Here is a 55526-nt window from a genome sequence, read left to right on the forward strand (position 1 = left end):
CAACAAGGTCAACGGGGTCCACGCCTGCGAGAGCAGGCCGCTGCTCGACGAACTGCTGCGCGGCAGCTGGGGGTTCGACGGCTGGGTGGTCTCCGACTGGGGCGCCGCCCACAGCACCGTCGCCGCCGTCCACGCCGGTCTCGACATGGAGATGCCCGGCGGCACCCACTTCGGCGGGCCGCTGCGCGAGGCGGTGCGCGGCGGCTCGGTGACGGAGGCCGCCGTCGACCAGGCCGTGCACCGGATCCTGTCCACGATGGACCGCTTCGGGCTGCTGGCGGCCCGGCAGCCCGCCCGGCCCCCGCGCGACGCCGCGGCCGGGGCCCGGGTGGCCCGCAAGGTGGCCACCGCCGGCGCCGTGCTGCTGCGCAACGAGCACGGCACCCTGCCGCTGACCGGGGCCGCGGCCCGCTCGATCGCGGTGATCGGGCCCACCGCCCAGGTGCCGTTCACCGGCGGCGGGGGCAGCTCGCACGTCGTGCCCGACGGCGCGACCGCCCCGCTCAACGCCATCCGGCGGCGGGCCGGGAACGGCAGCACCGTGCGCCACGCCCTCGGCGAGGACCTCTACGGGCGGCCGCTGCCGGCGGAGCTGCTGGCTCCGGCCGCCGATCTGGAGCACCGCGAGGTCGGCCCCGGGCGCGTCTGGACCCACGAAGGCACCTTCCACCTCGCGGCCGACGACGAGTGGACCCTGCTGGTCCACTACACCGGGAAGCGGCCCGGCGTACGCCTCGACGGGGAGGAGCTGTTCCCCGTCCGGCAGGGCATGGCCGAGCACTACGCGGGCGGACTCCTCGGCTCCGCACCCGACGGGATGGCCGTGCGCCGACGCACCCTCACCCTCAAGGCGGGCACCCACCGGCTCTCCGTCACCGCCGCAGGCGGGGACAAGGGCCAGCGCCTGCGCCTGCGGTACGTCACCGGGGCGATCCGGGCCGCGGACCTCGCCGAGGCGGTACGCACCGCGAAGGCGGCCCGCAGCGTGGTCCTGTTCGCCTACGAGGACGCCACCGAGGGCAGGGACCGGACCTCGCTGGCGCTCCCGGGCGGGCAGGAACGCCTGATCGAGGCGGTCGCCGCCGCGAACCCCCGTACGACGGTCGTGCTCAACACCCCCTCCGGTACGACCATGCCGTGGCTCTCCCGTACCGGAGCGGTCCTCCAGATGTACTACCCGGGGCAGGAGGGCGCCGGAGCCACCGCAGACGTCCTCTTCGGCGACGTGGACCCCGGGGGCCGCCTCACCCAGACCTTCCCGGCCGACGAGGGGACCACCCCGGTCGGCGGGGACCCCGCGCGCTACCCGGGGGTGGGCGGCCGGCAGGAGTACTCCGAGGGCGTCCACGTCGGCCACCGCTGGTACGACGCCAAGCGGGCGACCCCGCTCTTCCCCTTCGGGCACGGCCTGTCGTACACCACCTGGCAGTACGAGAAGCTCACGGTCCGCGCGCAGCGCGGCGGACTGCGCGTGGAGTTCACGGTCCGCAACACCGGCCGGCGCAAGGGTACGGAGGTGGCCCAGGTGTACGTGGGCCCGTCCGAGGAACTGCGGCTCGACCAGCCGGTGCGCGCACTCGCCGGCTACCGGCGGATCACCCTGCCACCGGGCGCGGCGCAGCGCGTCACCGTCGACATCGACGCCCGGACGCTGTCGTCGTGGGACCCGGAGCGGCACGCCTGGGTGCTGGGCTCCGGACGCCGCGAAGTGTTCGCGGGACGTTCCTCACGCGAACTGCCTCTGAGGTCAAAGGTCACGCTGGCGAGCCGATAGGCTGCCCGTTCGGCGTGTCACAGGGGGCGCGCCGGGGACGACTCGGGAGGACGCACCGGTGCACATCCAGGAATGGCTGGAGACGATTCCGGCGGTCAGCATCTATCTCCTGGTGGGTCTGGTCATCGGCCTGGAGAGCCTCGGCATCCCGCTGCCGGGCGAGATCATCCTGGTCAGCTCGGCGCTGCTGGCCTCGCAGCACGGGGAGATCGACCCCGTCGTACTGGGGCTGTGCGCGATCACCGGCGCGATCGTGGGCGACTCGATCGGCTACGCCATCGGACGCCGGGGCGGCAAGCCGCTGCTGGAGCGGCTGGGCCGGCGCTTCCCCAAGCACTTCGGACCCCAGCAGGTCGCCCTGGCGGAACGCTCCTTCGAGAAGTGGGGCATGTGGGCCGTCTTCTTCGGCCGTTTCGTGGCGCTGCTGCGGATCTTCGCGGGGCCGCTGGCGGGCGTGCTGCACATGCCGTACTGGCGCTTCCTCGTCGCCAACGTCCTCGGCGGGATCCTCTGGGCGGGCGGAACCACCGCCGTCATCTACTCGGTCGGCATCGTCGCCGAGCCCTGGCTGAAGCGGTTCTCCTGGCTGGCCCTCGGCCTCGCGGTGCTGTTCGGTCTCGTCGTGACCCTGGTGGTGCGCAGCCGGATGAAGAAGGCGGCCGAGGCCGCCGGGGCGGACGGGGCGGAGATCCCCGCGCAGCCGACGGCCCGCGCCACGGTCGGGGAGTGACGGCGGCGGAGCGCCCGGCGGGTACCGGTCCGGGCAGGGCCGCCCCGACCGCCTAGACGGCGTCCGGCGTCACCGAGGCGCGGTGCTGCTTCGCCAGTTCCACGTACATCACGGCGTTGACCTTGATGCCCTCGCGCTCCTCGGCGGTCAGCTCGCGGCGCACCTTCGCGGGGACGCCCGCGACCAGCGAGCCCGGCGGGACCACCATGCCCTGCGGGACCAGTGCCTGCGCGGCCACCAGGGAACCGGCGCCGATCACCGCGCCGTTCAGGACGGTGGCGCCCATCCCGATCAGGCAGTCGTCCTCGACGGTGCAGCCGTGGACGACGGCGTTGTGCCCGATGGAGACGCGCTCGCCGATGGAGACGGGGAAGCCCGGGTCGACGTGGAGCGTGCAGTTGTCCTGCACGTTGCTGTCGGCGCCGAGGGTGATCGGCCCGCAGTCGGCGCGCAGCACCGCCGAGTACCAGATGCTGGCGCCGGCGGCGAGGGTGACCTCTCCGACCACGACCGAGGTGGGCGCGGTGAACGCGGTGGGGTCGATGTCCGGGTGCTTTCCGTTCACACCCGCCACGAGTGCCTGGGCCGTCTGCTGCGTCATGTTCGCTTTCCTCTGGTCGGGTCGTCCGGTTGCCGCGCCAACAGCACCGTAGGCCACGCCGCCCGCTGTTCCGGCGATGGGGTGAAGATCACAGGACCGTGGTCCGGACGACCGCCGCCGGGCGCACTACCGTGGCCGGGTGCCGAAGAAAAAGAACACGTTCTCATCCGTGGCGGTCCTGCGCCGTCGGCTGGCGAGCCGTGTGGTCCACACCGGCTGGCGCTGGATGCAGCAGGCCGGCGCGGTGACCGCGCAGACCCCGGGCCGGCTGCGCTTCGGTGCGATCGGGGACGGCACCCGGCTCGCCTTTCCGCAGGGCACGGTCTTCGGCGAGCGGTGGATCCGGCTCGGCGGGCACTGCATCATCGGCGAGCAGGTCACCCTCACCGCCGGCATGATGCCGGACCTCGACCTGGGCGCCGAGCCGATGCTGGTGTTCGGCGACGGGGTCGTCATCGGGCGGGACAGTCACGTCATCGCCGACGCGCGCATCGAGATCGGCTCGAACACCTTCTGCGGGCCCGGTGTCTACATCACGTCCACGAACCACAGCTACGACGACCCGCACGAGCCCGTCGGCCGGCAGTGGCCGCGCAGCGCGCCCGTGGAGATCGGCCCCGGATGCTGGCTCGGCACGGGCGCGGTGATCCTGCCGGGCGCGCGGCTCGGCCGCAACGTGGTGGTGGCCGCGGGTGCCGTCGTACGGGGCGAGGTGCCCGACCACGCCGTGGTGGCGGGGGCGCCGGCGCGCATCGTACGGCGCTGGACGCCGGAGACGGGGTGGCAGCCGCCGCTGCGGACCCCGGCGCCCGTGCCGATCCCGGACGGCGTGACGCCGGAGCAGCTGCGGGGGCTGGCCGAGCTCACCGAGGCCGAGCTGGCCGAGGTCGAACGGGCAGAGGCCGAACTGGCGGACGCCGGGCTCGCGGAGGCCGGACTGGCGGAGGCCGGACTGGCGGAGGCCGAGAAGTAGCGCCCCGCGGTTCAGCCCGCGCCCAGCAGGACCGTTCCCGCGAGGGCCAGTCCGGCGCCCGCCGCCTGGACGGTGCGCAGCCGCTCCTTCAGGACCGCGAAGGCGGCGAGCGCGGTGATCACCGGGTACAGCGAGGACAGCACGGCGGCCATGGTGACCGGGCCGTTCTGGGCGGCGACGGAGTACGTGCCGTTCGCCGCGACGTCCGCGAGGCCGACGAAGGCCAGGGCCGGCAGCAGTCCCCACAGGACCCGCGGACCGGTGCCCTCCGGGAGGGCGGGGACGCCGCGCCGGGACTGCGCCCACAAGGCGGCGCCGCCGACGGTGACGTTGGTGACCCGCTGGACGAACAGTGCGAGGAAGAGACCGGTGACGGTGGTCGACGCCTCCGCGATCAGGGCCATCACCGCGCCGAAGCCGAAGGCCGCGACCAGGGTGAGGACAACGGCCCGCCGCTGGACGGGGGCGCCGCGCAGCTCGGGCCCGCCGGCGAGGACGATGCCGACGACGGCGACCGCGATTCCGGCGAACTGGCCGAGGCCGGGCCGCTCGCCGAGTATGAGCCCGGCGGTGACCGGCACGACCACGCCCAGGGAGCCGAGCGGTGAGACCACGCCCATCGGGCCGAGGGCCAGCGCCTTGTAGAAGCTGAGCATGGCGACCGGTCCGACCAGGCCCGCGCCGACCGCGAACCACAGCTGCGGACCGGCCTCGCTCCAGGCGCCGGTGCCGAGGACCACGGCGCCGAGCACGACGACGGCGACGATCTGCGAGACGACGACCACCGTGAGCGCCGGTATCCGGCGCGTCAGCAGCCCGCCGCCGAAGTCGGCGAGGCCCCACAGGACGGCTGTGGCCAGGGCGAAGAAGGCGGTCATCGGGGGGCCTCGCAGTACAGTGCAGTGAACGCCGCAGTGCAGCATCGAATACAGAACACGGTAGTGCAGTCTGTTGGACTGTGTCATCCAGGATATTGGACGGAATGGTGTCGGATCTCGAACAGCTCACCCAGGCGCTCGCCCGGAACCTCAAGAGGTGGCGCGGGGAGCGCGGCTTCACGCTGGACTCGCTGGCGGCCCGCGCCGGTGTGAGCCGCGGGATGATCATCCAGATCGAGCAGGCCCGTACGAATCCCAGCGTGGGCACCACGGTGAGGCTGGCCGACGCGCTCGGCGTCAGCATCTCCGCACTCCTCGACTACGACCGCGGTCCGCAGGTCCGGGTCGTCCCGCCGGAACAGGTGGTGCGGATCTGGTCGAGCGAGGCGGGCAGTACGACGACCATGCTGATCGGCACCGACGAGCGCGGGCCCATGGAGCTGTGGACCTGGCACCTGGTGCCGGGTGAGGGCACGGACTCCGTCCCGCACCCCTCCGGCACCATCGAGATGCTGCACGTCACGGCCGGGGAGCTGACGCTGGTGGTCGGCGAGGAGCAGTTCCGCGTCCCCGCCGGGGCCGCGGCCACCTTCGAGGCCAACCTCCCGCACTCCTACCGCAACGAGGGCTCCGTACCGATGGAGATGACCCTCGCCGTGTCGGTCCCCCCGGTGTCCGCACCGGTACCGCCGGCCGCCACCGCTTCCGCCACCGCGCACGGCGGGCCGGCCGCGGGCTGAGCCGCTCCTGGGTCGTGTCCGCTCCCTAGAGCGCGGGGATCTCGATCGCCGGGCAGCGGTCCATGACCATCGTCAGCCCGGCCGCGCGGGTCCGGTCGAAGGCGGCCTCGTCGATAACGCCGAGCTGGAACCAGACGGCCTCGGCGCCGACGGCGGCCGCCTGGTCGGCCACCGCCCCGGCCAGTTCGCTGTTCACGAAGACGTCCACCACGTCCACCTTGAACGGGATCGCCTCCAGCGAGGCGTACCCGGGCTCGCCGTGCACGGTCTCGGCCTTGGGGTGCACGGGGATCACGCGCTTGCCGTACTGCTGGAGCACGCGCGCCACCCCGTAGGCCGCCCGGTCCCTGTTGTTCGAGAGGCCCACCACGGCCCAGGTGTCACCGAGCTCGGTGAGGATCTTGCGAATGGTTGCCGGATCGCCGTACACGCGCGCCGCCTCCTGCTGTGCCGTCTGTCGTCGTCTGCCGCTGTCGCTCAGCCGCATCAACCGAAAACCCCCGCGTCCGATTCCCCTTGTACGCCCGGGGCCCGTCCGGCTTCCACGACGGCCGGGCCGGGTGTGACCACGGATTAGGGTGGAGCGGTGAAGGCAGACCAGTACGTGACGGTGGCCCGTGAGGGCGCGCACGAGTCGGAGATCAACCGCTCGCGCTTCCTGTGTTCGCTCGCGCCCGCCGCGACCGAACAGGAGGCGCAGGAGTTCGTCGCGCGCATCCGCAAGGAGCACCCCACCGCCTCGCACAACTGCTACGCCTACGTCGTCGGCGCCGACGCCGCCGTCCAGAAGGCCAGCGACGACGGGGAGCCCGGCGGCACCGCCGGGGTGCCCATGCTGCAGATGCTCATGCGCCGGGACGTCCGCTACGCCGTGGCCGTCGTCACCCGCTACTACGGCGGCGTGAAGCTCGGCGCCGGCGGGTTGATCCGCGCCTACGGCGGCGTCGTCGGCGAGGCCCTCGACGAACTCGGCACCGTCACCCGGCGGCGCTACCGGCTGGCCACCGTCACCGTCGACCACCAGCGCGCCGGCAAGACGCAGAACGACCTGCGCTCCACCGGCCGGACCGTGGTGGACCTGCGCTACGGGACCGCCGTGGAGATCGAGGTCGCCCTCCCCGAGGCGGATCTGCCCGCCTTCGAGGCCTGGCTCGCCGACAGCACGGCCGGTACGGCCCGTCTCACCCTGGGCGGGGAGACGTACGCGCCCTGAACGCCCCCGGGGACGGGTTAGCGTAGTGGGGTCCAGCGAGCGGGAGACGACCAGGGGGAGACGGCATGTGCGGCGGGGCCGGCGAGTGAAGTTCCTGCACACCTCCGACTGGCACCTCGGCCGGGCCTTCCACCGGGTGAACCTGCTCGGCGCCCAGGCCGCCTTCGTGGACCACCTCGTCGACACGGTCCGCACTCACGAGGTCGACGCCGTCCTCGTCGCCGGCGACGTCTACGACCGCGCCGTGCCCCCGCTGCCCGCCGTCGAGCTGTACGACCGGGCCCTGCACCGGCTCGCCGAGCTCGGCGTGCCCACCGTCATGATCTCCGGCAACCACGACTCCGCGCGCCGGCTCGGGGTCGGAGCCGGGCTGATCGGCCGCGCCGGGATCCACCTGCGGACCGACCCGGCCGGCTGCGCCGACCCCGTCGTACTGGCCGACGTACACGGTGACGTGGCGCTCTACGGGCTGCCGTACCTGGAGCCGGCCCTGGTCAAGGACGAGTTCAGCACGCGGAAGGTCAGCCACGAGGCGGTCCTGGGCGCGGCCATGGACCGGATCCGGGCCGACCTCGCCACCCGCCCGCCCGGCACCCGCTCCGTCGTCCTGGCACACGCCTTCGTCACCGGCGGGCAGGCCAGCGACAGCGAGCGCGACATCAGCGTCGGCGGCGTCGAAGCGGTGCCCGCCTCCGTCTTCGACGGGGTGGACTACACCGCCCTCGGCCACCTCCACGGCTGCCAGACGATCAACGAACGCGTCCGCTACTCCGGTTCCCCTCTCGCCTACTCCTTCTCCGAGGCCGACCACCGCAAGACCATGTGGCTGATCGAACTGGGCGCGGGAGGAGAGATCAGCGGCGCCGAGCGCATCGACACCCCCGTGCCGCGCCCCCTCGCGAGGCTGCGCGGACGCATCGACGACCTCCTCGACGACCCCGCGTACGCCGTGCACGAGGGCGCCTGGGTGGAGGCCACCCTCACCGATCCGGTCCGCCCCGACGACCCCATGGCCCGCCTCGCCACCCGTTTCCCGCACACCCTCACCCTCGCCTTCGACCCCGAGGGCCGCCGGGAGGAGACCGGCGCCTCCTACGCCCAGCGCCTGCGCGGCCGCACCGACCAGCAGATCGCCGAGGACTTCGTCGCCCACGTACGCGGCGGCGGCCACCCCGACGAGGCCGAACGGGCCGTCCTCCAGGGCGCCTTCGACGACGTCCGAGCCGACGACAGCTGCCGGGAGACCCACCGATGAGGCTGCACAGGCTGGCCGTCACCGCCTTCGGACCGTTCGCCGAGCCCCAGGAGATCGACTTCGACGCCCTGTCCGGCGCCGGGATCTTCCTGCTGCACGGCCCCACGGGCGCGGGGAAGACCTCCGTGCTCGACGCCGTCTGCTACGCCCTCTACGGATCCGTGCCCGGCCCCCGCCAGGCCCCCGGCACCAGCCTGCGCAGCGACCACGCCACCGCCGGCACCGCCACCGAGGTCACCCTCGAACTCACCGCGGGCGGCCGCCGCCTGGAGATCACCCGGCGCCCCGAGCAGGAGCGTCCCAAGAAGCGGGGCACGGGCACCACCAAGGACAAGGCGCAGAGCTGGCTGCGCGAGCACACAGGCGAGGGCTGGGCGGCCCTCAGCCGCTCCCACCAGGAGATCGGCGAGGAGATCGAGCAGCTGCTCGGCATGAGCCGTGAGCAGTTCTGCCAGGTCGTACTGTTGCCGCAGGGGGAGTTCGCGCGGTTCCTGCGCGCCGACGAGGCGGCCCGCGGCCGGCTCCTCGGCCGGCTCTTCGACACCCGCCGCTTCGCCGCCGTCGAGACCCTGCTCGGCGAACGGCGCCGGGCCGCCGAGGCCAGGGTCCGGGCCGGCGACGAGAAGGTGCTGCACACCGCCCAGCGGCTCGCCCAGGCCGCCGGGGACAGCGCCGACCTGCGGGCCTGGCCGCTGCCCGGACACCAGCCGGGAGATCCCGGGCTGGCCGGAGCGGTCCGCGCCTGGGCGGCCGTCGCCCGCTGCTCCGCCCGCGAACGGCTCGACGTCGCCGAATACGCCCTCGCCGCCGTCGAGAGCCGGCACGCTGCCGCCCGCCGGGCCGCCGAGGACGCGCGGGAACTCGACCGGCTCCAGCGCCGGCACGCGGAGACCGCCCGCCGGGCCGCCCTGCTCGCCGAGGCGGAGCCCGAACGCGAGCGGGTGCGCGGCCTGCTGGACGGGGCCCGGCGGGGAGCCCTGGTGGCCCCCGCCCTGGAGCTGCGCGGCGCGGCCTCCGCGGCCCACCTCGCCGCCGCGCACGCCGAGACGGCGGCGCGGGCGGAACTGCCGCCCCCGCTGCGGGAGGCGGGCACCGAGCAGCTGGCCGCCGTCGAGCAGCGGCTGCGCGAGGAACTCGGCGCGCTCGGCGCCGCCCACCGCGCCGAGCAGCGCAGCGCCGAGATCGGCCGCGAACGGGCCGACCTGGAACGGGAGTCCCGGGCCGCCGAGGAGCAGCACCAGGAGGCCGCCGAATGGCTGGGGCGCTGGGACGACACCCGGACCGCCCTCCAGGAGCGGGTGGACGCCGCCCAGCAGGCCGCCACCCTGGCCGAGCAGCTCGCGGGCAGGCTGGAACCGGCCCGGATGAACCTGAACGCCGCCCGCAGGCGGGACGAGTTCGCCGCCGACGCCGAGCGCGCCGAGGGCGAACTGCTCGACCTGCGCGGGGAGTCGGCCGCCGCGCGCGAACGCTGGCTGGAGCTCAAGGAGGCCCGGCTGCGCGGCATCGCCGCCGAACTCGCCGAAGCCCTGGTGGCCGGAGAGGCCTGCACGGTGTGCGGATCCGCGGAGCACCCGGCTCCGGCCCGCCCCGCCCCCGGACACGTCGACCGGGCCGCCGAGGACGCCGCGCACGCCGCCTTCGAAGAGGCCGAGCAGGCCCGGGCCGCCGTCGAGCGCCGGCTCGCCGTCGCCCGGGAGGCCCGCGCCGAGGCCGCGTCCGCCGTGGGGGAGTCCACCACCGCCGAACTCCTGGCCCTGACCACCGACCTGACCACCCGGCACGCCGCCGCCCACGCCGCGGCCGCCGGCCTGCACGCCGCGCGGGAGCAGCTCGCCCGGGCCGAGCGGGAACACGCCGCGCGCAGCGCCGACCGGCTCGACGCCGAGACCCGGGCCGCCGCGCGGGCTTCCCGCCGTGAGGCCCTGGACCGGGAACAGGCCTCGCTGGAGGCCGAACTCGCCCTCGTACGGCGGGACGCGCCCACCGTCGCGGCCCGCGCCCGGACCCTGGAGGACCGGGTCAGGATGGTCGCCGGCGCCGCCGCCTGCCTGCGCCGCGCCGAGACGGCCGCCGCCCGGCTCAAGGAGGCCGACGACCAGCTCGCCGACGCCGCCTTCAGGGCGGGCTTCGACACCATCGAGGCCGCCGCCGACGCCGTTCTCCCCGAGTACGAACGCACCGCGCTCCAGCACCGGACGGACGCCTGGCAGGCGGAGGAGGCCCTCCTGGCGGACCGCCTCGGCGAGACCGACGCCGCCGAGGCCGCGGCACTGCCCCCGGCCGCGCCGGACACCGCCGAGGCGTACGCGGTCCAGGCCGCGGCGAAGCTCCGTACGGCGGCCTCCGCCTGTGACGCGGCCCGGGTCCGCTGCGCCGAACTGGACCGGCTCTCCCGGCAGACGGAGCAGGAACTGCGCGCGCTCGGCCCGCTGCGCGAGGCCTACGACCGGGTGGCCCGGCTGGCCGGACTGACCGCGGGCACCTCCGCCGACAACGAGCGCAAGATGCGCCTGGAGGCCTACGTCTTGGCCGCCCGCCTGGAGCAGGTGGCCGCCGCCGCGACGGTACGGCTGCTGCGCATGTCCGGCGGCCGCTACACCCTGGTGCACTCCGATGCGAGGGCGAGCGGACGGGGGCGTTCCGGCCTGGGGCTGCACGTGGTCGACGCGTGGACCGGCATCGAGCGGGACACCGCGACCCTTTCGGGCGGCGAGACCTTCTTCGCCTCGCTCGCCCTCGCACTGGGCCTCGCCGACGTGGTCACCGACGAGGCGGGCGGCACGCGCCTGGACACCCTCTTCATCGACGAGGGCTTCGGCAGCCTCGACGACCAGGCACTGGACGAGGTGCTCGACGTCCTGGACTCACTGCGCGAGCGGGACCGCAGCGTCGGCATCGTCAGTCACGTCGCCGACCTGCGGACCCGGGTCCAGGCCCAGCTGGAGATCGTCAAGCAGCGCGGCGGCTCCGTCGTGCGCCACCGGACGGCGTCGCTCACGGACTGAGCGGGCGGCGGGGCAGCGGCGAGGAGTAGACGATGCTCGTCGTCACCGAGCCGAGCCCCGCGATCCGGCCGGTGACCTCCTCCAGATGTCCCATCGAGCGCGTCGCGACCTTGAGCACGAAGCAGTCGTCGCCCGTGACGTGATGCGCCTCCAGGATCTCCGGGGTGGCCTCCAGGAAGTCGCGGAACGGCTTGTAGTTGCCGTGCGGATAGCGCAGCCGTACCAGGGCGAGGATCGATTTGCCGAGCTTCTCCGGGTCCACCACGGCCGTGTACCCGGTGATCACCCCTGCCTCCTCCAGCCTGCGCACCCGCTCGGTGACGGCGCTCGCGGACATGGACACGGAGCGGGCGAGTTCGGTGAAGCTGGCGCGGCCGTCCCGCTGGAGTGCTTCGAGGATCCGCCAGTCGGTGGCGTCAGGGGAATAGTCGGTCATGGGGCAGGTCTAGCAGGGGATTCCCCGGTGGGCCAAGGCGAAGGCCGGGGAAAGTCACTTCCGAGGAAGATCAACAGATCGTAGATTTCCAGTCATGACAACGACGCAGAACGCCTCCTCCGTCCCCGCCACCGCCAACCCCGTGCTCCGGGTGCCCCCGGCCTCCCCGGCCGCGGCCGCCGCGTACTTCGCCGCCAGCCTGGCCTTCCACGCCGACGTCTCGGACGTCGCGAGCGCCTTCAAGGCCCACCGCGAGTCGGGCGCCGAGCTGGGTTTCCAGCTCGTCGACTCCCGCTCCACGCCCTCCTGGGACCAGGCGCACGTGCCCGGCGCGGTCCACCTGCCCACCGCGCTCATCCCCGAGCAGGCCGAGCGGCTCCTGGACAAGAACGTCCCCGTGGTGACGTACTGCTGGGGCCCCGGCTGCAACGGCGCCACCCGGTCCGCCCTCGCCCTCGCCGAACTCGGCTTCCAGGTCAAGGAGATGCTCGGCGGCATCGAGTACTGGATCCGCGAGGGCTTCGAGGTCGAGACCTGGCAGGGCACGCAGCAGCGCGGCGAGGCCGACCCGCTGACCGCGCCGACCGACTCGGACGACTGCGGCTGCTGACGTGTCCGCCCGACGCGGACGGGCCGCCCACTCCCGGAGGAGATGAGCGGCCCGTCCGTCGTCCGTCGCCCGCCGTAGGGCGGGCGTGCGGCCGTGAGGTGCCGTGCCGTGCTGCGCCGTCAGAGCTTCGACAGCTCGTCCAGCAGATCGTCCAGCCCCAGCGAACCCTGCGACAGCGCCGCCATGTGCCAGGCCTTCAGGTCGAAGGCATCGCCGTGCGCGGCGCGCGCGTTGTCCCGGCCCAGCAGCCAGGTGCGCTCGCCCAGCTTGTAGCCGATCGCCTGCCCCGGCATCGACAGGTAGCGGGTCACCTCGCTCTCCACGAACTCCGCGGGCCGGCCGCTGTGCAGGCCGAAGAACTCCTGCGCGAGGTCCACGGTCCACCTCTCGCCCGGGTGGAACGGCGAGTCCGCCGGGATCTCCAGGCCCAGGTGCATGCCGATGTCGACGATGACCCGCGCCGCGCGCATCATCTGGCAGTCCAGGTAACCCAGGCGCTGCTCGGCGTCCTTGAGGTAGCCCAGCTCGTCCATCAGCCGCTCCGCGTACAGGGCCCAGCCCTCGCAGTTGGCGCTGACCCAGCCGACGGTGGCCTGGTAGCGCGAGAGCTGGTCCGCCACGTGCGTCCACTGCGCGAGCTGCAGGTGGTGGCCCGGAACGCCCTCGTGGTACCAGGTGGACACCAGGTCGTACACCGGGAAGCGGGTCTGGCCCATGGTGGGCAGCCAGGTGCGGCCGGGGCGGGAGAAGTCCTCCGAGGGGGAGGTGTAGTACGGGGCCGCGGCGCCGCCCGGAGGGGCGATCCGGGACTCCACCTTGCGGACCCGCTCGGCGAGTTCGAAGTGGGTGCCGTCGAGGTTCTCGATGGCCTCGTCCATGATGCCCTGGAGCCAGGCCTGGACCTCGTCCACCCCTTCGATGTGGGTGCCGTGCTCGTCCAGGTGCTTCAGGGCCTCCCAGGGGCCGGCGCCCGGGAGGATCTTGGCCGCCTCGGTCTTCATCTCGGCGAGCAGCCGGTGGTACTCCGACCAGCCGTAGGCGTAGGCCTCGTCGAGGTCCAGGTCGGTGCCGTTGAAGTACCGCGACCAGCGGGCGTACCGCTCGCGGCCCACCGTGTCCGGGCTGCCCTCGACGGCGGGGGCGTACACCGCGGTCATCCAGTCGCGCAGTTCGACGACGGCGGCGGTGGCGCCGGCGGCCGCCGCGTCCAGCTCGCTGCGCAGGGACTGCGGGCCGTTCGAGGCGAAGTCCTCGAAGAAGGCCGCGGCGGTGCCGTCCTGGCCGGCCCAGGTGGTCAGCTGGCCGATCATGGTCCCGGTGGCGCGCGGGCCGCCGTGCAGGCCGCGCTCCAGGCCGAGCCGGAGGCTCTCGCGATAGCCGGCGAAGGCGGCCGGGACGGCGCGCAGCCGCTCGGCGATCGCCGCCCAGTCCTCGTCGGTGTCGGCCGGGGTCAGGGAGAAGACCTCGCGGACGGAGTGCACGGGGCTGTGGATGTTGCTGACCGCGCGCAGGTCCTCGTCCGCCTCGTGGACCGCGAGCTCGGCGGTGAGCCGTTCGCGGAGCAGACGGCCGCAGCGCCGCTCGGCATCGGATTCGGCGCCGGGCAGCGCCTCGGCGGCGTCGAGGCGGGCGAGGGTCTCACGGGAGAGTTCGGCGACGGCGGCGCGGCCCGCCGGGGAGAAGTCCGGGAGCTTGGCGGAGCTCTCGGCTACACCCAGGTAGGTACCGGTGATCGGGTCGAGGGCGATGAGGCCGTCGACGTAATCGTCGGCCACCTGGCGGGGCAGCCGGGGGGCGCTGCCGGTGTGGAGGGTCTCTGACATGCGGCCATCTTCGTATGTGAGGCGTCCTCCCGTCATCACCGATTGTCGGCAGCCTCCCGAGTTGGGCCGGAGCACGGCTGCCGGGTCCACCCCGGGGTGATCAACGGGCCCTGTGTACAAGCGACTTCACAGTCCGGCGGGGGTGCGGTGGGCGGAGCTGCGGCCCGGAGTTTGGCCGGATCCGGACGCAGGCGACCCGCTCCGGACGGGACGCCCGCGTCCGGAGCGGGCCGCCTGCGGCCCGGGCGGGGCTCAGTGGGGACGGCGCGGAGCCTGGTGCTCGTGCGGCAGCCCGAGGGGGAGTCCGTACGGCAGCCGCGAGCCGGCGGGGGCCGCTCCCAGCCGGGCCGTGATCACCAGGGTGCCCTCCTCGATCTGGTAGTCGAGGGGGAGGCCGAGGCCGCGCATGGCGGCGACCATGCCGGTGTTGGCGGCCTGGGTGACGGCGTACACGCTGTCGCACCCGGCCTCGACGGCCATGGCGACGAGCCGGCTGAGCAGCTCGGTGCCGATGCCGCGGCGCTGCCAGTCGTCCTCGATCAGCAGGGCGACCTCGGTCTCGTCGCCGTCCCACAGCAGGTGGCCGAGGGCGACGAGCTTCCCGGACGCGGTGGTGGCGGCGAGGGTGCGGCCGAAGCGGGGGCTGAGCAGGTGGCCGAGGTAGCGGTCGGCGTCGGCGACGGGGCCGTGGTAGCGCAGTGCGAGGGTGCGCTCGGAGCAGCGGTCGTGCATCGCGCGGGCCGCGGCCAGGTCGGATCCGTCGGCGCGGCGCACGGTGATCTCGTTGCCCTCGGGGAGGGTCAGTACGTCCTGGCTGCGCGGGACGCGCGGGCCGAGCCGGGCGTCGAGCTCGACCAGGGCGCGGGCCCGGGCGAACTCGGTCGGGGTGAAGGGCAGGTAGGGCCGCTCGATGGTGATCGCGCCGCCCGAGGGGTCGCGCAGGCGCATGACGGTGGCCTCCAGCACGCCCTCGACCGGGGCGTCCGCACCGGAGTTGGGACGGCCGGAGAGCGTGGTCGCCGGGATCGAGTGGATGGTGCAGCGGCCGAGCAGCTGGCGCAGGGCGAGGGGGAGCTCGGCGGCGTCCAGGGCGGTACGGGTGGCCAGGCCCAGCAGTCGCGTCGGGGTGTCGACGAGGTCGTGGGCGTCGGCGCGCTCGATCCAGGTGCTGTGGCCGCCGGCCCGGGAGACGGCGCGGGTGAGGTCGGCGGAGGGGAGCTGCTGCGGGGCGCGCAGCAGGAACTCGTCCACGGTGCCGCCCTCGGGCAGCGGGTGCGTCTGGAGGGTGAGGATGTCCACGCCGTGGCGGGCGAGGGCGGTGCAGAGGACGGCCAGGGAGCCGGGCTGGTCCCGTACGGTCGTGCGCATCCGCCACAGGGCGGTGGTCGCGGTGGCGGTCGTCGTGCCCTCGGTGGCCGCGGCGCTCGCGCCGCCGGCGGCGGCAGACGGGGCCGGATCCCCGGGCGGCGGTGTGCTGGGCGGCGGCGCATGGCTGTGACGCCGCGCCCACCAGGTGTGGAAGGCCGCGGTCACCAGCAGCGCGACGGCCGAGGCGACCAGCAGGATGGGCCCCCTGGGGCCGTGCACGACGAGATTGGCGATGGCGTCGGCGACCGCGACGGCGCAGAACAGTGCGGCGAGTTCGACGACGTCGCGGCGCCAGTGGTGACGGTGGGGACGCTGGGCGGGGGCGTGGATACGGTCAGTCATGCGCACCACTGTTGCGCAAGGGTGTTGCGTGATCACGAACGAACTGTGACCGACTGGTTAAGTGTCCATCTGGCCGATTTCACCCAGTTTTCGGGGTCTTTTGCGGCTGCCCTACTGGCCCACACGCCCGGGCTGGAGGGTCTTGGTGAAGAGTACGCCGCCTCCCTGGCGGCGCAACCGCACGGTGAGGTCGCCGCTGTCGCCGTCGATGTCGACCTCCCCGTAGTAGGGAGGGTTCTCGGACGGCGCCATGTTGGCGAAGGGCGCCGACTGGACGAAGGCCGTCTCCGGGCCGAAGGTGGCGTCGAGCCGTCCGGCCGGGAAGCCGCCGGCTCCGATGGGACCGGAGACGAACTCCCAGAACGGCGCGAAGTCGGTGAAGGCGGCCCGCTCGGGCGCGTAGTGGTTCGCGGCGGTGTAGTGCACGTCGGCGGTGAGCCAGAGGGTGCCGGTGATGCGCTGGTGCTTGATGTACCGCAGCAGTTCGGCGATCTGCAGCTCCCGGCCCAGCGGGGCGCCCGGGTCCCCCTGGGCGACGGCCTCGAAGTTCGCGGCTCCGTCGGGGACGACGATGCCCAGCGGCATGTCGGCGGCGATGACCTTCCAGGCGGCGCGGGAGCGGGAGAGCTCGCGCTTGATCCAGGCGAGCTGCTCGGGGCCGAGGATGCCGACGGGGTCCTCGGTCTGGCCGCCGGGGGAGTTGGCGTTGCGGTAGGTGCGCATGTCGAGCACGAAGACGTCGAGGAGCGGGCCGTAGCGTGCCACGCGGTACATCCGGCCCTCGGCGCGGCCGCCGCGCAGGTCGGTGACCGGGAAGTACTCGCCGAAGGCGCGGCGGGCCCGGGCGGCGAGGGTGTCGGCCTCCTTGACGGTGTAGCGGGGGTCGTCGATCAGCTGGCCCGGGTACCAGTTGTTGCGCACCTCGTGGTCGTCCCACTGGGCGAGGACGGGGACCTGGGCGTTGAAGCCGAGGAGGTTGCGGTCGAGGAGGTTGTAGCGGAAGTTCCCGCGGAACTCGTCGAGGGTCTCGGCCACCTTCGACTTCTCCGCGGTGGTGATGTTGCGCCAGACGGTGCCGTCGCGCAGGGGCACGGCGGACTTGATCGGGCCGTCGGCGTAGATCGTGTCCCCGCTGAAGAGGAAGAAGTCGGGGTCGCGTCGGCGCATCTCGTCGAAGACGCGGTAGCCGCCGACATCGGGGTTGATGCCCCAGCCCTGGCCCGCCAGGTCGCCCGACCACAGGAAGCGCACGTCCCGGCGGCGGGAGACCGGGGTGGTGCGGAAGGTGCCGTGGACCGGCTCGGCGGTGCGGCGGGGGTCGTCGGGGTCGGCCAGGACGACCCGGTAGTGGATCTGCTGCCCGGGCGGGAGGTCGCGCAGGACGGTCGTCCCGGTGAAGTCGCTCGACGGGCCGAGGAGCGGGCCGCGGTGGCGGCGTACGGCGTAGCGGAATGCCTCGCTCGGAGAGGTCTCGACGTACATGCGCGCGAGGCGGTCGGAGCGGGTCCACACGGTCGCCGAGTGCGCGGTGATCTCGCCGGACTGGACGCCCCAGTGCGCGTTCGGCCGGCCGGAGCGGGCGAAGGCGGGAGCGGCGAGCGCCGGTGCGGCGAGCAACGCGGAGGACAGGGCGAGGGAACCGCCGATGAGGGACCGTCGGGTGTGCGGGGTCGATGCCATCGGTGCGTCTCCAGGGGGGCGGCGAGGACGGGTCGGACCAGCGTGCCGTCGCGCACCGGCCCGGCCGCGTCGCCCACGCGAACCGCGGATGAACAGCCGCCAGCCGCTCATCCGTTCAGGCGTCCGACCCCTTGACTCGAACGGGTCCCACTCACTCGCCCACCGACGCCCTCACTGACCGGCGCACCGACTCACTCACCGACTCACTCCCTGGTTCGCTCACTCGTGCGCGTACTCGCTCTCGCGCGACCCGGCCGGCTCGGCGCTGCGCGCCGTGTCCAGTACCACCCGGGCGACGAGGGCCGGGTCGTCGCTCATCGGGACGTGGCCGCAGCCCGGGAGGCGGACCAACCGTGCCCCAGGGAGGGTGTGCTTGGCCCGTACGCCCTGGCGGCGCAGCAGCAGCCGGTCGCGGGTGCCCCACGCGATGGTGACCGGCAGCCCCGGCACGTCGTCGGTGAAGCGGACGGAACCACCCGCGGCGAGGGTGTCCTCGAATCCGGTGGCATGGCGCAGGGCGAGGGTCTCGGCGACCACGGCCTCGGGCGAACGGCGGGCCGGGCGGGCGTAGATGGTGCCGGTGAGCGCGGCCCGGCCGACGGCGGTGCGCGAGAGCCGGTGGACGGCGGGAAGGGGAAGCGTCCTGGCGCCCGCCCGCATGGCCAGGAGTGCGGCGAAGGCGTAGCGGCGTTCGGCTTCGGTCCAGAACCCGGCGGGGGAGAGGGCCGTGATCGAGCGGACGAGATTGCTCCGGCCCATTTCGAGGGCGAGCAGGCCGCCGAGGGAATTGCCCGCCACGTGCGGGCGCTCGACGCCGAGGGCCGTGCAGAGCGCTCCGAGTGCCGGGGCCACGGTGCCCAGGGAGTACGGGACGCCCTTGGGCAGCGGCTCCGAGGCGCCGAAGCCGGGCAGGTCGACGGCGATCACGTCGTGCTCGGCGGCCAGGATGTCGGTCACCGGGTGCCATGCCTGGAGGTGATGGCCGATGCCGTGCAGCAGGAGGAGCGGTTCGCCCGAGCCCTTGCGCTCGTAGGCGACGGTGGTGGTCCGGGGGCCGAGCGGCGAATCGATCGTGAAGGAGACCGTGGCGGTCATGCTGCTCCTCATCGGTTGGACTGCTGCGAGACAGGCTGTCAGGAGTGCCCACCGCCATGATTACCGTCGGGTAGCCCTTGACTACAAGCCTTCGGCGCATACGAGAACATCCCGTGAACGGCTTGATACATATGCCCGATCTGCCCGGCAAAGGTATGAGCATTGGTCTTGACCAAGGGGGTGCACGGTCCTATCGTCGCAGGGATAGTGCAGGAACCTTTAATAAACAAAGGCGCGGAACTGCCGCTGGAACACACGGCGAGTGCAGCGATGGCAGGAGGAGTCAGGGTGGGGACCACGCAGCTCGAAACGGTGCCGGAGCCGAAGTACTGGCACCTCAAGACCGTCCTCAGCGAGGCGCTCGACCAGGACTTCGCCGTCGGCGAGGTGCTGCCCAACGAGCGTGAACTCGCAGCCCGCTTCGGAGTCGCCCGTGCGACCCTTCGTCAGGCGCTGGAGCAGCTGGAGCTCGAAGGCCGGCTGCAGCGCCGCCGCGGCGTCGGCACCACCGTCGCCCCGCCGCGCGTCGGTGTGGCCGTCGGCAGCACGCAGCACGGCTGGCCAGGAGAGGCCACGGACGGCTGGGAGCCGCAGGACGCCTCGGAGTCCCTGCCGCCGGCCGCAGTGGTGAAGCTCCTCGCTGCCGGTGGGGCGTTCGCCGCCGACCAGCCGGTGCACACCGTGCGCCGGACCAGGATGACGAACGGTCAGGCCGTCGCCGCCGAGCTGCTGTACGTGCCCGTCACCTCGGTGCCCGGACTGCCCGCCATCGAGGCCCCGTCGGGTCCTGCCCGTGCGCGTGCCGTCCTGCGCGAGCTGCAGCGGCTGGTCCTCGACGGCCAGGACCGGTCGGTGGAGCTGGGCTCCGCCCGAGCCGACGACGCCAAGGAACTGGACCGGCTGCCCGGCGCACCGGTGCTCCTGGTCACCACGCGCTACTTCACCGCCGCGGGAACGGCCGCGGTCTCGGTGGCCACCTACCGCGCCGACACCTGCCGTCTCACCTTCGGTGACTCCGGCGGCGTCGAGATCACGCACGAGCCCGTCGCCTCCTGACCCCCGGCCGAGCCGGTACGGCCGTGGTCCGGCCCCGCGTCTGCGGGCCGGACCACGGCCGTCCGGCTTTTCCGGGTGCGGTTATCCGGGGGTGCGGGGGCCGTGGTGCTGCCGGACCGGGCCCTGGGCCCTGGGCCGTGCGGAGGATGCCGGGACCCGGGCCGGGGTCGGGGCGGGATGGGCTGCGCGGGGTGTCGGCGGCGGTGTCAGCGGCGTCGGGCCGTGACCGTCTTCTCCACCGCGAAGAGCTCTTCCTCGACGTGGTCCAGCGCGAGCCGGAGGGCCCCGGTCGCCACCGCCGCCTCGCCGAGCAGCGACAGGGCCACCCGCGGCGGGCGCAGGCAGTAGCGCTCCAGCTCCCGGCGCAGGGGTTCCAGGACCCCGTCCAGGCCGGCCGCCCAGCCGCCGACGACCACCAGCTCCGGATCCATCGCCAGGACCAGCGCCGCCACGTCGTGCACCAGACGCTGCAGGAACCGTTCGACGGCGGCGACCGCCCGCTCGTCGCCCCGCTTGGCCTTCGCGAAGACCTCGGCGACGGCCGGCTCGTCCAGCGGGTGCAGGGGCTCGCCCGTGGTCGACAGCAGTCGCTCGGGCGTCGCCTCGCGGCCCAGCAGGTGCAGGGCGCCGATCTCCCCGGCCGCCCCGCCGAAGCCCCGGTGCAGCCGGCCGCCGATGAGGGAGCCCGCGCCGGGACTGAGCCCCGCCATCACGAACACCATGTCGCCGGTGTCCCGCGCGGCCCCCTTCCAGTGCTCGGCGACCGCCGCCGCGTTGGCGTCGTTCTCCACCTGCACCGGGCAGCGGAACGAGCGCCGAAGCCGGTCCCCGAGCGGCAGCCCGGTCCAGCCGGGCAGGGCGGTGCCGAGGCGTACGGTGCCGTCCGCCTCCACGATCCCGGGGCTGCCGACCCCGACCGCCCGCAGCGAGTCCCGCGGCACGCCGGCGCGGCGCAGCAGATCGGCCACGGCCGCGCGCACCCGCTCCAGCCGCTCGTCGGCGGAGGCCGTCTCGGCGACCTCCTTGGTGCCGGCGCCGATGATGCGTCCGTCCAGCCCGGACAGCAGCACCGCGATCCGGTGCGAGCCGATCTCTATGCCGAGCAGGTGCCCCGCCTCGGCCCGGAACCGGAACCGTCTGGCCGGCCGTCCCTGCCGCCGCGCGCCCTCCTCGGCCTCGGCCTCGACGACGAGCCCGGTCCCGATCAGTCCCTCCACGACACCTTCGACGGTCGGCCGGGAGAGCCCGGTCAGCCGTGTGAGGTCGGTGAGGGTCGGCGACCCGGCCGTCCGCAGTGCCCGCAGCACCACCGCGGAATTGATCCGCCGGAGCAGAGAGGGGTCCCCGCCGGTCAGCTGCCCCAACGTGTGTCCTCCCAGCTAGCGAGCTTGTCAGCCGGATCGTACTGCGCGCCGGGTGCGGCGGCGAGAAGCAGCCCCCCATCGGCCGGAGCAGGCCCCTCCTCTCAGGCGGGTGAGACGAAGCCCGACTCGTACGCCGTGATCACCGCCTGGGTGCGGTCGCGCGCCCCCAGCTTCGCCAGGATCGCACTGACATGGGACTTGACCGTCTCCGCCCCGATGATCAGCTCGGACGCGATCTCCACATTGGTGAGCCCCCGCGCCATGGCCCGCAGGACCGCCTCCTCCCGCTCGGTCAGGGCGGCCCGCTCCAGCACCGCCCGCGCCTGCCGGTTGCCGTACTCCGCGGCCAGGGCCCGTACGGCCGCCGGGAAGAGCAGCGTCTCGCCCTCGGCGACCAGCCGTACCGCGTGCACGATCTCGGACGGCCTGGCCCGCTTCAGGAGGAACCCGTCAGCTCCGGCCCGCAGCGCCTGGTAGACGTACTCGTCGTTCTCGAAGGTGGTCACCACGAGGATCTTCGGCGGGGAGTCCACCGTCCGCAGCACCGCCCGGGTCGCCTCGATCCCGTCGAGCAGCGGCATCCGCACGTCCATGGCCACCACGTCCGGCCGCAGCTGCCGTACGAGCGGGATCACGGAGGCGCCGTCGGCCGCCTCGCCCACCACCTCGATGTCGGGCTGGGCGTCCAGGACGGCGCGCAGACCCGCGCGGACCAGGGGTTCGTCGTCGACGAGCAGTACGGTGACCGGCATCCCGTCAGCGTATTCGCTCCAGCGGCAGCCGTGCGCGCACCCTCCAACCACCCTCGTACACCCCGGTGTCGGCCTCCCCGCCGAGCAGCGCGGCCCGTTCGCGTATCCCGCGCAGTCCGCTGCCGCCGCTGAGCGTCACGCCGGGCCGTTCCGGCAGCGCGTTCGTCACCTCCAGATCCAGCCGGTCCTCGGCCATCTCCACCCGCACCCGGACCGGTACGGGCCCGCAGTGGCGCAGCACGTTGGTGAGCGCCTCCTGCAGGATGCGGTACCCCTCCCGGGTGACCGGACCCGGCAACTTCTCCAGCGGCCCGGTCAGTTGCGCGTCCACCTCGGAGCCGGAGGCCCGGGCCGACTCCAGCAGCCGGTCGGCCTCCGCCAGCGTCGGCCGCTGCGACGGCGGCTGCCCCGACTCCCGCAGCACGCCGAGCACCCGCTCCAGGTCCTCCAGCGCGGCTCTGCCCGTCTCCTCGATGGCGCACAACGCCCGGTCGGTGAAGGCGGCATCGCCCGCGGCGCGCGCCGCCCCCGCCTGCACGACGGCCACGGTCAGCGCGTGCCCGATCGAATCGTGCAGCTCCCGCGCGATCCGCGTGCGCTCCAGCAGCTGCTCCGTCCGCTCCTCCAGCGCGCTCAGCCGCTCGGCCGCCGAAGGGCTGAGCAACCGGGTGGCGGCAGCCGTGATCAATTCGCCGAGCAGGACGACGACGACCATGAGGACGACGAGCGGCACGGGCGCCAGCAGCGCCGCGACCCAGCGATTCTCCGGTATGAACGGCGCAAGGGGGTCGGGATCCAGGGAGTGCCCGAGCGCCGTCGCGATGAGTTCGACGGTCATCGCCGGCATCCACACGGTGGCTGCCACCGCTCCGATCGCGATGACCATCCGTGTCTCCAGCCACAGCACCGTCCGCCAGCGGTCGCCCCAATGAGCCGACGGCGCGAGGCTTATGGCGCCCTCGGCCGCGCCGCGGTCGTACGGGGTGAGCAGGAACTGCGCCTGGAGTCCTTCCGCGAGCCGCACCCAGGGCACCAGCCCGAAGGGGAGGACAAGCAGCATCGGCCCCCACGGCCACTCGGGAACCACGAACATCCATATGGCCAGCAACAGCAGCGGCACGCAGAGGTGCAACCAGCGCGAATACGTCACTGGTCGGAGCGGGGCACGCAGCAGTCGGTACATGCCCCCATGGTCGCAGCGGGCCGCCGGGTGCCGTCTCCCCCATGTGGGGGAGACGGCACCCTCGCACGGGGGAGGGAGGGGGGTGGGGCGGGCGGCGAATCTTGAGCCATGAACAGCATCGAGATCCGAGAACTGACCAAGGCATACGGCTCCCACCGTGCGGTGGACGGCCTCACCTTCGATGTCCTGCCCGGGCGGGTCACCGGATTCCTGGGCCCCAACGGTGCCGGGAAGTCCACGACCATGCGCCTGCTGCTCGGCCTGGACCGGGCGACCTCCGGCACGGCCACCATCGGCGGCCGGCGCTACCTCGACCTGCCGGACCCGCTGCACCGGGTCGGCGCCCTCCTGGACGCACAGTCGGCGCACGGCGGGCGCACCGCCCGCGACCACCTCCTTTTCCTGGCCGCCGCCGGCCGCATGCCGGTACGCCGGGTGGACGAGGTCCTGGAGCAGACCGGCATAGCCTCCGTGGCCCGGCGGCGCATCAAGTCCTTCTCACTCGGCATGCGCCAGCGCCTCGGCATAGCCGCCGCGTTGCTGGGCGACCCCGGGGTGCTCCTGCTGGACGAGCCGACCAACGGACTCGACCCCGAGGGCATCATCTGGATACGCGAGCTGATGCGCGGGCTCGCCGCCGAAGGGCGCAGCGTGCTGGTCTCCAGCCACCTGATGTCGGAGACCTCCGCGTTCGCCGACCACCTGGTCGTCCTCGGCAAGGGCAAGCTGCTGGCCGACACGTCGATGGCGGAGTTCATCGACGCCCGCAGCACCCGGCGGGTGCGCCTGCGCACCTCCGATCCGATCCGGCTGCGGGTCGCTCTGGCCCGGGAGGGTTTCGAGCTGGCCGCCGCCGACGACGGGCGGTGGACCGTCGAGGGCATACGGGCCGAACAGCTCGGCAACCTGGCAGCCCGTGAGGGCATCCCCGTGCTGGAACTGTCCGACGAGCGCGCCTCACTGGAGCAGGCCTACCTCGATCTCACCGCCGATCACGCGCAGTTCACCGCAACCCACTGACTTCCCCGAGCCTTCAGGAGGCACCGCCATGCGCGCCGCTCTGCCCACCGTCCCCTCCCTGCATTCGGAATGGATCAAGATACGGTCCCTGCGCGGCACCCTCGGAGGGCTGATAGCCGTCCTCGCCGCCACCGCGGGCATCCAGGCGCTCACGGCCGCAGCGATCGGCCAGGCCGAGGAGGGCAGCATGGGTTCCGATCCGCTCTTCGCCGCCTACTACGGCATCTCCTTCGGGCAGATCGCCGCCATGGTCTTCGGCGCCGGCGCCGTGTCCAGCGAGTTCCACAACGGCGCTCTGCGCACCTCCCTGGCGGCCGTGCCGAACCGCACCCGCTTCTACCTGTCGAAGATCGCGACGGTGGGCGTCCTGGCCCTGCTGACGGGTCAGGTCACCGGGCTGGCCACGTTCGTGGCGGGGCAGGCGTTCATGGGCCAGTACGCCCTGGAGCTCGGCGACCCGGGTACCTACCGAGCCGTTGTCGGCAGCGGGCTCTACCTCACGCTGATGGCATTGTTCGCGGCCGGGCTGACCGCCGTACTGCGCAGCGGGACGGTCGTGCTGAGCCTGCTCATACCCTTCGTCCTGCTGGTGTCCTTCGTCGTCGGCGAGGCTGCGGGGGGCGCGGCCCAGTTCCTGCCGGACCGCGCGGGGCAGTTGGTCGTGCACTCCCGGATGGAGGGCGACCTCGGCCCATGGACCGGTCTCGGCGTGATGGCCCTGTGGGCGGGTGCCGCCGTGCTCGGCGGCTGGCTGGCGGTGCGCCGCAGGGACGCGTGACGCCAGGCCAGTTGTCAGTGCCGCTCGGGATACTGACGGCATGACCACGGCAGAGCACCTCGACACGATCGACCGGCTCCTGACGCAGGAGTTCCCCCGGGAGCCGGTCCGCACCGTCGACAGCAGCAGCGGTCCGGGATTCCACCTGGTGCAGCTCTCCCGGACACCGCCCTTCTGGGACGACGACGGCTCGGGCCGCATCGAGGCCGCCGACCAGATCAGCGCAGAGTACGGGGCGCTCACCCAGGCCGTGACCGACCGGTGGGGAGACCCGCAGATCTTCAGCCTGGGGACGTTGAGGGACCGCGTGTTCGAGGGGGAGGAGATACCGCAGCCATGGACCGATCTGAGCGCCGCCACCGACCACGTCCACCTCTGGCGGTCCGCAGAGCGCTGGCTGGTGGCCTGTGTGACACAGCACGACCCCGAAGACCCGTACCTGTTGACGGCAGCGGTCACCGTCGTCGACCCGCCGTAGGAGGCCCGCGCGATGAGTGATGTCCATGAGCTGACGGTCGCCGTCGACCTGCGGGATGAGATAACCGCGGGGGAGCTCGCCGAGCTGCGCTGGCATCTGGGGATCGGGGGGCGGCCGGAGCGCTTGTCCGTCGTCACCCGGTTCCCGGTCGTGGTGTGGGACGAGGAGGGGGACCCGGTGATCGAGGAGGATCCCCGTCCGCTGCTGGCAGGGCGGGGGGCCGCGGCGCGGGTGGGGGGCGCGCTCTGTTCGGCGTTGGAGAGCCGGGCGGACCTGCCGCGGAGGGGCTGGGCGCTGACGTCCCGACAGGAGATCCACCCGGACGAGTTCGAGAAGGTCGGCGAGCTGCTCGGCTGGCTGGCCGCGCGGGCTCACGAGACGCACCGGCGGGGGGACGGTGCGGTCGGGGTCGGATTCTTGAGGTTCCACGAAGCCGACGTCCCGGAGGTGCTGACGGTCGAGGGCGGCCAGGTCGGATGGCCGGGGTGAACCTGACTCCCGTGGCCGTCAGTCGGGGGGAGTCGCGGCCTCGCGGAGGCGGGCGTACTCCTGGGCCATTGTCTCGGCGGTCCAGTGGGCGTTGAGCCCGCTGGGATTGGGGAGGGCCCAGATGCGGGTGGAGCCGATGGTGCGCTCCTGGGGGCCGATCTGCGCCTTCCTCTCGCCGAAGGCCGTGCGGTAGGCCGTGACGCCGACCACGGCCAGCCATTGGGGGCGCAGCAGTTCCACCTTGGCCGTCAGGATGCGGCCGCCCTCGCGGAACTCCTCGGCGCTCAGCTCGTCGGCCCGGGCCGTGGCGCGGGCCACGACGTTGGTGATGCCGAGGCGGTAGGTCAGGAGTTCCTCCTGCTCCGCGGGGGCCAGCCGGCGCGGGGTGAAGCCCGAGAGGTGCAGGACCGGCCAGAAGCGGTTGCCGGGGCGGGCGAAGTGGTGGCCCGTAGCGGCGGAGAGGAGACCGGGGTTGATGCCGCAGAACAGCACACGCAGACCGCCCGCGACCACGTCCGGGAGGACGCGGTCGCGGGCGGCGGCCAGCTCTTCGGGGGTCAGAGGATCGACCCCGGCGCGTATCCGGCGGCCTCCGGGTGCTGCTTGGCGATCGCCTCGATGCGGGAGACCACCGTCGCGACCTGGTCGCCCGCGGCGCCGGTGAAGGACAGCTTGTCCGCCATCAGCGCGTCGAGCTGGGCCCGGTCCAGCGGCATCCGCTCGTCGGCGGCCAGCTTGTCCAGCAGCTCGTTGCGCTCGGCGCCCTGCTCGCGCATGGCGAGCGCGGAGGCGACCGCGTGCTCCTTGATGACCTCGTGGGCGGCCTCGCGGCCCACGCCGGCCCGCACCGCGCCCATCAGGACCTTGGTGGTCGCGAGGAAGGGGAGGTAGCGGTCCAGCTCGCGGGCGACGACCGCGGGGAACGCGCCGAACTCGTCCAGGACCGTCAGGAAGGTCTCCAGCAGGCCGTCGAAGGCGAAGAAGGCGTCCGGCAGGGCCACGCGGCGGACCACGGAGCAGGAGACGTCGCCCTCGTTCCACTGGTCGCCGGCCAGCTCGCCGGTCATCGAGGCGTAACCCCGCAGGATGACCATCAGGCCGTTCACGCGCTCGCAGGAGCGGGTGTTCATCTTGTGGGGCATCGCGGAGGAGCCGACCTGGCCGGGCTTGAAGCCCTCGGTGACCAGCTCGTGGCCGGCCATCAGGCGGATCGTCTTGGCGATCGAGGACGGGGCGGCGGCCAGCTGGACCAGCGCGGTGACCACGTCGTAGTCGAGCGAGCGCGGGTAGACCTGGCCGACCGAGGTGAAGGCGTGCGCGAAGCCGAGGTGGGTCGCGATCCGCTGCTCCAGGTCGGCCAGCTTGGCGGTGTCGCCGCCGAGCAGGTCGAGCATGTCCTGGGCGGTGCCGACGGGGCCCTTGATGCCGCGCAGCGGGTAGCGGTCGAGGAGGTTCTCCAGGCGGTCGTAGGCCACCAGCAGCTCGTCGGCCGCGGTGGCGAAGCGCTTGCCCAGGGTGGTCGCCTGCGCGGCCACGTTGTGGGAGCGGCCGGCCATGACCAGCTCGGCGTGCTCGCCGGCCAGCTTGCCGAGGCGGGCGAGAACGGCGACCGTACGGTCGCGGGCCAGCTCCAGCGAGAGGCGGATCTGGAGCTGCTCGACGTTCTCGGTCAGGTCGCGTGAGGTCATGCCCTTGTGGACGTGCTCGTGGCCGGCGAGGTCGTTGAACTCCTCGATGCGGGCCTTCACGTCGTGGCGGGTGACCTTCTCGCGCTCGGCGATGGAGGCGAGGTCGACCGTCTCCAGGACGCGCTCGTAGTCGGCGAGGGCCGCGTCCGGGACCTCGATACCGAGGTCCTTCTGGGCGCGCAGCACGGCGAGCCACAGCCGCCGCTCCAGCGTCACCTTGTACTCGGGGGACCACAGGACGGCGAGCTCCGCGGAGGCGTAGCGGCCGGCCAGGACATTGGGGATGCGGGGCTTGGCAGTCACGTGTAGGGATTCTACTTGGGCCGCCGCTGTGTGTTTACGCAGGTCGGGCGACCGCTCGTGATTGTGCCTTGCTACGAGAGCGGCGCGTCCCCGTACGGCTGCAGTTCGGGGCGCTTGGCCGGGCGGCCGTCCCCGGAGGATCGGCCCGTCAGGCGGCGCCCGATCCACGGGAGCAGGTGCTGCCGGGCGAAGCTCAGGTCCTGCGACCGTCGCGCCGTCCAGCCGGGCGGCTCGGCGACGGGCAGTTCGGTACGCCAGTCCAGCTCGGAGGGCAGGCCCAGGGTCTGCCAGACCGCCTCCGCCACCCGGCGGTGGCCGTCGGGGGTCAGGTGCAGCCGGTCGACGTCCCACATCCGGGGGTCCGCGAGGACGGGAGCGCCGTAGAGGTCCACCACCAGGGCGCCGTGCTTGGCGGCGAGCTCGTCGATGGTGGCGAACAGCTGCTCCATGCGGGGACGGAAGCGTTCCATCACCGGCCCGTTGCGCCCCGGGGAGCGCATCAGGACGAGCTTCTTGCAGGAGGGTGCGAGGAGCTCCACCGACGCCTCCAGATGGTCACGGACCCGGCCCATGTCCACCTTGGGGCGCAGCGCGTCGTTCAGCCCGCCCACCAGGGTCACCACGTCGGCGCCCATCGCGGCCGCCACGGGGACCTGGTCCTGCGCGATCTGTCCGATGAGCTTTCCGCGGACCGCGAGGTTCGCGTAGCGGAAGTCCGGCTCGCGCGCCGCGAGACGGGCGGCCAGCAGGTCGGCCCAGCCGCGGTAGGAGCCGTCGGGCAGGAGGTCGGACATTCCCTCGGTGAAGGAGTCGCCGACCGCGACGAAACTGGTGTAAGACGCATTCATCTCCATGGCGGAGTGATGTTACCGCGCGGTACCCCGACCCTGCCCGCAAGGCCGGGGCACCGCGCCCCGGGCACTACGCGGAGGCCGGCCTTCCGAACAGCTCCCGCAGCACGTCCTCCATCGTCACCAGGCCCGTCATGGCGCCCTCCGCCCCCAGGACCGCCGCCAGGTGGGTGCGGCTGCGCCGCATCGCGGTCAGCACGTCGTCCAGCGGGGTCTCCGCCCGCACCTGTGCGATGGGGCGCAGCGCCGACGCCGGGAAGGGCTCGTCGCGCGACTCCCCGTCCGCGTCCAGGGCGTCCTTCACGTGCAGGTAGCCCAGGATCCCCTGCTGCGCGTCGACCACGGGGAAGCGGGAGTACCCGCTCTCGGCCGACAACCGCTCCAGCCCGGCCGGGGTGATGCCCTCGCGGGCCGAGATCACCCGTTCCGCCGGCAGCACCACGTCGGTCACGGGCCGCCGGCCCAGTTCCAGGGCGTCGTGCAGGCGCTCGCTCGCCCGGTCGTCGAGGAGCCCCGCGTCACTGGAGTCCTTCACCATCCGGGCCAGCTCGTCGTCCGAGAACGTCGCCGCGACCTCGTCCTTGACCTCCACCCGCAGCAGCCGCAGCAGGGCGTTGGCGAAGGCGTTGATCGCGAAGATCACCGGCCGCAGCGCCCGGGTGAGGGTCACCAGCGGCGGCCCCAGCGCCAGCGCCGTGCGCACCGGCTCGGACAGCGCCACGTTCTTCGGCAGCATCTCGCCGAAGAGCATGTGCAGGTACGTCGCCAGCGCCAGCGCCACCACGAAGGAGATGGCGTGGGTCAGCCCGGACGGAACCCCGACCAGGTCGAAGAGCGGCGTCAGCAGATGCGCGATGGCCGGCTCGGCCACCACGCCCAGCACCAGCGTGCACAGGGTGATGCCGAGCTGCGCCGCCGCCATCAGCGCCGACACGTGCTCCAGCCCCCACAGGACGGCGCGGGCCCGCCGGTCGCCCTGCTCGGCGTACGGCTCGATCTGGCTGCGCCGGACCGAGATCAGCGCGAACTCCGCGCCGACGAAGAAGGCGTTCACGACCAGGGTCGCCAGGCCGATCAACAGCTGGATCACGGTCATCGCGCGTCCTCCGTCCCGTCGGTGGACCCCACGGGCGCGTGCAGCAGCACCCGCGCCGCCCGGCGCCCGATGTCGTCCACCACGTCCAGGCGCCAGCCGTCCATCTCAAGGCTGTCGCCGACGGCCGGGATCCGGCCCAGCTCGGTCGCTATCAGGCCGGCCAGGGTCTCGTACGGGCCGTCCGGCACCCGCAGCCCGATCCGCCGGAGCTGGTCGGTGCGCGCGGCGCCGTCGGCTGAGTAGAGCTGCCGTCCGGAGTCGTCCGTACCGGCCGGGGCGAGGTCGGGGGTCTCGTGCGGGTCGTGCTCGTCGCGCACCTCGCCGACGACCTCCTCGACGATGTCCTCCAGGGTGGCCACACCGGCCGTGCCGCCGTACTCGTCGATGACCACGGCCATGGTCTGCTTGCCGGACAGCCGGTCCAGCAGCCGGTCCACGGTCAGCGACTCCGGTACGAGGAGGGGCTCGCGCAGGAGCTGCGACACCGGACGGCGGCGCCGCTCCTCGGCGGGCAGCGCCAGCACGTCCTTGATGTGGACGGTGCCGACGACGGTGTCGAGGCTTCCGCGGTAGACGGGGAAGCGGGACAGGCCGGTGGCCATCGTCGCGTTCGCCACGTCCTCGGCGGTGGTCTGCACGTCGAGGGCGGTGACCTGGACGCGCGGGGTCATCACGTTCTCCGCGGTCAGGTCGGCCAGGTTCAGGGTCCGGACGAACAGCTCGGCCGTGTCCTTCTCCAGGGCGCCCTGCTTGGCGGAGTGCCGGGCCAGGGCCACCAGCTCCTGCGGGGTGCGCGCGGAGGCCAGCTCCTCGGTCGGCTCCATCCCGAAGCGGCGCACCAGGTGGTTCGCGGTGGTGTTGAGGTGGCTGATCAGCGGCTTGAAGGCACGGCTGAAGACCCGCTGGAAGGTCGCCACCCGCTTGGCGATCGCCAGCGGGGAGGAGATCGCCCAGTTCTTCGGGACCAGCTCGCCGACGACCATCAGGACGACGGTGGACAGCACGGTCCCGAGGACCAGGGCGGTGGAGGACGCGACGCCCGCCGACAGGCCGATGGCTTCGAACGGCCCCTGGAGCAGGGCGGCGATCGACGGCTTGGAGATCATGCCGATGACCAGGCCGGTCACGGTGATGCCGAGCTGGGCGCCGGAGAGCTGGAAGGTGAGGGTGCGGACGGCCGCCAGGGCGCTGTCGGCACCGCGCTCACCGCGCTCGGCGGCCCGCTCGAGCTCGCTGCGCTCGACGGTCGTGAGCGAGAACTCGGCCGCGACGAAGACTCCACAGGCAAGGCAGAGGAGCAGTGCCACGACGAGCAGGAGGACCTCGGTCATCGGTCGATCACCTCCGTCCCATGATCGGCCAGGAGGAGGGGGATCGCGCGATGTCGCGGACGCGGCGGGCGCGAACGCGGACGTCGTGAGGCGGGATGTCGTGGACTGGGAGGCTCGCCCATGGGCGGACGCTCACACACCTTTCACTCAAGAGGGACTGTCACCACATGGTAAAGGACAAGCAAAGCGGGCGGATCATTCTTTTGGCGGAGCGCGGCCGGGTGATGGGATCGGGACATGAGCGATCTTCATATCGGCCCCGCGTCGGCCGGTGATCTCCCCGCCGTACTGGACTTCTGGAAGACCGCCGCCGAGGGCACGAGTATCAGCGACGACCTCGCGGGCGTCGAGCGGCTCCACGAACGGGACCCGCGGGCGCTGCTGCTCGCGCGCCGCGACGGAGAGCTCGTCGGGACCGTGATCGCCGGCTTCGACGGCTGGCGCTGTCACCTCTACCGGCTCGCCGTGCACCCGGGGCACCGGCGGCGGGGGACAGGCACGGCGCTGCTGGCCGCCGCCGAGGAGCGGTTCGCGGCGCTGGGCGGGCGGCGGGCCGACGCGATGGTGCTCGACCGCAACGAGCGGGCGCACCCGGCGTGGGAGGCGGCCGGGTACGGGCCGCAGGAGCAGTGGACGCGGTGGGTCAAGCCGGTCGGCTCGCCGCCGGGGCCACGGTCCTGAGGGGCGGGAGCCCCGGGCCCCGCGCCGCGATCGCCGGCGGGGCTCGGAAACCGGGGCTCCGCCCCGGACCCCGCGCCTCAAACGCCGGCGGGGCTGGGGGCGGCGGGGCTCCGGGGCTCCGGGGCTCAGGCGCCGATGGTCGTGAAGGCCGGAGGGGACCAGGTGGTCAGGAAGGACTCCGCCGACCAGGTGCCCGACAGGGGCGGCGCCAGCCAGGAGGGGGCCTCGGCGCGGAAGCGCTCCGGCGCAAGGGTGCCCGAGCCCTCCGGGACCGCGCCCAGCAGCGGCAGCTCCGAGGACTTCGGGAGGTCCGCCAGGTTGCAGCGGGCCGCCAGGTCCGGGGAGTGCGGCCAGCTGCCGACCACCACTCCCAGCGGGGTCAGGCCCCGGGCCCGCAGGGCCTCCGCCGTGAGGGTCGTGGAGTTGAGCGTGCCCAGACCCGCCTGGGCGACGATCAGGGTCGGGGCGCCCAGCAGCCGTGCGGCGTCGGCCAGCGTGTGGCCCGACTCGTCGAACTGCACGAGCAGTCCGCCCGCACCCTCCACGAGGACCAGGTCGTGGTCCTCGGCCAGCCGCCGGGCGGCCTCGGCGATCTGCGCCGGGGCCAGCGTCGGCAGCCCCGCGCGCCGGGCGGCGGTGTCCGGTGCCAGGGGCTCCGGATAGCGGGCCAGTTCCATCGCCGTGACGGAGGGGCCGGCCAGCCGCACCACCTCCGCCGCGTCCCCCGGCTCCTGCGGGCCGACACCGGTCTGCGCCGGCTTGAGCACCGCCACCGAGCGGCCCGCGGCCACGGCCGCCGCCGCGACGGCCGAGGTGACCACGGTCTTGCCGATCTCCGTGCCCGTCCCGGACACGATCACTACGGACATCTGGTCTTCTCAGCCTTCCTGGGCCGCCGCGCACACCGCGCGGCAGATACGGTTCACGTCCGCGTCGCCCGTGACGAACGGCGGCATCACGTAGATCAGATCGCGGAACGGTCTCAGCCACACGCCCTCGCGCACCGCCGCCCGGGTGGCCGCCGCCACGTCGGCCTCGTGGTCCAGCTGGACCACGCCGATGGCGCCGAGCACGCGTACGTCCCGTACGCCGGGGATGCCGGACGCGGCCGCCAGGCCCTCGCGCAGCCCCGCCTCGATCCGCTTGACGTCGAGCTCCCAGTCCCGGCCGAGCAGCAGTTCCACGGAGGCCAGCGCCACCGCCGTGGCCAGCGGGTTCCCCATGAAGGTCGGCCCGTGCGCGAGCACCGGGACCTCGCCGCGGGAGATCCCGTCGGCCACCCGCTCCGTGCACAGGGTCGCCGCCAGCGTGAGGTAGCCACCGGTCAGGGACTTGCCCAGGCACATCACGTCCGGGGTGATCCCCGCGTGGTCCGCCGCGAAGAGCGCGCCGGTGCGGCCGAAGCCCGTGGCGATCTCGTCCAGGATCAGCAGGACCCCGTACTCGTCGCACAGCTCGCGCAGCACCCGCAGGTAGCCGGGGTGGTGGAAGCGCATGCCGCCCGCGCCCTGCACCACCGGCTCCACGATCACGGCGGCCAGCTCGTCCGCGTGCGCGGCGATCTTGTCGCGCAGGTGGTCGGCGTACGCGGGATCCACGGGCGTGTCGAAGCCGCCGGGCGGCGCGTCCGCGAAGACCTGCCGCGGCAGGTGTCCCTGCCACAGCTCGTGCATGCCGCCCTCGGGGTCGCACACGGCCATGGGCTGCCAGGTGTCCCCGTGGTAGCCGCCGCGCCAGGTCAGCAGCCGGGTCTTGCCCGTGTGCCCGAGCGAACGCCAGTACTGGAGGCACATCTTGACGGCGACCTCGACGGACACCGAACCCGAGTCGGAGAGGAAGACGTGCTCCAGCCCCGCCGGGGTGATCTCGACGAGCTTCGCGGCGAGCCGGACGGCGGGCTCGTGGGTGAGCCCGCCGAACATCACGTGCGACATCCGGCCGAGCTGCGCGGTCACGGCCTCGTTGAGCACCGGGTGGTTGTAGCCGTGGATGGCCGACCACCAGGAGGACATGCCGTCGACCAGCTCGTCGTGGCCCTCTCCCTGGGACGGGTCGGCGAGTCTCAGCCGCACCCCCGAGGCGGAGTCGATGACCAGCGGCTCCTGCCGCCCGGGCATCGGGCCGTACGGGTGCCAGACGTGCTGCCGGTCCAGCGCGAGCAGTTCCGCGCCGGCCGACCGCGATTGGGGCTGATCAGGCATTGGGGGCGATGTCCGTCCCCGCGCCGCGGCGGCGTACCGCCACCAGGTCCGACCGGAGCGCGCCGGGCTCGGCCTGCGCCGGCTGCGCCGGCACCGGCGTGGCCTCCGCGTGCGCGTGGCCCGAGCAGCCGCCGCACGCCGAGCCGCAGCCCGCGGCCTCGTCCCCGGCCGAAGCCGCGCCCGCGCCCGAACCGCACAGCGAAGCGCCGCCGTTGGAACCGCAGCCGCCGCCGGAGGGGGCGGCGTCCGCCAGGTCGGAGCGGTGCGCGGGAAGGGTCGTCGTACCGGCGCCCTCCACCTCGAAACCGGCGTCCGCGATCATGTCGAGGTCGGCCTGACCGGCCTGGCCCTCGCTGGTGAGGTAGTCACCCAGGAAGATCGAGTTGACGATGTTCAGCGCCAGCGGCTGCAGCGAGCGCAGGTGCACCTCGCGCCCGCCCGCCAGCCGGACCTCGACGTCGGGGCAGACGAACCGCGCCATCGCCAGGATCCGCAGGCAGCGCTGCGGGGTGAGGTTCCACTCCTTGGCCAGCGGAGTGCCCTCGAAGGGGATCAGGAAGTTGACCGGGACCGAGTCGGCGTCCAGCTCGCGCAGCGAGAAGACCACGTCGACGAGGTCCTCGTCGGTCTCGCCCATGCCCGCGATCAGGCCGGAGCAGGCCGACAGGCCCGCCGCGTGCGCCTTCTCCACGGTGTCCACGCGGTCGGCGTAGGTGTGGGTCTTGGTGATCTGGCCGTAGGTGGCCTCGGAGGTGTTCAGGTTGTGGTTGTAGGCGTCGGCGCCGGCCTCGCGCAGCTTCTCCGCCTGGCCGTCGGAGAGCAGGCCGAGGCAGGCGCACACCTCGATGCCCTCGTTCTGCTCCTTGATCGCCTCGATCGTCTTGCCGACGCGCTCCACGTCCCGGTCCGTCGGACCGCGGCCGCTGGCGACCAGGCAGACCCGCTTGGCCCCGCCCGCGACGCCCGCGGCGGCCGCCTGGGAGGCCTCCTCCGGCTTGAGCCACGTGTACTTGAGGATCTCGGCCTTCGAGCCCAGGCGCTGGGAACAGTAGGAGCAGTCCTCCGGGCACAGGCCCGACTTCAGGTTGACCAGGTAGTTCAGCTTGACCCGACGCCCGAACCACTGGCGGCGCACCTTGCCGGCCGCGGCCACCACGTCGAGCAGTTCGTCGTCAGAAGTCGCCAGTACGGCGAGCGCTTCTTCGCGGGTCGGCAGCTCACGCCGCAGCCCCTTGTCCACCAGGGTGTTCAGCAGGTCCATGGACCCGATCCTGTCCCACTCGACCCATCGCGGCCAAGGAGAGATCGCACAACATGGCCGGATGGGTGTGTGTGTATCACCACACCTGGCGGACAAGTCGCGGGGACTAGGGTCGGGCAGGTCTGTGGACTGCCGACAAAACACGAGGACACGCCGATGCCCCAGCACACTCCCGACCCCTCGGACGTCTTCGCCTGGATCGACGCCGCGGAGCGCGCGCGGGAGCAGGCCGGACTGGTCCGTTCCCTGCGCCCCCGGCCGCCGGTGTCGACGCTGCTGGACCTCGCGAGCAACGACTACCTCGGCCTGTCCCGGCACCCCGAGACCGTCCGGGGGGCCCGCGAGGCGGCCGAGTGCTGGGGCGCGGGGGCCACCGGTTCCCGTCTCGTCACCGGCACCACCGAACTGCACGCGGAACTGGAGCGGGAGCTGGCCGCCTTCTGCGGCTTCGAGGCGGCGCTCGTGCTGTCCTCCGGGTACGCGGCCAACCTCGCCGCCGTCACGGCGCTCAGCGACTGGGGCACGCTCGTCGTCTCCGACGCCGGCAACCACGCCTCCATCGTGGACGGCTGCCGGCTCTCGCGCGCCGAGACCGCGGTGGTCCCGCACTCCGACCCGGACGCCGCGCGCAAGGCGCTCGCCGCGCACGAGGGCCGGGCCCTGCTGGTCAGCGATTCGGTGTTCTCCGTCGACGGCGACGCCGCCCCGCTCGCCGGATACGCCGCCGCCTGCCGCGACGAGGGCGCGGCGCTGCTCGTGGACGACGCCCACGGACTCGGCGTCCTGGGCGAGGGCGGCCGGGGTGCGCTGCACGCGGCCGGGCTCGCCGGCGCTCCCTACGTGGTCGCCACCCTGACGCTGTCGAAGTCGCTGGGCAGCCAGGGCGGTGCCGTGCTCGGCCCGGCCAAGGTGATCAGGCACCTGGTCAACACGGCGCGCACCTTCATCTTCGACACCGGACTGGCCCCGGCCGCCGCGGGCGCGGCGCTCGCGAGCCTGCGCCTGCTCCGGCGGGAACCGGAGCGCGCCGGCCGCGCCCGCGAGGTGGCCGACCGGCTGTACGGGCGGCTCACCGCGTCCGGCCTGACCGCGGCCCGGCCGGACGCGGCCGTGGTGTCGGTACGGGCCCCGTCGGCTTCGGCGGCACTGCGCTGGGCCGCCGACTGCCGCGAGGCAGGTCTGTCCGTGGGATGCTTCCGCCCGCCGTCGGTGCCGGACGGCATCTCCCGGCTGCGGCTGACGGCCCGGGCCGACCTCACGGGGGACGAGATCGATCGGGCGGTCGGGACGATCATCGCGACCGCGCCCGCCGGGGCCACGGAACGCTAGACGGACGCGTGCGCGTCCGCCCGTACGGAGGCGAGGAAGCCGTCCCAGGCCGGCCCGGTGAAGAGCACGGCCGGGCCGTCCGTCCGCTTGGAGTCGCGGACGGCCAGCAGACCGTCGCCGAGGACGGCCGCTTCCACGCAGTTGTTCATCCCGGTGCTGCGGCTGCTCCGCCGCCACCGCGCAGCTCTGATCAGAAGTCCGCTGGTGCTTAAGGGGGTTGCGGACACGGGGGTGCCTCCTCTACGCGTCGTCAGCGAGTGAGCTGATGAGTTCCGACGAGTCCTGGGGCGGGAGGGCGTGCGCCTGAATGGTGCGGAACGCGGCGCCGTACGCCTCTAGGTCTTCCTTCCGCTCCAGATAGAGGCTACTCGTCAAATGGTCGAGTACCACCACATCCAGATCGGCGATGTTCGTAAATGAGAAAATGACGAACGGTCCCGTGAGGCCGAGATGGCCGCCCACGCTGAACGGCAGTACCTGGAGGCTCACTTGGGGGAGCCGCGCCACCCTGGCCAGGTGCCGCAGCTGCTCCGCCATCACCCCGGGCCCGCCGATCTGCCGGCGCAGCACCGCCTCGTCCAGCACCGCGCTCAGCTCCAGCGGCGGGTCGGCCCGCAGCACCGACTGCCGGGCCAGCCGTACCTCGACCAGCGCGTCCACCTTCGGTTCCGGAAGGCCGCCGAGCGCGGCCCGGGTCACGGCCCGCGCGTAGTCGGGGGTCTGCAACAGCCCCGGCACCACGGACAGTTCCACCGTACGGGCCGACCGGGCCCCCGCCTCCAGGCTGATGAAGTCCCGGTACTCCTGCGGCAGCAGCCCCCGGTAGTCGTGCCACCACTGGCGCCCCCGCCCGGTGTCGCCGCCCGGTCCGGGGCCGGCGGCCGAGGCCGACAGGGCCTCCAGGAGCGCCCGCTGCTCCGGACTCACGAACTCCCCGTAGGCGTCGAGGAGCAGCCGGATGTCCTCCGGTTTCACGCCGCTGCGACCCGTCTCGATACGGCTGATTTTCGACTGGTGCCATCCCACGAGCCGGGCGGCCTCACCACTGGTGAGACCGGACCGGTCACGCAGGGCACGCAGTTCCTCGCCGAGCTTGCGCCGACGCACCGCGGGACCGTGCTGCACACCCGCCTCCTTCCACCGGCACAGCTCGCACCAGTCTGCCGTCCAAATACGCTCTTCCGTAGCAGAGTTCACTGCAACGGGCGACAGATATATGCATATCTTTGGGGAAAGGCTGATGTGGCGGCACGATGGGTGGCACTCTGGCGTCCAGCACAGATCCGGGGCTTTCCCGCTCCGGTGGGAAAGGGACGTCGCCATGGCAGACCACCAGGAAGCATCCGTCACTCTGCCGAGCGATCCCGCCTCGGTGGCCGCTGCCCGGCGCTACGTCGCGGAAGTGCTGGGGGAGTGGGGACTGCCCGATGACGCCGAGACCGCCGACAGCGTCCGGCTGATCGTCTCGGAACTCGCCACCAACGCCGTGCAGCACACTTTCGGCCAGTCGCCCACCTTCACCGTCGACATCCGTCTGGAGCGCGAGGAGTGGCTCCGGGTCGGGGTGACCGACAGTCACCCGCGCTGGCCCAGGCGGCTGCCCGCCGCCGTCCAGCAGGACAACGGCCGGGGCATGGTCATCATCCGCTGGCTCGCCGTGGAGGCGGGCGGCCGGCTCTCGGTCACGCCCACCGAGGACGGCGGCAAGACGGTGTGGATCGCGCTGCCCTGGACCGTTGGCGCACCGGCCGCGGCCGCCGGGGGCTGCTGACCGCCCCACGCGCCGACCGGCCCGTATACGGAAGTCGGAGCCGGCGCGCCGCCGGCCCGAACCGGGTGCCTGCCCGAAACGTGGGTTAACCCGATGGAAAAACGCCGCCCTTAACGTGGCGGTCACGTGCGACCACCAATGATCACCCATGAGCCGGCAAAGCTGCGGTGGGCGGAACGGAAAGCCTTCCCCTGCGTTGGGACAAGAGACGCTTGGGTCGGAAACGTGCAGGTCAACAAAGTGTTGAGGGCCGCTAGGGTCGCCCCGGCGCAAAGTCGATCTTGTCCCGGAAGCTTGGTGAATACGAGTGCAACTGACACCGCACGAACAGGAGCGACTGCTCATCCACGTGGCCGCGGACGTGGCCGAGAGGCGGAGGGCGCGCGGAGTACGCCTCAACCACCCCGAGGCGGTGGCGCTGATCACCTCGCACATCCTCGAAGGCGCCCGCGACGGCCGGACGGTGGCCGAGCTGATGGCCTCCGGCCGCACCGTGCTGGGCCGCGCCGACGTCATGGAGGGGATCCCCGAGATGATCCACGACGTGCAGGTCGAGGCGACCTTCCCGGACGGCACCAAACTCGTCACGGTCCACGACCCCATCGTCTGACAAGGAGCACCCGCGCATGATCCCCGGCGAAATCGCCTTCGGGGAGGGCCCGGTACTCCTCAACGAGGGCCGTCCCGTCACCCGTCTCACCGTGCTCAACTCCGCCGACCGGCCGGTCCAGGTCGGCTCCCACTACCATTTCGCCGAAGCCAACCCCGGCCTCGACTTCGACCGCGCCGCGGCCCACGGGCTCCGGCTCAACATCGCCGCCGGCACCGCCGTCCGCTTCGAGCCGGGCATCCCGGCGTCGGTGGAGCTGGTCCCGCTGGCGGGCTCGCGGACCGTACCCGGACTGCGCGGGGAGACCGGAGGGCCGCTCGATGGCTGAGATCTCCCGCCAGGTGTACGCCGACCTCTTCGGGCCGACGACCGGGGACCGGATCCGGCTCGCCGACACCGACCTCTTCGTCGAGATCGAACAGGACCTCGGCGGCGGCCCCGGCCGCTCCGGCGACGAAGCCGTCTTCGGCGGCGGCAAGGTGATCCGCGAGTCCATGGGCCAGGCCCGCACCACCCGGGCCGAGGGCGCCCCCGACACCGTGATCACCGGAGTGGTGGTCCTCGACCACTGGGGCATCGTCAAGGCCGACCTCGGCATCCGCGACGGCCGGATCTGCGGCATCGGCAAGGCCGGCAACCCCGACACCATGGACGGCGTCGACCCCGCACTCGTCATCGGCCCCGAGACCGAGATCATCGCGGGCAACGGGAAGATCGTCACCGCCGGCGCCATCGACGCCCACGTGCACTTCATCTCCCCGACGGTCATCGACGAGGCCCTCGCCTCCGGGATCACCACCCTGGTCGGCGGCGGCACCGGACCCGCCGAGGGCACCAAGGCCACCACCGTCACCCCCGGGCCCTGGCACCTGGCCCGGATGTTCGCGGCGCTGGAGTCCCATCCGGTCAACATCGGCCTCCTCGGCAAGGGCAACACCACCTCCCGCGAGGCCATGCACTCCCAACTGCGCGGCGGAGCGCTCGGATTCAAGATCCACGAGGACTGGGGCGCCACCCCCGCCGCCATCGACGCCTGCCTGGGCGTCTGCGACGAGACCGGCGCACAGGTCGCCATCCACACCGACACGCTCAACGAGGCGGGCTTCGTCGCCGACACCCTCGCGGCCATCGCCGGGCGGACCATCCACTCGTACCACACCGAGGGCGCGGGCGGCGGGCACGCACCCGACATCATCACCGTGGTCTCCGAGCCGAACATCCTGCCCAGCTCCACCAACCCCACCCGGCCGCACACCGTCAACACCGTCGAGGAACACCTCGACATGCTGATGGTCTGCCACCACCTCAACCCGGCCGTCCCCGAGGACCTCGCCTTCGCCGAATCCCGCATCCGGCCCTCGACGATCGCCGCCGAGGACGTCCTGCACGACCTCGGCGCCATCTCCATCATCTCCTCCGACTCCCAGGCCATGGGACGCGTCGGCGAGGTGGTGCTGCGCACCTGGCAGACCGCCCACGTGATGAAGCGGCGGCGCGGCTTCCTCCCCGGCGACGGCCCCGCCGACAACCACCGGGCCCGCCGCTACGTCGCCAAGTACACGATCAACCCCGCCGTGGCCCAGGGCATCGCCCGCGACGTCGGCTCCGTCGAGACGGGCAAGCTCGCCGACCTGGTGCTGTGGAACCCCGCCTTCTTCGGGGTCAAGCCCGAACTCGTCATCAAGGGAGGCCAGATCGCCTACGCGCAGATGGGCGACGCCAACGCCTCCATCCCCACCCCGCAGCCCGTCCTGCCCCGGCCGATGTTCGGCAGCCACGGCCGTGCGCCCGGCCTGAACTCGCTGAACTTCACCGCCCAGGCCGCGCTCGACGACGGCCTGCCCGAACGGCTCGGACTCGGCAAGCGGTTCACCGCCATAGAGACCACGCGGAAGGTGACCAAGGCCGACATGCGCAACAACGACGCCATGCCGCGGGTCGAGGTCGACGCCGACACCTTCACCGTCACCATCGACGGCGAGGCGGTGGAACCCGCGCCCGCCGCGGAACTGCCCATGGCCCAGCGCTACTTCCTCTTCTGATGGGCCCCGCCACATGAGCCTCGCCGCGCTGCTCGTCCTCGCGGACGGCCGCTTCCCCGCCGGGGGCCACGCCCACTCCGGCGGGGCGGAGGCCGCCTGCAAGGCGGGCCGGATCCACGACGCGGCCACCCTGGAGGACTTCTGCCGGGGCCGGCTGCACACCGCCGGGCTCACCGCGGCGGCCCTCGCCGCCGCGGCCGCCCTCGGGATCGACCCGGCCCTGCTCGACGCCGCGGCCGACGCCCGCACCCCGTCTCCCGCGCTGCGCACCGCGGCGCGGCGACTGGGCCGCCAGCTGCTGCGGGCCGCGCGGGCCACCTGGCCCGACCCCGGACTGCAGCAGCTCGCCGCCGCGTTCCCGCGCGGCGCCCACCAGCCCGTGGTGCTCGGCCTCACCGCCCGGGCGGCCGGGCTCGGGCCGCTCGACGCCGCGCACGTGGCGGCGTACGAGAGCGTCGGCGGACCGGCGACCGCCACCGTGCGGCTGCTCGGCCTGGACCCCTTCGAGGCGAGCGGGGTACTGGCCCGGCTCGCCCCCGAGCTCGACTCCGTCGCGGCCCGGGCCGCCGAGGCCGCGCACCGGGCGCTGCGGGAAGGCACCGAGGCCCTGCCCGCGGCCTCCTCCCCCCTGCTGGAGATCGCGGCCGAGGTCCATGCCGGCTGGCCGGTACGCCTGTTCGCCTCCTGACCACGCCACCGCACCCCTTCGACCCCCGGGAGCCCTCCCATGCACCTCGACCACGCCGTCGCCCAACCCCACCGGCACACCCACAGCGCCGCACCGCTGCGCGCCGACGGCACCCGGCGCGCCCTGCGCATCGGACTCGGCGGACCCGTCGGCTCCGGGAAGACCGCCACCGTCGCCGCCCTGTGCCGCGCCCTGCGCACCGACCTGTCCATGGCGGTGGTCACCAACGACATCTACACCCGCGAGGACGCCGAGTTCCTGCTCCGCGAGGCGGTCCTGCCGCCGGAGCGGATCACCGCCGTCGAAACCGGGGCCTGCCCGCACACCGCCATCCGTGACGACATCTCCGCCAACCTGGAAGCCGTCGAGGAACTGGAGGACGCCTTCCGCGAGCACGCCCCGCTCGACCTGATCCTCGTCGAGTCCGGCGGGGACAACCTCACCGCCACCTTCTCCCGCGGCCTCGTCGACGCCCAGATCTTCGTCATCGACGTGGCCGGCGGCGACGACATCCCGCGCAAGGGCGGCCCCGGCGTCACCACCGCCGACCTCCTCATCGTCAACAAGACCGACCTCGCCCCGCACGTCGGCTCCGACCTCGGCCGGATGGCCCGCGACGCGGCCGAGCAGCGCGGCGAACTGCCCGTCGCCTTCCAGTCGCTGCGCGGCCCCGAGGGCGTCGCCCCGGTCGCCGACTGGGTCCGCCGGCGGATCGCCGCCTGGACGGTACGGTGACCACCGCACCCCCCGTCCCCCCGCCCCCCGCAGGAGTGCGGGCCACCGCCCGCATCCACGCCGTGGCCGACGGGAGGGGCGGGACCGCGCTGCCCCTGCTCGCCGGGGAGGGCCCGCTCGCCCTGCGCCGCACCCGCGGCCGGGAGCCGGAGGAGGCCGGGGTGGTGCTCGTCGGCGCCATGAGCGCGCCGCTGGGCGGCGACCACCTCACCGTCCGCGCCACCGCAGGACCCGGCGCCCGCCTGGCCCTGGCCTCGGCGGCGGCCACCCTGGCCCTGCCCGGCCGGACCGGCGAGCCCGCGCGCTACGAGGTGGAGCTGGACCTGGAGGACGGGGCTTCGGTGCGGTGGCTGCCGGAGCCCCTCGTCTCGGTCCGCGGCAGCGACCTGCGGGTGCGCACCCGCGTCCGGCTCGCGCCCACGGCACGCCTGCTGCTGCGCGAGGAGCAGGTGCTGGGACGCCACGGGGAGCCGCCCGGTCTGCTGCGCAGCCGGCTCACCGTCACCCGCGGCGGCCGGCCCCTGCTGGACCAGGACCTCGCGTGCGGTCCCGGCGCTCCCGGGGGCTGGGACGGGCCGGCCGGACTGGCCGGTCACCGCGCGGTCGGCCAACTCCTCGTCGTGGACCCGGCCTTCGCGCAGGACCCGCCCCCGGCCGCGGTGCTGGGGGAGTACGCCGTCGCGACCGCGCTGCCCGGGCCCGCCGTCCTCGTGACGGCCCTGGCCGGGGACGCCCTGAGGCTGCGCGAGGTCCTCGACGCGGCCTGCCGCACCTACGCCCGCTGAACGCGGGACGAATCGGGCACCGCTCAGCGGTACACGCCTGTCCGGTTATCGGGTTGGCAAAGAAGTCGACCCCGCCCTGTCGCCGGGGCGGGCGCAGACGTCAGGATCCCCCTGCACGCCGACGACCGAAGCGGCCAACCCGGCCGCCCACGGCGGTACCTGACGCAGGGGGAACAACACACGTGATACGCAACGCGGCGCTGGGGAGCGCCGCCACACTGATCACCGGCACGCTGGCCGCCGGCCTGCTCCTCGCTCCGCCGGCCGCCGCGGCGCCGGCCGACCAGGAATTCCGGCTCCCGGAGTCGCTCGGCGTGCAGATCGCCGCCGCGCGCGCCTCCCGTACCGGGATCGAATGGAAGGACTGCCCGGCGGACTGGGGCCTGGAGAAGCCCATCCAGTGCGGCTGGGTGAAGGTCCCGCTGGACTACGCGAAGCCCTACGGCAAGACCATCGACATCGCCGTCGACCGGATCGGCAGCACGGGCACCAAGGAGGAGCGCCAGGGCGCCCTCGTCTACAACCCCGGCGGCCCCGGCGGTTCCGGCATGCGCTTCCCGCGCCGGGTCACCACCAAGAGCCCGCTGTGGGTCAACGCCTCCAAGGCCTACGACTTCGTCGGTTTCGACCCGCGCGGTGTCGGCCACTCCGCGCCCATCTCCTGCATCGACCCGCAGGAGTTCGTCAAGGCCCCCAAGGCCGACCCGGTCCCGGACAGCGAGGCCGACAAGCGCGCCCAGCGCAAGCTCGCCGCCGAATACGCGGACGGCTGCAAGGAGCGCAGCGGCGAGATGCTGCCGCACATGACCACGCCGAACACCGCGCGCGACCTCGACGTCGTCCGGGCCGCCCTCGGCGAGAAGAAGCTGAACTACCTCGGCGTCTCCTACGGCACCTACCTGGGCGGGGTCTACGCGACCCTCTTCCCGACCCACGTGCGCCGCATGATCGTCGACAGCGTGGTGGACCCGTCGCAGGACAACATCTGGTACGAGGCCAACCTCGGCCAGGACGTCGCCTTCCAGATGCGCTGGAACGACTGGCAGGACTGGGTCGCCAAGAACGACGCCGTCTTCCACCTCGGCGACACCCGTGCGAAGGTCGAGGCCAAGTGGCAGGAGCTGCGCGGCAAGGCCAAGGCCAACCCGCTCGGCGGGATCGTCGGCCCGGCCGAGCTCATCGGCTTCTTCCAGGGCGCCCCGTACTACGACTCCTCCTGGGTGCCCGTCGCCCAGACCTTCGCGGCCTGGGCGGCCGGCGACGAGCAGGCGCTCATCGACGCCATCGCCCCGGACATGTCGGACACCAAGGGCAACGCGGCGTCGGAGAACAGCAACGCCGTCTACACCGCCGTCGAGTGCGCCGACGCGAAGTGGCCCACCAGCTGGTCCAAGTGGGACCGGGACAACACCAAGCTGCACGAGAAGTACCCGTTCCTGACCTGGTCGAACGCGTGGATGAACCTGCCGTGCGCGACCTGGAGGGCCAAGCAGAGCACCCCGATCCAGGTCGGCGCCAAGCGCGGTCTGCCGCCGGTCCTGATCGTCCAGTCCGAGCGGGACGCGGCCACCCCCTACAAGGGCGCGGTCGAGCTGCACCGCAGCCTCGCCGGCTCGCGGCTGATCACCGAGCAGAACGCCGGCTCGCACGGTGTCACCAGCCTGAAGAACCCGTGCATCAACACGCGGGTGGACACCTACCTGCTGACCGGCAAGGTCGATGCCAAGGACGTGACGTGCGCCCCGCACGCCACGCCGGTGGCCCCGGCCGCGGCGGCCGCCCGTTCGCTGGACGCGGCCCCGGCCGCACTCCCGGCGCGCGAGGAGCTCCCCGCCGTCCGTTGAGGACGGGGAGGCGGGCAGCCCCCGCGTGACCCGTGAAGCGGGAGAAGGCTCAGCGCGTCGAGCGCCGGGCCTTCTTCCGCGCTTCCTCCTCCTCGGCCTTGACCTCGGCCGCGTACCGGTCGACGTACTCCTGCCCGGACAGGCCGAGGATCGCGTACATGATCTCGTCGGTGACCGCGCGCAGGACGGCGCGCTCGCCCTCCATCCCGGCGTACCGGGAGAAGTCCAGCGGCTCGCCGAAGCGGATCGTCACCCGCCGGATGTTCGGGATCCGCTGCCCGGGCGGCTGGATCTCGAAGGTGCCCACCATCGCGCAGGGCACGACCGGCACCCCCGCGCCGAGAGCCATGGCGGCCACGCCCACCTTGCCCTTGTAGAGCCGGCCGTCGTGCGAGCGGGTGCCCTCGGGGTAGATGCCCAGCAGCTCGCCCTTGGCCAGTACCCCCAGCCCTTCGCGCAGGGCCGCCTGGCCGGCGTTCTTGCCCGACCGGTCCACGGGGATCTGCCCGGCGCTGCGGAAGAACGCGGCGGTGAGCCTGCCCTTGATCCCCGGACCGGTGAAGTACTCGGCCTTCGCCAGGAAGGTGATCCGCCGCGCCAGGATCGCGGGCATCAGGAAGTGGTCGGAGAACGACAGGTGATTGCCCGCGACGATCGCCGCGCCCTCCGCCGGGATGTTCTCCAGCCCCTCGATCCGCGGCCGGAACAGCAGCCGCAGCAGGGGGCCGAGGAACACGTGCTTGAGCAAGTGGTAGAACACCAGGCCGCTCCTGTCGGTATCCCGTTGTCACGGCCAGTCTACGGACGGTGAGTCGCGGGATGGAGGGGGCGGTGGTGACCTTCCTCAGGAACTGCGCGAGGCGGCCATCCCCGCCGTCAGCAGCCCCAGGACCACCCAGCCGAACCACAGCCAGCCGTTGCTGCCGAGGACCACGGAGTACGTGGCGACGGCCACCAGTGCGGCGAAGGTCATGACTGCCATCGCCTTAACGGATCCGGTCATGCCCCATGGTGGCGCGCGGATGCCGGCTTTCGCTACTGGCCACGCGCTTGGAGCGAGGCGAGATACGCGTTGTACGCCTCCAGTTCCTGGTCGCCGTTGCGGTCGGCGGCCCGGTCGGAGCGCTTCGCAGCCCGCTGCTCCGAGTGGTACCACTGGTAGATCAGGGCGATCAGGACCAGCACCGAGGGGATCTCGCTGAACGCCCAGGCGATGCCGCCGCCCCACTGCTGGTCGAGCAGCGGATCGATGCCGAGGGAGGCCGGCGGGTTCGCGTACGTCTTGATCATCGGCTGGCTCGCCATCATCAGGGCGATGCCGAAGAAGGCGTGGAAGGGCATGCCCGCGAAGAGCTCCAGCATCCGCATGACGTAGCCCGGACGGTGCGGACCGGGATCGATGCCCATGATCGGCCAGAAGAAGATCAGGCCGACCGCGAAGAAGTGGACCATCATCGCGATGTGCCCCGTGCGGCTCTCCATCAGGAAGTCGAAGAGCGGGGTGAAGTACAGCGCGTAGAGGCTCGCGATGAACATCGGGATCGTGAACGCCGGATGGGTGATCACCCTCATGTACCGGCTGTGCAGCAGCGCCAGCAGGAGCTCGCGCGGGCCCTTGCGGCCACGGCCGGCGGGCGGCAGCGCGCGCAGCGCCAGCGTCACCGGGGCGCCCAGCAGCACCAGGATCGGGGTGATCATGCTGATCACCATGTGCTGCACCATGTGCACGCTGAACATGACCATGCCGTAGTCGTTCAGCTTGGTGCACATCACCAGGATCACGGTCAGCACGCCCACGGTGAACGCGATGGTCCGGCCCAGCGGCCAGGAGTCCCCCCGCCGGCGCAGCCGCAGCACGCCCCACCCGTACAGGGCGAGCCCCAGCAGCGAGCCGAACAGGAAGAACGCGTCGAAGGAGAACTCCAGCCCGCGCCCGAGAGTGAACGGCGGCAAGTCCATGTTCATGTCCATGCCGTGCCCGCTGTGATCCATCTGTCCACTCCCTCGACTGTGCTGCCCCACCACAGTAGTGCCGCCCCCGTACGCTCGTGCGCGCGGGGGCGGCTCATGACAAAAGGGGCGTCCGACAGGGATGCCGGACACGTGTCAGAGGACCGTCTGGGCCTCGTCGTAGCGCTCGGCCGGGACCGTCTTCAGGGTCGAGGTCGCCTCGGCGAGCGGCACCATCACGATGTCCGTGCCGCGCAGCGCGGTCAGCATGCCGAACTCGCCCCGGTGCGCCGCCTCCACCGCGTGCCAGCCGAAACGGGTGGCGAGGACCCGGTCGTACGCGGTGGGCGTGCCGCCGCGCTGGACGTGGCCCAGGATCACCGGCCGGGCCTCCTTGCCCAGGCGGTTCTCCAGCTCGACGGCCAGCAGGTTGCCGATGCCGGCGAACCGCTCGTGGCCGTAGATGTCCTTGCCGCGCTCCTCGAAGGCCATCGAGCCGGGCTTCGGCTTGGCGCCCTCGGCGACCACGACGATCGCGAACCGCTTGCCCGCCGAGAAGCGCTCGCCGACGATCGCCGTCAGCTCGTCGATGTCGAAGGGGCGCTCCGGAACGACGATCGCGTGCGCGCCCGCCGCCATGCCGGAGTGCAGGGCGATCCAGCCGGTGTGGCGGCCCATGACCTCGACGACCATCACGCGCTGGTGCGACTCGGCGGTGGTCTTCAGCCGGTCGAGCGCCTCCGTGGCGACCCCGACGGCGGTGTCGAAGCCGAAGGTGACGTCGGTGGAGGCGATGTCGTTGTCGATGGTCTTCGGGACGCCGACGATCGGCAGCCCGGCCTGCGCGAGCAGGTTCGCGGCCTTCAGAGTGCCCTCGCCGCCGATCGGGATGATCGCGTCGAGGCCGAGGTCCGCGACGTGCCCCCGGGCGCGCTCGACACCGTCGCGCAGGTGCGCGGGCTGGACCCGGGAGGAGCCGAGGATGGTGCCGCCACGGGCGAGGATGCCGGCGACGGCATCGAGGTCGAGCTTGCGGTAGTCCGCCTCCAGCAGGCCCTTCCAGCCGTCGTGGAAGCCGATCACCTCGTCGCCGTGGTCGACGACGGCACGGTGCACGACGGAGCGGATGACGGCGTTGAGGCCGGGGCAGTCGCCACCGGAAGTGAGCACACCTATGCGCATGGCAGAAGAGACCTTTGCAACGTGGGCCGACGACCGGACCACGTCGTCCGGTTGGAACTACGGCCACCCTACAAGCGGTTTGGAGGTGCGCTGAACCATCCTCCACATGCTGGTCGTGATCGTCGTACAAAACGACATCGGCCCGGTTCCCCCTAGGGAAAACCGGGCCGAACACATGGTGCGGGGGCCGCCCCGATGAGCGGTCCGCGAGGGTGCTAGACGGGCTGCGTCGCCGCCGCGATGCGCTCCGCGCGCAGCGCCTCGTACCACCGGTCGTCTATGGCCGGCAGCGCGTTCACGTCGAGGGCCAGCTTCAGCAGCAGGTCCGCGATCTGCGGGTTGCGGGCCATCACGGGACCGTGCATGTAGGTGCCGAACACCGTGTCGTTGTAGGCGCCTTCGGTGCCGTCGCCGGTGCCGTTGCCGCGGCCCATCGTCACCCGGGCGAACGGCTTCGCCGTCGGGCCGAGGTGCGTGACGCCCTGGTGGTTCTCGAAGCCCGTCAGCTGCGGCAGGCCCAGGCGCGGGTCGATGTCGGCGAGGACGTCGCCGACGCACCGCTCGCCCTCACCGCGCAGGGTGACCACGTCGAGCAGGCCGAGGCCCTCCTGGCGCTGGCCCTGGTCGTTGACGAACTCCTTGCCGAGGATCTGGTAGCCGGCGCAGACGGAGAAGACGATCGCCCCGTTCGAGACGGCCCGCTCCAGACCGCCGTCGCGCAGCAGCCGCTCCGCGGCCAGGCGCTGCGGACGGTCCTCACCGCCGCCGATCAGGTAGATGTCGCCCGAGGTGGGGATGGGCTGGTCGCTGCGCACGTCCACGCGCTGCACGTCCAGGCCGCGCTGGCGGGCCCGGCGCTCCACGACGAGGGCGTTGCCCTGGTCTCCGTACGTGCTGAGCAGGTCGGGGTAGACCCACACCAGACGCAGGCTGTTGTCGCTCATGCTCTTGTCCTTTATGGGTACTAGTTGCCGACGCGGCGGCGCACGTCCTGGAAGGCGGTGTAGTTGGCGATCAGCTCGATCTGTCCGGGCGGCGCGAGCTGCACGGCCTCGTCGAGGGTCTCGCACACCCGGAAGTCCAGGCCCGCGACCTCCAGGCGGACCGCGAGGTCCAGCTTGCGGTCGCCGATCACGAAGATCGGGTGGCCGGCCAGGCGCGGGTAGTCGACGTCCCACAGCCAGGAGGTGTCGGTTCCGTCGGCGCCGCGCGCGTTCACGGAGAGGATCACCGGGGTCGGCGGCGGGTCGATCAGCGAAAACGTTTCGAGCCAGCCCGCCGGGTTCTTCGCGAGCAGGAGCCGCAGCTCACGGCCCTGGAAGTTGACCACGTCGTAGCGGCCGGCGACGGCCTGCACCTGGTACATCCGCTCCAGCGCGACCTGCGGCGGGACGCCGAAGACGGCGGCCACGGCGGCCGAGGTGGCGGCGTTGGCCTTGTTGGCGCGGCCGGGCAGCTGGAGGTGGATCGGCCAGGCCGAGCCGTGCGGGTCCAGCACGTGGTCGCCGGAGAGCACCCAGGTCGGGGTCGGGCGCCGGAAGCCGCACTCGCCGCAGAACCAGTCGTCGCCCGGGCGCTGCATGACACCGCCGCAGGACGGGCACGACCAGGCGTCGTCCTTCCACTCCTGGCCGGCCGCGACCCACACCACGTTCTGGGAGGAGGAGGCGGACCAGACGATCAGCGGGTCGTCGCAGTTCGCGACGATGACCGCCTTGGAGCCCTGGAGGCCCTCACGCCACTTCTCCGCGAGCATGCGGGTCTCGGCGGCGCGGTCCAGCTGGTCGCGGGAGAGGTTGAGCAGGGCGATCACCTTCGGGGTGACGTCCCGGGCCACTCCGGCCAGGTACTTCTCGTCGACCTCGATGACGCCGTACTTGGCGTCCGAGCCGCCCGCGAGGGCCGAGGTGATGCCCGCCGGCATGTTGGCGCCGAGGGCGTTGGAGACGACCGGACCGCTGGCCCGCAGGGCCTCGGCGATCAGCCGGGTCGTCGTGGTCTTGCCGTTCGTCGCGGAGACGAGGACGACGTCGAGATGTTGCGCCAGCGCGCCGAGAAGATCGGGGTCGAGCCTGAGCGCGACCTTGCCACCGATCACCGATCCGCTTCCGCGTCCCGCGGCCCGCGACACCGCCGCCGCGGCCTTGCCCGCCGTCACGGCCAGCTTGGCCCGCGGCGAAAGCGGCTCCGTGTTGCCTGCCATCGTCCCTTGTCCTCCTAGCGTCGGTCGGCCCCAGCCTATCCAGTACCGGCCGGAGCCTTGACCGCGGCGCCCCCGCCCCGCCGCGGATCTCCTCATATAGTCGCCCGTCGTAGGCTTGACGCCATGCGACAGCGCCTCATCCCCGGTACCACCGGCCTCGTCCGCACCATGAGCCTGCTGGGTGATCCGGTGCTCCACTCGCCCTGCCCGGAGGTCACCGAATTCGGGTCGGCGCTCGACCGGCTCATCGAGGACATGTTCGCGACGATGTACGCCGCCGAGGGCGTCGGCCTGGCTGCGAACCAGATCGGCGTCGCCCAGCGGGTGTTCGTCTACGACTGTCCCGATGACGAAGACGTACGACACGTCGGGCACATCGTCAACCCCCGTCTGGTGGCGGCCGACGGGGACGAGTTCCTCGGGCCCGAGGGCTGCCTGTCCCTGCCGGGGCTGGAGGCGGGCACGGTGCGCTTCGACCACGCGGTCGTGGAGGGGGTCACCTCGGACGGTTCCCCTGTGCGGATCGCCGGTACGGGTTTCTTCGCGCGCTGCCTGCAGCACGAGTGCGACCACCTCGACGGGACGGTGTACGCGGACCGCGTGACGGGGATGCGGGCCCGCCGCCTGCGGCGGGCGATCGCGAAGACCTCCTGGGGAGCCGGGGCGCCGCGCGGCTAGGCGGATCACTCCCGGGGGCGGCCCCGTTGCCCGTCCGGCTGCGCCGGTCCCCGTGCGGCCTGCCCGGCGGAGCCGGGTACCCGGGGCTCCGCCCCGGACCCCGCGCCGCACACGCCGGCGAGGCCGGGGTCGGGCCGGCGCAGCCCGGAAGGGTCAGAAGCCGGGGCCGTCCACGCGGTTGCCGGCGGTGGCGAGGCGGCCCCAGAGGAGGTCGGTGAGGCCCTCGACCAGAGCCGCGCGTTCGCAGGGGCGTTCGCCCAGCCACCAGTCGCCGGCCGCGTGCATCATGCCGACGATGCCGTGGCCCCAGACCCGGGCCAGCTGTTCTCCGCCGGGGCCGAGGTCGACCCGCTCGCTGATCACCTGGGCCAGCTCCTCGCCGAGCCTGCGCAGCAGCGGCGCCGAGTGCAGGCCGACGTCGAAGCCCCGTTCGGCGGTGTGGGAGTCCTCGGCCGGGTGCATCAGGAAGCGGTACACCTGCGGGCGGGCCTCGATGGCGGCCAGGTAGGTGTCGAGGGTCGCCTCCACCCGCCGGCGGCGCTCGGCGGGGGCGTCGAGCGCCGCCCGCAGCGAGTCGAGCAGGGCGTCGGTGTGCCGGACGGCGAGCGCCTGGTAGAGGCCCGCCTTGTCCCCGAAGTGCCGGTAGAGGATGGGCTTGGTGATGCCGGCCTCGGCCGCGATGGCGTTCATGGAGGCCTTGGGGCCGTCCCTGAGCACGACCCGGTCGGCGGCTTCGAGCAGCTCCCGCCGGCGGCGTTCGGCCGCTCCCGGTTCGCCGGTCTGCTGCGTGGTCTCCATGACGTGTTCTCTCCCCGCCCTTGCGATGTGCGTGACGCCCACGCAACGTAACACCCATGGCACCCCGGCGATCGAATCGGCGGACACGACCTGAGGGCCGTCGACGGCATCGCCCGTGCTTGACAGTGCTTACTCGCCGGTAACAGACTGTGGCCCCCACGTAGGTTACCGCTAGTAACCTCCGGAGTGACGAGTACGGACAGGTGGAGGGGACATGGCGGAGTTCACCATGGAGCTGAACGAGGACCAGAAGCAGGTGCGGGACTGGATCCACGGCTTCGCGGCCGATGTGATGCGACCCGCCGCCGCCGAATGGGACGAGCGCGAAGAGACTCCGTGGCCCGTCATCCAGGAGGCCGCCAAGGTCGGCATCTACTCGCTGGACTTCTACGCCCAGCAGTTCTTCGATCCGACCGGACTCGGCATCCCGATGGCGATGGAGGAGCTCTTCTGGGGCGACGCGGGCATCGCGCTGTCCATCGTCGGCACCGGCCTCGCGGCGATCGGCGTCGTCGCCAACGGCACCGAGGAGCAGATCGGCACCTGGATCCCCCAGATGTACGGCACTCCCGACGACGTGAAGGTCGCCGCCTTCTGCTCCTCCGAGCCGGACGCCGGCTCGGACGTCGGGTCCATGCGCACCCGGGCCGTCTACGACCAGGCCAAGGACGAGTGGGTCCTCAACGGCACCAAGACCTGGGCCACCAACGGCGGCATCGCCAACGTCCACATCGTCGTGGCCGTCGTCGACCCGGCGCTCGGCACCAAGGGCCACGCCTCGTTCATCGTGCCGCCCGGCACGCCCGGGCTGTCCCAGGGCCAGAAGTTCAAGAAGCACGGCATCCGCGCCTCGCACACCGCCGAGGTGGTCCTGGAGGACGTACGGATCCCCGGCAACTGCCTGCTCGGCGGCAAGGAGAAGCTGGACGAGCGCCTCGCCCGGGCCCACGAGCGCGCCCGCAGCGGCGGGGGCGAGCGGGTCAAGAACGCGGCCATGGCCACCTTCGAGGCCTCCCGCCCGGCCGTCGGCGCAATGGCCGTGGGCACCGCGCGCGCCGCGTACGAGGTGGCGCTCGACTACGCGAAGACCCGTACGCAGTTCGGCCGCCCGATCATCGACAACCAGGGCGTGGCCTTCCAGCTCGCCGACATGCGCACGCAGATCGACGCGGCCCGGCTGCTGGTGTGGCGGGCGTCGTGGATGGCGGTCGCGGGCCGGCCGTTCGAATCGGCCGAGGGCTCGATGTCCAAGCTCTTCGCGAGCGAGGTCTCCAAGAAGGTCACCGCCCAGGCCGTCCAGATCCTCGGAGGCAACGGCTACACCCGCGAGTACCCGGTCGAGCGGATGCACCGGGACAGCGCGATCTACACCATCTTCGAGGGCACCAGCGAGATCCAGCGGCTGGTGATCGCGCGCACGATCTCCGGCATGCCGATTCGCTAGGCGCTGGGCCTCGGCGGGGGCGCGGGGTACGGGGCGTGACCCCGCGCCCCGGCACGGCCCCGGGCACCGTGACCGCCGCATGTCTCAGCGCAGTGGTGTCAGGCAGGCGCTGGTGAAGTCGTCCGGGCCGTACTTCGGGTCGGCGACGTAGTCCAGCGGGGCGCAGTGTGCGCCGGGCGCGTCCAGCAGCCCGGTGACCTTGTACGCGGCGCGGGACGAGTCGCAGGCCACCACTTCGAGGTCCTGCTCCACCCAGGTGCCCTCGTTGCGCACGCACTGTCCCACGGACAGCTGCGCCGGGCCGTCGACCACCAGGCCGAGCACGAGGAGCGTCTGCACGGCCAGCACGACGAGCAGCACCGGCATGAGGAAGAGCAGGGCCGGGGCGCGGCGCCACAGGGGCTTGCCCGGGTCGAGGGGCGGGCGGAATCCGCCGGCCGGGGGAGCGAGCCTGCGGAAGGCCGCCCGCGGGCCGAGGTTCATGAGCAGGGTCACGGGCGTGACGAAGAGGGACACCGGGCTCCACCAGCCCTGCCACAGGGTGTCCGACGACATGCCCCGGTAGGTGGCGAGGCCGCAGTCCCGGCAGAACGGGCCGCGGCGGCTCAGGAACCGGGCCAGCACGATCATGCCCTGGTGGCCCCGTACGGTGGCGGGCGCGGCCGGCCAGGCGCCGCACAGGGTGCACCCGTACCGGCCCGGCTGCGGGTGGGCGGCGTACGCGCCGTACGGCTGCTGCGGGCCCGTGAAGACGGGCCCGGCGGCCGGGCCGTACGGGCCCGGAGCCTGCTGTGGCGGTGGCGGAGTGGCCACGGATCTCTCCTCGTTCGCTTCGTGATCACCGGCGCGGTGATCACGGAACCCTAGCCCGCGCCCTCAGCGGCTCAGCAGGCGGGCGATGGCGCGGCTGAAGAGGAGGCGGCCGGCCGCCGCCACCGCGGGGTCCAGGGCGCGGGGGAGGCCGCGCAGGCGCAGTTCCTCGCGCCAGTGGACCTCCGAGCCGCCCGCGGGAAGGGGGCGGATCTCGATCTCCGCCCAGCCCGTCACCGTCCGGCCGCGCTTCTCCAGCCGGACGAGTCCCGGAGCGCCCTCGGCCGGCGGGCGCCAGAGGACGACCTCCATCCGGTCGTCGAATGTGATCCTGCCCACACCCGTGCGGGCCGTGAAGATCGTTCCCGCGTGCGTCGGGGGAGCCGTCTCGATGATCGTCCGCGTGAGGGGGACCTGCGCGCCGTGGCGCTCCCAGTCGGTGAGCCTCGACCACGCCTCGGCGGCCGGTACGGACGTACGGTGAACGATCCGGATAACGGGCATGAGCGCATGGTAATCGGGCATACACACCGTGAACTGGACGGCGAATATGGGTTCCGTCCGGGGGTGGCGATCAGTAATACTCGCCGCCACCGTGGATCGCGGTTCGACCGGGTGACCACCGGCCCTCCCGCCCCACATCGCGAGGAGGTGCGCCATGTGCTCCCACCAGCCCCCCTGCCCAGCCGCCGAAAGCGCCGACCACGACGCCGCCCGCATTGTGGTCTCCCGCCCCGAACAGGGCTGGAGCCTGCTCTGCAACGGAGTCGTGATCTTCGACGACACCGGTGAACTGCTCCCCGACAGCCGCGCGGTGGAACCCCGCCGCCCGGCCCTGGTCTGAGCGAGGAGGCAGCATGCGCCAGCAGCTGATCCGCAAGCCCGTCCCCAAGCCCGCCCCCCGAGACCTGGACCTGCGCACACCGTCGGGCAGACCCCTCCCGTACTGACGGGAGCCCCGGTGAAGTTACGCAGCGCGCCGTTCACGGGCTGACGCCCTCAGCCCGTGGACGCCGCCGCCCCGCCCCGGAACGCCGCCTCGAAGGCCGCGTCCCCGATCGCCGCCCGCGCCTGCCGTTCGCCCTGGTCCCGCATGGCCGTCAGGGAGGGCGAGCCCATCTGCGGCCGACCCACGGTCCGCCACCACGCGTGCCCGGTACCCAGCAGGCGCGCCGCCAGCTCGCCGTCGCCCAGCCCGGCCACCGCCGTGGCCAGCAGGTCCAGGCCCAGCGCGATGCCCAGGCGGTCGCCGAGGAGCCGCTTCCCGGACAGCATGGCCCGTACGTGGCGTGCTGCCTCCCCGTGGTCGCCCATGCCCAGCGCGGCCACCGCCAGGATGTAGTCCGCGTAGGCCCGCATCCACCGCTCGCCCAGCTCCGCGCAGGCCTCCCGCAGTGACCGCGCCTCCTCGGTCGCCTCCTCGAAGCGCCCCAGGGCGCACAGGGAGTAGCTGGTGGACAGCTTGCACAGGAGCCAGCCAGGCCCGGTGGGCCGTCCGCCGTGTCCGGCCCGCGCCCGCGGACCGGACAGTTCCAGCGCCCGTACCGGGTCGCCGGGCATGAGGACCGACGCCGCGTGCAGATAGGCGGCGCGCAGCTC

The 55526-nt window shown here is 72.9% G+C and carries 57 protein-coding genes (2 of these 57 cut by a window edge); 26 read left to right on the plus strand and 31 right to left on the minus strand.

Features of this window, described 5'->3' with window-relative positions; all coding sequences use genetic code 11:
- Both IG86_RS0114410 and IG86_RS0114415 read left to right on the plus strand, forming a co-directional pair.
- Positions 1–1774: the 3' portion of a glycoside hydrolase family 3 C-terminal domain-containing protein gene (locus IG86_RS0114410; RefSeq protein WP_030820507.1), read on the plus strand. The gene continues 764 nt to the left of window position 1, outside the view; the window shows 1774 of its 2538 coding nt (coding positions 765–2538); the start codon falls outside the window, past its left edge; its stop codon occupies positions 1772–1774.
- 58 nt (positions 1775–1832) lie between these two features.
- A complete protein-coding gene (locus IG86_RS0114415; RefSeq protein ID WP_030820508.1) occupies positions 1833–2504 on the plus strand; it encodes a DedA family protein in 672 nt (223 codons plus the stop codon).
- A gap of 52 nt (positions 2505–2556) precedes the next feature.
- On the opposite strand, the gene IG86_RS0114420 is transcribed toward IG86_RS0114415, so the two are convergent.
- Positions 2557–3105 (minus strand): gamma carbonic anhydrase family protein, encoded by a 549-nt coding sequence (locus tag IG86_RS0114420; RefSeq protein ID WP_030820509.1) that lies wholly within the window; start codon positions 3103–3105, stop codon positions 2557–2559.
- A gap of 139 nt (positions 3106–3244) precedes the next feature.
- On the opposite strand from IG86_RS0114420, the gene IG86_RS0114425 reads away from it, so the two are divergent.
- Positions 3245–4078 carry an acyltransferase gene (locus IG86_RS0114425; protein WP_051785175.1) on the plus strand — a complete coding sequence of 278 codons (834 nt, stop codon included), beginning with the start codon at positions 3245–3247 and terminating at the stop codon, positions 4076–4078.
- 11 nt (positions 4079–4089) lie between these two features.
- On the opposite strand, the gene IG86_RS0114430 is transcribed toward IG86_RS0114425, so the two are convergent.
- On the minus strand, positions 4090–4956 hold the full coding sequence (locus tag IG86_RS0114430) for an EamA family transporter (protein ID WP_030820510.1): 867 nt from the start codon (positions 4954–4956) through the stop codon (positions 4090–4092).
- A gap of 107 nt (positions 4957–5063) precedes the next feature.
- On the opposite strand from IG86_RS0114430, the gene IG86_RS0114435 reads away from it, so the two are divergent.
- On the plus strand, positions 5064–5696 hold the full coding sequence (locus IG86_RS0114435; protein WP_078848448.1) for a helix-turn-helix domain-containing protein: 633 nt from the start codon (positions 5064–5066) through the stop codon (positions 5694–5696).
- A 25-nt stretch (positions 5697–5721) separates the two neighbouring features.
- On the opposite strand, the gene IG86_RS0114440 is transcribed toward IG86_RS0114435, so the two are convergent.
- Positions 5722–6126, minus strand: coding sequence for a CoA-binding protein (locus IG86_RS0114440; protein WP_030820513.1), 405 nt, complete (start codon positions 6124–6126; stop codon positions 5722–5724).
- A 156-nt stretch (positions 6127–6282) separates the two neighbouring features.
- Here IG86_RS0114440 and IG86_RS0114445 point away from each other — a divergent pair, with 156 nt between their 5' ends.
- The 3 genes from IG86_RS0114445 to IG86_RS0114455 all read left to right on the plus strand — a co-directional run bounded on the left by IG86_RS0114445 (position 6283) and on the right by IG86_RS0114455 (position 11172).
- Complete coding sequence (locus IG86_RS0114445) at positions 6283–6909, plus strand: YigZ family protein (RefSeq protein ID WP_030820515.1); 627 nt, start codon at positions 6283–6285, stop codon at positions 6907–6909.
- Between the two features lie 85 nt (positions 6910–6994).
- On the plus strand, positions 6995–8164 hold the full coding sequence (locus IG86_RS0114450) for an exonuclease SbcCD subunit D (protein WP_030820517.1): 1170 nt from the start codon (positions 6995–6997) through the stop codon (positions 8162–8164).
- A complete protein-coding gene (locus IG86_RS0114455; RefSeq protein ID WP_030820519.1) occupies positions 8161–11172 on the plus strand; it encodes an AAA family ATPase in 3012 nt (1003 codons plus the stop codon). The genes IG86_RS0114450 and IG86_RS0114455 overlap by 4 nt, the downstream gene beginning before the upstream one ends.
- Here IG86_RS0114455 and IG86_RS0114460 read toward each other — a convergent pair.
- The gene (locus IG86_RS0114460; protein WP_030658384.1) at positions 11162–11608 is read right to left on the minus strand and encodes an Lrp/AsnC family transcriptional regulator; all 447 of its coding nucleotides are present in this window, start codon (positions 11606–11608) and stop codon (positions 11162–11164) included. The genes IG86_RS0114455 and IG86_RS0114460 overlap by 11 nt on opposite strands.
- Positions 11609–11702: 94 nt before the next feature.
- Here IG86_RS0114460 and IG86_RS0114465 point away from each other — a divergent pair, with 94 nt between their 5' ends.
- The gene (locus IG86_RS0114465; protein ID WP_030820521.1) at positions 11703–12218 is read left to right on the plus strand and encodes a rhodanese-like domain-containing protein; all 516 of its coding nucleotides are present in this window, start codon (positions 11703–11705) and stop codon (positions 12216–12218) included.
- A gap of 119 nt (positions 12219–12337) precedes the next feature.
- Here IG86_RS0114465 and IG86_RS0114470 read toward each other — a convergent pair whose 3' ends face one another.
- The 4 genes from IG86_RS0114470 to IG86_RS0114485 form a co-directional block, all read right to left on the minus strand.
- Positions 12338–14041: a DUF885 domain-containing protein gene (locus IG86_RS0114470; protein WP_030820523.1), complete on the minus strand. Its 1704-nt coding sequence runs from the start codon at positions 14039–14041 to the stop codon at positions 12338–12340.
- 252 nt (positions 14042–14293) lie between these two features.
- Positions 14294–15751 carry a GNAT family N-acetyltransferase gene (locus tag IG86_RS0114475; protein ID WP_030820528.1) on the minus strand — a complete coding sequence of 486 codons (1458 nt, stop codon included), beginning with the start codon at positions 15749–15751 and terminating at the stop codon, positions 14294–14296.
- A 111-nt stretch (positions 15752–15862) separates the two neighbouring features.
- Positions 15863–17431 (minus strand): alkaline phosphatase D family protein, encoded by a 1569-nt coding sequence (locus tag IG86_RS0114480; RefSeq protein ID WP_030897096.1) that lies wholly within the window; start codon positions 17429–17431, stop codon positions 15863–15865.
- Between the two features lie 219 nt (positions 17432–17650).
- The gene (locus IG86_RS0114485) at positions 17651–18526 is read right to left on the minus strand and encodes an alpha/beta fold hydrolase (RefSeq protein ID WP_030820530.1); all 876 of its coding nucleotides are present in this window, start codon (positions 18524–18526) and stop codon (positions 17651–17653) included.
- 288 nt (positions 18527–18814) lie between these two features.
- On the opposite strand from IG86_RS0114485, the gene IG86_RS0114490 reads away from it, so the two are divergent.
- A complete protein-coding gene (locus tag IG86_RS0114490; RefSeq protein ID WP_030820531.1) occupies positions 18815–19582 on the plus strand; it encodes a GntR family transcriptional regulator in 768 nt (255 codons plus the stop codon).
- 206 nt (positions 19583–19788) lie between these two features.
- On the opposite strand, the gene IG86_RS0114495 is transcribed toward IG86_RS0114490, so the two are convergent.
- From IG86_RS0114495 to IG86_RS0114505, 3 genes are all read right to left on the minus strand, one after another.
- On the minus strand, positions 19789–20946 hold the full coding sequence (locus tag IG86_RS0114495) for an ROK family transcriptional regulator (protein ID WP_030897097.1): 1158 nt from the start codon (positions 20944–20946) through the stop codon (positions 19789–19791).
- A 101-nt stretch (positions 20947–21047) separates the two neighbouring features.
- Positions 21048–21698 (minus strand): response regulator, encoded by a 651-nt coding sequence (locus IG86_RS0114500; RefSeq protein WP_030820532.1) that lies wholly within the window; start codon positions 21696–21698, stop codon positions 21048–21050.
- A 4-nt stretch (positions 21699–21702) separates the two neighbouring features.
- The gene (locus tag IG86_RS0114505; protein ID WP_030820534.1) at positions 21703–22881 is read right to left on the minus strand and encodes a sensor histidine kinase; all 1179 of its coding nucleotides are present in this window, start codon (positions 22879–22881) and stop codon (positions 21703–21705) included.
- A 108-nt stretch (positions 22882–22989) separates the two neighbouring features.
- Between IG86_RS0114505 and IG86_RS0114510 the strand changes: the two genes are divergently transcribed.
- Genes IG86_RS0114510 through IG86_RS0114525 form a run of 4 tightly spaced genes read left to right on the plus strand, consistent with a single transcriptional unit; the run spans position 22990 to position 25646 of the window.
- Complete coding sequence (locus tag IG86_RS0114510) at positions 22990–23901, plus strand: ABC transporter ATP-binding protein (RefSeq protein ID WP_030897098.1); 912 nt, start codon at positions 22990–22992, stop codon at positions 23899–23901.
- Between the two features lie 28 nt (positions 23902–23929).
- Positions 23930–24679: an ABC transporter permease gene (locus tag IG86_RS0114515; RefSeq protein WP_030820537.1), complete on the plus strand. Its 750-nt coding sequence runs from the start codon at positions 23930–23932 to the stop codon at positions 24677–24679.
- Between the two features lie 40 nt (positions 24680–24719).
- On the plus strand, positions 24720–25157 hold the full coding sequence (locus tag IG86_RS0114520) for a hypothetical protein (RefSeq protein ID WP_030897099.1): 438 nt from the start codon (positions 24720–24722) through the stop codon (positions 25155–25157).
- Positions 25158–25169: 12 nt separating this feature from the next.
- Positions 25170–25646, plus strand: coding sequence for a hypothetical protein (locus IG86_RS0114525; protein WP_030897100.1), 477 nt, complete (start codon positions 25170–25172; stop codon positions 25644–25646).
- Positions 25647–25664: 18 nt separating this feature from the next.
- Here IG86_RS0114525 and mug read toward each other — a convergent pair whose 3' ends face one another.
- From mug to IG86_RS0114550, 5 genes are all read right to left on the minus strand, one after another.
- Positions 25665–26207, minus strand: coding sequence for a G/U mismatch-specific DNA glycosylase (mug, locus tag IG86_RS0114530; RefSeq protein WP_037942478.1), 543 nt, complete (start codon positions 26205–26207; stop codon positions 25665–25667).
- Positions 26204–27637 carry an adenylosuccinate lyase gene (purB, locus tag IG86_RS0114535; protein WP_030820550.1) on the minus strand — a complete coding sequence of 478 codons (1434 nt, stop codon included), beginning with the start codon at positions 27635–27637 and terminating at the stop codon, positions 26204–26206. Before purB ends, mug begins: the two co-directional genes overlap by 4 nt.
- A 71-nt stretch (positions 27638–27708) precedes the next feature.
- Positions 27709–28491, minus strand: coding sequence for an SGNH/GDSL hydrolase family protein (locus tag IG86_RS0114540; RefSeq protein ID WP_030897102.1), 783 nt, complete (start codon positions 28489–28491; stop codon positions 27709–27711).
- A 67-nt stretch (positions 28492–28558) separates the two neighbouring features.
- The gene (locus tag IG86_RS0114545) at positions 28559–29584 is read right to left on the minus strand and encodes a hemolysin family protein (protein WP_030897104.1); all 1026 of its coding nucleotides are present in this window, start codon (positions 29582–29584) and stop codon (positions 28559–28561) included.
- Complete coding sequence (locus IG86_RS0114550; protein WP_030820556.1) at positions 29581–30915, minus strand: hemolysin family protein; 1335 nt, start codon at positions 30913–30915, stop codon at positions 29581–29583. The genes IG86_RS0114545 and IG86_RS0114550 overlap by 4 nt, the downstream gene beginning before the upstream one ends.
- A gap of 237 nt (positions 30916–31152) precedes the next feature.
- Here IG86_RS0114550 and IG86_RS0114555 point away from each other — a divergent pair, with 237 nt between their 5' ends.
- Positions 31153–31596 (plus strand): GNAT family N-acetyltransferase, encoded by a 444-nt coding sequence (locus tag IG86_RS0114555; protein WP_030897106.1) that lies wholly within the window; start codon positions 31153–31155, stop codon positions 31594–31596.
- Between the two features lie 125 nt (positions 31597–31721).
- On the opposite strand, the gene bioD is transcribed toward IG86_RS0114555, so the two are convergent.
- The 3 genes from bioD to bioB are packed head-to-tail and all read right to left on the minus strand — an operon-like array spanning position 31722 to position 35058.
- The gene (gene bioD / locus IG86_RS0114560; protein WP_030820559.1) at positions 31722–32465 is read right to left on the minus strand and encodes a dethiobiotin synthase; all 744 of its coding nucleotides are present in this window, start codon (positions 32463–32465) and stop codon (positions 31722–31724) included.
- 9 nt (positions 32466–32474) lie between these two features.
- Positions 32475–33797, minus strand: coding sequence for an adenosylmethionine--8-amino-7-oxononanoate transaminase (locus IG86_RS0114565; protein WP_030820561.1), 1323 nt, complete (start codon positions 33795–33797; stop codon positions 32475–32477).
- Complete coding sequence (gene bioB, locus IG86_RS0114570) at positions 33790–35058, minus strand: biotin synthase BioB (protein ID WP_030820566.1); 1269 nt, start codon at positions 35056–35058, stop codon at positions 33790–33792. Before bioB ends, IG86_RS0114565 begins: the two co-directional genes overlap by 8 nt.
- A gap of 156 nt (positions 35059–35214) precedes the next feature.
- Between bioB and IG86_RS0114575 the strand changes: the two genes are divergently transcribed.
- Positions 35215–36387 carry an 8-amino-7-oxononanoate synthase gene (locus tag IG86_RS0114575; protein ID WP_030897112.1) on the plus strand — a complete coding sequence of 391 codons (1173 nt, stop codon included), beginning with the start codon at positions 35215–35217 and terminating at the stop codon, positions 36385–36387.
- Here IG86_RS0114575 and IG86_RS0114580 read toward each other — a convergent pair.
- The gene (locus IG86_RS0114580; RefSeq protein ID WP_030820578.1) at positions 36384–36614 is read right to left on the minus strand and encodes a DUF397 domain-containing protein; all 231 of its coding nucleotides are present in this window, start codon (positions 36612–36614) and stop codon (positions 36384–36386) included. The two genes, IG86_RS0114575 and IG86_RS0114580, sit on opposite strands and share 4 nt — an antisense overlap.
- Positions 36615–36627: 13 nt before the next feature.
- A complete protein-coding gene (locus IG86_RS0114585) occupies positions 36628–37512 on the minus strand; it encodes a helix-turn-helix domain-containing protein (RefSeq protein ID WP_030820580.1) in 885 nt (294 codons plus the stop codon).
- Positions 37513–37708: 196 nt separating this feature from the next.
- Between IG86_RS0114585 and IG86_RS0114590 the strand changes: the two genes are divergently transcribed.
- The 8 genes from IG86_RS0114590 to IG86_RS0114625 all read left to right on the plus strand — a co-directional run bounded on the left by IG86_RS0114590 (position 37709) and on the right by IG86_RS0114625 (position 44862).
- Positions 37709–38158, plus strand: coding sequence for an ATP-binding protein (locus IG86_RS0114590; RefSeq protein WP_030658432.1), 450 nt, complete (start codon positions 37709–37711; stop codon positions 38156–38158).
- Positions 38159–38465: 307 nt separating this feature from the next.
- Positions 38466–38768 (plus strand): urease subunit gamma, encoded by a 303-nt coding sequence (locus IG86_RS0114595; protein ID WP_030820581.1) that lies wholly within the window; start codon positions 38466–38468, stop codon positions 38766–38768.
- A 16-nt stretch (positions 38769–38784) separates the two neighbouring features.
- Entirely contained in the window at positions 38785–39096 is a 312-nt protein-coding gene (locus tag IG86_RS0114600) for an urease subunit beta (protein WP_030820582.1), read from the plus strand.
- A complete protein-coding gene (locus IG86_RS0114605) occupies positions 39089–40810 on the plus strand; it encodes an urease subunit alpha (RefSeq protein ID WP_030820583.1) in 1722 nt (573 codons plus the stop codon). The genes IG86_RS0114600 and IG86_RS0114605 overlap by 8 nt, the downstream gene beginning before the upstream one ends.
- Positions 40811–40823: 13 nt before the next feature.
- Positions 40824–41498 (plus strand): urease accessory protein UreF, encoded by a 675-nt coding sequence (locus IG86_RS0114610; protein WP_030820584.1) that lies wholly within the window; start codon positions 40824–40826, stop codon positions 41496–41498.
- Positions 41499–41537: 39 nt separating this feature from the next.
- The gene (gene ureG, locus IG86_RS0114615; protein ID WP_030820585.1) at positions 41538–42233 is read left to right on the plus strand and encodes an urease accessory protein UreG; all 696 of its coding nucleotides are present in this window, start codon (positions 41538–41540) and stop codon (positions 42231–42233) included.
- Positions 42230–43018: an urease accessory protein UreD gene (locus IG86_RS0114620; RefSeq protein WP_053631260.1), complete on the plus strand. Its 789-nt coding sequence runs from the start codon at positions 42230–42232 to the stop codon at positions 43016–43018. The genes ureG and IG86_RS0114620 overlap by 4 nt, the downstream gene beginning before the upstream one ends.
- A gap of 182 nt (positions 43019–43200) precedes the next feature.
- Positions 43201–44862: an alpha/beta hydrolase gene (locus IG86_RS0114625; RefSeq protein WP_045937003.1), complete on the plus strand. Its 1662-nt coding sequence runs from the start codon at positions 43201–43203 to the stop codon at positions 44860–44862.
- Positions 44863–44911: 49 nt separating this feature from the next.
- Here the strand turns inward: IG86_RS0114625 and IG86_RS0114630 are convergent, their stop codons facing one another.
- From IG86_RS0114630 to IG86_RS0114655, 6 genes are all read right to left on the minus strand, one after another.
- The gene (locus tag IG86_RS0114630) at positions 44912–45622 is read right to left on the minus strand and encodes a lysophospholipid acyltransferase family protein (RefSeq protein WP_030820593.1); all 711 of its coding nucleotides are present in this window, start codon (positions 45620–45622) and stop codon (positions 44912–44914) included.
- A gap of 84 nt (positions 45623–45706) precedes the next feature.
- Entirely contained in the window at positions 45707–45844 is a 138-nt protein-coding gene (locus tag IG86_RS43570) for a hypothetical protein (RefSeq protein WP_167751147.1), read from the minus strand.
- A gap of 53 nt (positions 45845–45897) precedes the next feature.
- The gene (locus IG86_RS0114640; RefSeq protein ID WP_030820595.1) at positions 45898–46854 is read right to left on the minus strand and encodes a cytochrome c oxidase assembly protein; all 957 of its coding nucleotides are present in this window, start codon (positions 46852–46854) and stop codon (positions 45898–45900) included.
- Positions 46855–46968: 114 nt separating this feature from the next.
- A complete protein-coding gene (locus IG86_RS0114645; protein WP_030660435.1) occupies positions 46969–47994 on the minus strand; it encodes a 6-phosphofructokinase in 1026 nt (341 codons plus the stop codon).
- A 215-nt stretch (positions 47995–48209) separates the two neighbouring features.
- The gene (locus tag IG86_RS0114650; protein WP_030820597.1) at positions 48210–48938 is read right to left on the minus strand and encodes a type 1 glutamine amidotransferase; all 729 of its coding nucleotides are present in this window, start codon (positions 48936–48938) and stop codon (positions 48210–48212) included.
- Positions 48939–48958: 20 nt separating this feature from the next.
- A complete protein-coding gene (locus IG86_RS0114655) occupies positions 48959–50197 on the minus strand; it encodes a MurT ligase domain-containing protein (protein ID WP_030029096.1) in 1239 nt (412 codons plus the stop codon).
- A gap of 123 nt (positions 50198–50320) precedes the next feature.
- Between IG86_RS0114655 and def the strand changes: the two genes are divergently transcribed.
- On the plus strand, positions 50321–50875 hold the full coding sequence (gene def / locus IG86_RS0114660) for a peptide deformylase (RefSeq protein WP_030820600.1): 555 nt from the start codon (positions 50321–50323) through the stop codon (positions 50873–50875).
- 153 nt (positions 50876–51028) lie between these two features.
- On the opposite strand, the gene IG86_RS0114665 is transcribed toward def, so the two are convergent.
- Positions 51029–51673 (minus strand): TetR/AcrR family transcriptional regulator, encoded by a 645-nt coding sequence (locus IG86_RS0114665; protein WP_030820603.1) that lies wholly within the window; start codon positions 51671–51673, stop codon positions 51029–51031.
- Positions 51674–51887: 214 nt separating this feature from the next.
- Between IG86_RS0114665 and IG86_RS0114670 the strand changes: the two genes are divergently transcribed.
- Positions 51888–53117 carry an acyl-CoA dehydrogenase family protein gene (locus tag IG86_RS0114670; RefSeq protein ID WP_030820606.1) on the plus strand — a complete coding sequence of 410 codons (1230 nt, stop codon included), beginning with the start codon at positions 51888–51890 and terminating at the stop codon, positions 53115–53117.
- 84 nt (positions 53118–53201) lie between these two features.
- Here the strand turns inward: IG86_RS0114670 and IG86_RS0114675 are convergent, their stop codons facing one another.
- Together IG86_RS0114675 and IG86_RS0114680 are read right to left on the minus strand one after the other, a co-directional pair.
- Positions 53202–53930, minus strand: a complete 729-nt coding sequence (locus tag IG86_RS0114675; RefSeq protein ID WP_078905901.1) for an LppU/SCO3897 family protein — start codon at positions 53928–53930, stop codon at positions 53202–53204.
- Positions 53931–53993: 63 nt separating this feature from the next.
- Positions 53994–54431: an SRPBCC family protein gene (locus tag IG86_RS0114680; RefSeq protein WP_030820610.1), complete on the minus strand. Its 438-nt coding sequence runs from the start codon at positions 54429–54431 to the stop codon at positions 53994–53996.
- 154 nt (positions 54432–54585) lie between these two features.
- Here IG86_RS0114680 and IG86_RS0114685 point away from each other — a divergent pair, with 154 nt between their 5' ends.
- Positions 54586–54771, plus strand: a complete 186-nt coding sequence (locus tag IG86_RS0114685) for a DUF5999 family protein (RefSeq protein ID WP_030820612.1) — start codon at positions 54586–54588, stop codon at positions 54769–54771.
- A 155-nt stretch (positions 54772–54926) separates the two neighbouring features.
- On the opposite strand, the gene IG86_RS0114690 is transcribed toward IG86_RS0114685, so the two are convergent.
- Positions 54927–55526, minus strand: the 3' portion of a protein-coding gene (locus IG86_RS0114690) for an ATP-binding protein (protein ID WP_244305863.1). The gene runs 1455 nt beyond the window's last position; 600 of the gene's 2055 nt are visible here — the last part of the coding sequence; its start codon lies beyond the right edge, outside the window; it ends in the stop codon at positions 54927–54929.

This window comes from Streptomyces virginiae, assembly GCF_000720455.1.
GTDB lineage: Bacteria > Actinomycetota > Actinomycetes > Streptomycetales > Streptomycetaceae > Streptomyces > Streptomyces virginiae.

Coding starts and splice junctions, on each gene's coding strand:
- IG86_RS0114420 (WP_030820509.1), bottom strand. CDS start 3,105: ATGACGCAGCAGACGGCCCAGGCACTCGTGGCGGGTGTGAACGGAAAG.
- IG86_RS0114430 (WP_030820510.1), bottom strand. CDS start 4,956: ATGACCGCCTTCTTCGCCCTGGCCACAGCCGTCCTGTGGGGCCTCGCC.
- IG86_RS0114455 (WP_030820519.1), top strand. CDS start 8,161: ATGAGGCTGCACAGGCTGGCCGTCACCGCCTTCGGACCGTTCGCCGAG.
- IG86_RS0114460 (WP_030658384.1), bottom strand. CDS start 11,608: ATGACCGACTATTCCCCTGACGCCACCGACTGGCGGATCCTCGAAGCA.
- IG86_RS0114465 (WP_030820521.1), top strand. CDS start 11,703: ATGACAACGACGCAGAACGCCTCCTCCGTCCCCGCCACCGCCAACCCC.
- IG86_RS0114470 (WP_030820523.1), bottom strand. CDS start 14,041: ATGTCAGAGACCCTCCACACCGGCAGCGCCCCCCGGCTGCCCCGCCAG.
- IG86_RS0114475 (WP_030820528.1), bottom strand. CDS start 15,751: ATGACTGACCGTATCCACGCCCCCGCCCAGCGTCCCCACCGTCACCAC.
- IG86_RS0114480 (WP_030897096.1), bottom strand. CDS start 17,431: ATGGCATCGACCCCGCACACCCGACGGTCCCTCATCGGCGGTTCCCTC.
- IG86_RS0114485 (WP_030820530.1), bottom strand. CDS start 18,526: ATGACCGCCACGGTCTCCTTCACGATCGATTCGCCGCTCGGCCCCCGG.
- IG86_RS0114500 (WP_030820532.1), bottom strand. CDS start 21,698: ATGCCGGTCACCGTACTGCTCGTCGACGACGAACCCCTGGTCCGCGCG.
- IG86_RS0114505 (WP_030820534.1), bottom strand. CDS start 22,881: ATGTACCGACTGCTGCGTGCCCCGCTCCGACCAGTGACGTATTCGCGC.
- IG86_RS0114510 (WP_030897098.1), top strand. CDS start 22,990: ATGAACAGCATCGAGATCCGAGAACTGACCAAGGCATACGGCTCCCAC.
- IG86_RS0114515 (WP_030820537.1), top strand. CDS start 23,930: ATGCGCGCCGCTCTGCCCACCGTCCCCTCCCTGCATTCGGAATGGATC.
- IG86_RS0114520 (WP_030897099.1), top strand. CDS start 24,720: ATGACCACGGCAGAGCACCTCGACACGATCGACCGGCTCCTGACGCAG.
- IG86_RS0114525 (WP_030897100.1), top strand. CDS start 25,170: ATGAGTGATGTCCATGAGCTGACGGTCGCCGTCGACCTGCGGGATGAG.
- IG86_RS0114540 (WP_030897102.1), bottom strand. CDS start 28,491: ATGGAGATGAATGCGTCTTACACCAGTTTCGTCGCGGTCGGCGACTCC.
- IG86_RS0114545 (WP_030897104.1), bottom strand. CDS start 29,584: ATGACCGTGATCCAGCTGTTGATCGGCCTGGCGACCCTGGTCGTGAAC.
- IG86_RS0114550 (WP_030820556.1), bottom strand. CDS start 30,915: ATGACCGAGGTCCTCCTGCTCGTCGTGGCACTGCTCCTCTGCCTTGCC.
- IG86_RS0114555 (WP_030897106.1), top strand. CDS start 31,153: ATGAGCGATCTTCATATCGGCCCCGCGTCGGCCGGTGATCTCCCCGCC.
- bioD (WP_030820559.1), bottom strand. CDS start 32,465: ATGTCCGTAGTGATCGTGTCCGGGACGGGCACGGAGATCGGCAAGACC.
- IG86_RS0114565 (WP_030820561.1), bottom strand. CDS start 33,797: ATGCCTGATCAGCCCCAATCGCGGTCGGCCGGCGCGGAACTGCTCGCG.
- bioB (WP_030820566.1), bottom strand. CDS start 35,058: ATGGACCTGCTGAACACCCTGGTGGACAAGGGGCTGCGGCGTGAGCTG.
- IG86_RS0114575 (WP_030897112.1), top strand. CDS start 35,215: ATGCCCCAGCACACTCCCGACCCCTCGGACGTCTTCGCCTGGATCGAC.
- IG86_RS0114590 (WP_030658432.1), top strand. CDS start 37,709: ATGGCAGACCACCAGGAAGCATCCGTCACTCTGCCGAGCGATCCCGCC.
- IG86_RS0114600 (WP_030820582.1), top strand. CDS start 38,785: ATGATCCCCGGCGAAATCGCCTTCGGGGAGGGCCCGGTACTCCTCAAC.
- IG86_RS0114605 (WP_030820583.1), top strand. CDS start 39,089: ATGGCTGAGATCTCCCGCCAGGTGTACGCCGACCTCTTCGGGCCGACG.
- IG86_RS0114610 (WP_030820584.1), top strand. CDS start 40,824: ATGAGCCTCGCCGCGCTGCTCGTCCTCGCGGACGGCCGCTTCCCCGCC.
- ureG (WP_030820585.1), top strand. CDS start 41,538: ATGCACCTCGACCACGCCGTCGCCCAACCCCACCGGCACACCCACAGC.
- IG86_RS43570 (WP_167751147.1), bottom strand. CDS start 45,844: ATGGCAGTCATGACCTTCGCCGCACTGGTGGCCGTCGCCACGTACTCC.
- IG86_RS0114640 (WP_030820595.1), bottom strand. CDS start 46,854: ATGGATCACAGCGGGCACGGCATGGACATGAACATGGACTTGCCGCCG.
- IG86_RS0114645 (WP_030660435.1), bottom strand. CDS start 47,994: ATGCGCATAGGTGTGCTCACTTCCGGTGGCGACTGCCCCGGCCTCAAC.
- IG86_RS0114650 (WP_030820597.1), bottom strand. CDS start 48,938: ATGAGCGACAACAGCCTGCGTCTGGTGTGGGTCTACCCCGACCTGCTC.
- IG86_RS0114655 (WP_030029096.1), bottom strand. CDS start 50,197: ATGGCAGGCAACACGGAGCCGCTTTCGCCGCGGGCCAAGCTGGCCGTG.
- def (WP_030820600.1), top strand. CDS start 50,321: ATGCGACAGCGCCTCATCCCCGGTACCACCGGCCTCGTCCGCACCATG.
- IG86_RS0114665 (WP_030820603.1), bottom strand. CDS start 51,673: ATGGAGACCACGCAGCAGACCGGCGAACCGGGAGCGGCCGAACGCCGC.
- IG86_RS0114670 (WP_030820606.1), top strand. CDS start 51,888: ATGGCGGAGTTCACCATGGAGCTGAACGAGGACCAGAAGCAGGTGCGG.
- IG86_RS0114680 (WP_030820610.1), bottom strand. CDS start 54,431: ATGCCCGTTATCCGGATCGTTCACCGTACGTCCGTACCGGCCGCCGAG.
- IG86_RS0114685 (WP_030820612.1), top strand. CDS start 54,586: ATGTGCTCCCACCAGCCCCCCTGCCCAGCCGCCGAAAGCGCCGACCAC.